This window comes from Paenibacillus sp. FSL L8-0436 (genome assembly GCF_038593025.1).
Taxonomy (GTDB): Bacteria; Bacillota; Bacilli; order Paenibacillales; family Paenibacillaceae; genus Paenibacillus_AQ.
Window position 1 is genome coordinate 4203848 of the sequence record NZ_CP151955.1, and the last position, 57671, is coordinate 4261518.

The following is a 57671-nucleotide window of genomic DNA, read 5'->3' on the forward strand; positions in this document are numbered from 1 at the left end:
GGTTGTTCTCGCTGTTTGCCACAATCTTGATGAAGCCATCCGGAGCATTCAAGGAAACTGCACGGCCATTACCTGCGAACGGGAATTTGCCGGCTTTTACTTTGTAGCCCTTGTCCTTCGCTTCTTTCTCGGTCAGACCCACACTGGAGCATTCTGGATCGGTGAACACAACAGCCGGGATGACTTTGTAGTCAACAACGGATTTGTGTCCGGAGATCGCTTCAGCAGCGATTTTGCCTTCGTAAGAAGCTTTGTGTGCCAGAGCAAGGCCTGGAACAATATCGCCGATTGCATAGATGTTAGGAATGTTGGTACGGCCCTGGTGGTCAACTTTGATCAAGCCGCGTTCGTCAAGTTCCATACCGATCAGATCCAATCCCAGCTCGCCATCCGTATTTGGACGACGTCCTACAGTTACAAGCAGGTAATCCGCAGTAATTTCCTTGGACTCGCCGCCCACGGAGTATTTCACGGTTACTTCCTTGTCGTTCTGTACAGCACTTTCCGCTTTGGCATTAGTAACAATCTCAATCCCAGTCTTCGCCATGTTCTTGGCAACCAGACGGGTCATATCCTTGTCAAAGCCAGGCAGAACTGTATCCAGACCTTCAATGATGGTTACTTTAGTGCCAAATTTGGAGTACATTTGGCCAAGCTCGGCTCCGATGTAGCCGCCGCCGATAACGATCATGCTCTTCGGAATTTCCGGAAGATCAAGCGCTTCGGTCGAAGACAGAATACGTCCGCCAAATGGGAAAGGCTTCAGTTCGATCGGACGGGAACCTGTAGCAATGATACAGTTGTTGAATTTGTAGCGGGGAGATTCATGTTCATTGAACAAACGGGCTTCGTTTGTATTGATGAACATAGCTTCACCGCTGAATACTTCAATTTTGTTGCCCTTCATCAAACCGGTTACGCCAGTTGTCATTCTTTTGACAACGCCGTTTTTGAATTCCTGTGTTTTTGCCCAGTCCACTTTGACGTTCTCGGCAGTGACACCGAAAACTTCACCGTGCTGTGCAGCTTCGAATTGATGGGCTGCAGAGATCAGAGCCTTGGAAGGAATACATCCGCGGTTCAAACATACACCGCCGAGTTCCGATTTATCCACAATCAGAACTTTCTGGCCGAGCTGGGCGGCACGAATTGCCGCCACATACCCGCCGGGACCTGCACCAATTACCAATGTGTCGATTTCGATTGAAGCGTCTCCGACTACCATTAATTACACCTCCATAACTAACATATCAGGATTTGCGAGCAGGGTCTTAATATAATTCATGAAGTTTTGTGCTGTTGCACCGTCAATGATGCGGTGGTCAAAGCTCAGGGACAGCGCCATAACAGGAGCGGCTACGATTTCGCCGTTCTTCACAACTGGTTTCTCAGTGATACGTCCAGTACCGAGGATCGCCACTTCAGGGAAGTTGATGATCGGTGTAAAGAACATACCGCCAGCGGAACCGATGTTGCTGATGGAGATTGTGCTGCCTCTCATTTCGTTAGCTGCCAACTTACCGTCGCGTCCGCGCACAGCCAGATCGGTAATGCTGCTGGCAATCATCCAGATGCTCTTACGGTCAGCATCCTTGATAACCGGAACGATCAAACCGTTGTCTGTATCTGTAGCGATACCGATGTTGTAGTATTTCTTGTAGACAATTTCATTGGACTCTTCATCAATCATGGCGTTAAGCGCCGGGAATTGACGGGAAGCGGCCACGAGTGCTTTGACGATAAACGGAAGATAAGTCACCTTCACGCCTTTCTTCTCAGCAACTGGTTTCATGCGGGCACGGAAAGCTACCAGCTCGGTAACATCCACTTCGTCCATGATGGTAACGTGAGGCGCAGTGTATGCGGATTTAACCATCGCATTGGAGATCGCTTTACGGATACCCTTGAATGGTACACGTTCTTCTTCAAGGCTTACATTGCCGGATGCTGCTGGTGCAGCTTCTTTGGCCTTGGCTTTTGGTGCTTCCGATGCTGCTGGTGCAGCAGCCGGTGCAACTGCTGCCGGTGCAGCGGAGCCGCCTTTCAGGAAGGCTTCAACATCTTCATGAGTGATCTTGCCGTTCTTGCCGGAGCCGTTCACCTTAGAGATGTCAACACTCTGCTCACGGGCAAACTTGCGCACACTTGGCGTAGCAAGTACATCGCGGTTTGGAGCAGGAACCGCTGCTGGTGCAGCTGCTGCCGTTGCAGTTTCTTGAGCAGCCGGAGCTTCAGCGTGGCCGCCTTCCTGCTGTGGAACTTCGCCTTCAGCAGCAATGATCGCTACAACTTCGCCCACACGGCATACCTGTCCGTCCTTCACACGTACTTCAAGCACTGTGCCGTTAACCGGGCAAGGCACTTCTACTACAGCTTTGTCATTCTGTACTTCCATTACGATATCGTCATCGGTTACTTTATCGCCGACTTTGATATGCATTTTGATAATTTCGCCTTCATGCAGACCTTCGCCCAGTTCAGGGAACCGGTATTCAAAGTTTACAGCGCCGCCAGTTGCAGGGCTGCTGGTTGCCGGAGAAGACTTAGTGTCAGCTCCGCCTTTGGCTGCATCTGCTTCTTGAGTAGCCTGTGCTTCCGCATGGCCGCCCTCCTGCTCAGGAACATCGCCTTCTGCATCAATAATTGCCACTACTTCACCTACGCGGCAGACTTGACCGTCTTTGGTGAAGACTTCAAGCACTGTACCGTTGACCGGACAAGGAACTTCTACAACCGCCTTGTCATTCTGTACTTCCATTACGATATCGTCATCGGTTACTTTATCGCCGGCTTTGATATGCATTTTGATAATTTCGCCTTCATGCAGACCTTCGCCCAGCTCAGGGAACCGGTACTCAAATTTTGCCACCTTGATAACCTCCTAATAGTTATATAGCCGATGCTTCTTCAACCAACTTCTCAGAAACTCGCTTCGAAAACATCCGCTTAGTTTGTGAATACCTCAAAAGCAAATCAGAAACGGGTGCCGCCCTTTTACAAGGACGGCAAGGACGTTTCTTCTTAGAATTCCATAACTTTCTTAACAGCTGCAACTACGCGTGCTGGTGTAGGAATCCAACTATCCTCGATTTGCGCGAACGGATAAATGGTGTCCGGACCGGCAACACGAAGAACTGGCGCTTCCAGATGAAGAATAGCTTTTTCATTGATTTGTGCGATTACCTCTGCAGCCACACCGGAGCTCTTTTGCGCTTCTTGCACAACGATCGCACGGTTTGTCTTCTTCACAGAAGCAACGATGGTATCAATATCAATCGGGCTAACCGTACGCAGATCGATAATTTCAGCCTTGATGCCTTCCTTTTCCAGCTGATCGGCCGCTTTGGTAGCAGTATGTACCATTAGACCGTAAGAGATAATTGTAACATCCGAACCTTCGCGGACAACATTTGCTTTGCCCAGCTCGACGGTATATTCACCTTCAGGCACTTCTGCACGGAATGCATGGTACAGGTTCAAGTGCTCCATGAAGAATACCGGGTCATTGTCACGGATCGAGGCAATCAGAAGTCCCTTTGCATCGTACGGATTGGAAGGAATAACCACTTTGATCCCCGGGCTTTGAGCGATCAGGCCTTCGAGTGAATCGGTATGCAGTTCAGCCGCTTTTACGCCGCCGCCAAATGGAGTACGGAATACTACAGGAGCATTGAATCTGCCCCCGGAACGCCAGCGCAGGCGTGCAGCCTGAACGACGATTTGATCGAGTGCTTCAAAGATGAAACCAACAAACTGGATTTCAGCGATCGGACGGAATCCTTGCACACCCAGACCAAAAGCCAGACCGCCGATGGCAGATTCAGCAAGCGGAGTATCAAAAATACGATCTTCGCCAAATTCTTTTTGCAGCCCTTCCGTTACACGGAAGACGCCCCCTACATTCCCTACATCCTCACCGAAGATAAGAACGTTAGGGTCACGGTTCAGTTCAACGCGCATTGCGTCACGAATTGCTTCTTTCATATTCATTTGTGCCATTGCCTGATATCCCCCTTATTCAAAATCGGCTTTTTGTTCTTCCAGATGTTTCGGAGTTACCTCGAACATGCTGTCGATCAAGCCAGGAACGGTCATTTTTTCGGTTTGCTCTGCTTTTTTAATCTGCTCGTTAACAGTCGCTTTCGCTTCTTCTCTTACGCGCAGCGTATCTTCTTCGGTCCAGAGGCCTTTCTTCTCCAAATACTTGGCAAGACGGGCAATCGGATCCTTCTCGTTCCATTGTCCTTCTTCTTCTTTGGAACGGTATTTGCTGGCGTCATCGGAAAGGGAATGCGGACGGAAACGGTAAGTCACAGCTTCAATCAGCGTAGCTCCTTCGCCTTTGCGTGCGCGTTCTGCAGCTTCCTGCACCGCGGAGATTACTGCAAAGACGTCCATGCCGTCGATCTTAATACCGGGAATACCAGCTGCTACTGCTTTATGTGCAATGGATTTGGCAGCCGTTTGCTTCGCGAACGGAGTCGTAATCGCATAGCCGTTATTTTGAACAAAGAAGATTACCGGCAATTTGAAGCGTCCGGCAAAGTTAAGACCTTCATAGAAGTCGCCTTCGGAAGAACCGCCGTCACCCGTGTAAGTAATAGCAACGTTTTGTTGCTTCTTCAATTTGAAGCCCATTGCAATTCCGGTAGCGTGCAGAATTTGTGCACCGATGATAATCTGAGGCATAAGAACATTTACACCTTCAGGAATCTCACCGCCATGTTGATGGCCGCGGGAATATAGGAAAGCCTGGTATAATGGAAGTCCATGCCATACCAACTGCGGAATGTCACGGTAGCCAGGGCATACGAAATCTTCTTTCTGCAGGGCGTATTCACTGCCCACCATGGTTGCTTCTTGTCCGGATACCGGCGCGTAGAATCCCAGGCGGCCTTGACGACCCAAGTTGACCGCACGGTCATCCCAAGTACGGGTAAATACCATACGATACATGATTTCTTTCAGTTGATCATCGGTAAGTGTAGGCATCTTATCCTTGTTGATAACTTCTCCATCCGGGGAAAGTACCGAAAGGGCCTCTACGTCCTCTGTATACACTTCATAAGGAACTCTAGTCATCATTTTCACCTCAATAAAAAAATTTGAATACCATTTGAATATCTGTGGCCTCTGTTATAGAATTATTATACACCTGTTTTATCTGTTTCGTCAAAGAAATACGCATAAAATTTATGTTTCCATAAATTTTGTATGTATAACAGGTTGATGAATATCCTATAACAGATCAGAGTTTTTTAAGCAAGTAAATGATTAATGCCACATTTACCGCTTGGGTAATTTTAACGCACTGCTACGTTTAATGCAAAATTCGACAAGAAAGGTGACGATTCAGCTATGAGCGAACCTGTTTTTCTGAAACGTACAATTGTTAAGCAAACATTATGGAGTGAATTTCTCCAGGAAGAACGCAGGCTGCGCATTTATCTCCCCCCCGGTTATAACGAAGTCCTCAGTTATCCGGTAGTGTACTGCCAGGATGGCGAGGAGTTCTTCAACTTCGGCCGCATCGCTACTCTTGCCGGGCAGCTGATTGTGGAAGAAGATGTGGAACCTTTCATTATTGTTGGCGTGGAAGTAAATGTCCCCGTGCGGACACAGGAGTATGCCCCCTTTGGCAGCAGGTTCAAGCAATACCTGTCTTGCTTTGCCGAAGAGATTATTCCCTTCATTGAACATAATTATCCGGTTCGCCGCATCCCTGATGAGCGGATCATCGCCGGAGACTCCTTGGGCGGCAGTGTTTCTCTGCATTTGGCACTGGCATATCCCGGGCTTTTCACCCGTGTCCTTAGTCTTTCCGGTGCATATTATCCGGAGTCACGTGAAATCATTGCGCAGGAAGAGGACCTCTCCTGGCTTACTATTAATATGGTAGTAGGACTGCAAGAAACTGAATACCAGACGGATACCGGAGTTTACGATTTCGTGCAGATGAACAGGGATACCAAGGCTTTGCTGGAATCGCGGGGCGCTACAGTATCCTACCGCGAAAAAGACGGGCGTCATCTCTGGGGATTCTGGCAAAAAGAGCTCCCAGAATCATTACTCTATTTCTTCAACTCATGAAACAGGTGAAATGGGCAAAACAGTGAACATACTACGAACGTATGTATGTTCCCTAACTGTTTACGCTTTCAAATCAGGACGGGCATTACGGTGCCCGTCCTTTTTTTGCAAGGACGGCAACCGATATTCTGGAATGTGGCGCCCTGTCTAGAGCTTCTCCGCAATAATCCGCTCCAGCAGTACATCGCAGCCGGCACTGATCAGATCATAGACCTGCTCGAAGTTACCGGTGAAATAAGGGTCTGGTACCTCGCGCAGCTCTTCATCCGGCAGCAAATCCATGAAGAACAGCAGCTCCGCGTCCTTCCCCCCGGGAAGCTTGCGGACATTCTCCCCATTTGATTTGTCCATGCACACTATATATTGAAACTTTTCAAAATCACCGCTGCTAACCAGGCGGGCTGTCATATTCTCATAGCTGATTCCCCACTGATCGAGAATACGGCGGGTTCCTTCATGTGGTGCTTTGCCGATATGCCAGTCACCAGTACCGGCAGAATCCACCGAGATTCTATCGGATAGCTTGCGTTCACCAATTTTATGGCGGAGCACCGCTTCTGCCATAGGCGAGCGGCAAATATTGCCCAGACAAACAAATAATACACTTACGATTTCTCTCACCTCCTGCAATTGTTTCCTCAGTTATTTAATCTGCACATTTCATAAACGAAACGTACTCTATTCATTTTAGCGTTGTCCGCATCAATTGTACAACTTTTCAATCTGCATTATACTTGGTCAGGATGACAAACTATGTAGCAGATTTAAAGGAGGGGATTGTATTGCCATCCAAACGTGTTGTTATTTTTGCCGGCGGCGAGCTGTCAGAGGAGTTTTTACTACTATTAGATGAAGAAGATTTTATTATCGGTGCTGACCGTGGCGCCTTGTTTCTAATATCCCATGGGTATACACCCGACATTGCCGTTGGCGATTTCGACTCTGTCTCCCCAGAAGCACTGCAGCAGATTGAGGCAGGAAGCAAAAAAACCATCACCTGCGACCCTGTGGACAAGGACTTGACCGACAGCGAGATGGCGCTTGAACTTGCACTCAACACCCAGCCCGAGTCGATTCTGCTGATCGGTGTGACCGGCACGCGGATGGACCATACTCTGGCCGGGATCCAGATGATGACAAGAGCACTGCAGCGGCAGGTAAGCTGCTCTGTGATGGATACTCATAATTATATCACCCTGACCGGTTCGCAGGCGCTGGTGCATGAGCGCGGGTATACTTATGTCTCTTTACTCCCTCTGACTCCTGAAGTTACAGGGATTACACTTCAAGGTTTCCAATACCCGCTTACCGATGCCACGCTTAAGCTTGGCCAGTCTCTTGCCGTAAGCAACCGTCTGATAGAGGAGTGCGGAACAGTTACTATTGAGAGCGGTCTGCTACTGATTATTCAGAGTAAAGATTGATTTACATATGAATTCGGAGACACCGTTGTAACCTTTGTTTCAAAATGAAAAAGCTGGGATTACCCTTGTCACAAAGGGGTTTCCGGCTTTTTTTGTATCGAAATAACTGTCAAATATTAATATTTTGTAACTTTTAATGCGATTTTAATAAAACGCTTACAACCCATATCCAGCTTGGTTTTGAAGCCTCTGTTCCATATTTTAGGGCATGTATAACCTGCTATACTACAAAACAGAGAAAGACGAATGAAAGATAGATACAAACCTGGGAGGTATTACAACATGAAAAAGCAACAATGGTTTAAGCAAGCAATCGTCGTAGGAATGTGCACCACAATTGGCCTGAGTACACTGATGGTTACAGGAGCCGGCACAGCACCCGTTGCTGCTGCATCCGTGACGTCGTCCTCTACTGGACAAAAGGTTGTTAATTTCGGCAAAAACTATCTGGGTACCCGTTATCAGTTCGGCGCATCCACTTCTACTACCAGATATTTTGACTGCTCTTCCTTTACCAAATACATTTTCGCCAAATATGGCGTCAATCTGCCGCGCACATCTGTAGCGCAATCGAAAGTCGGAACCTCTGTTTCTAAAGCTAACCTTCGTCCAGGTGATCTGGTATTTTTCTCCAGTGGCAGCAGAGCTAACGGCAGAAACGTAACTCACGTAGCCGTATATGCAGGAAATGGCAAGATTCTTCACACTTATGGCTCACCGGGTGTAACGATTTCGGATTTGAACTCCGGAAACTGGAAAAGAACCTACCTTAAAGCCCGTCGTGTACTGTAGTTTTCTATAAATAGTTTTCAGCGCTTACCCTGCACCGGAAGTCAGTCCGTCTCTACCCCTTCCGGTGCGCGCATTACATATCCGGTTCCACGTACGGTATGAATCAGCTTATTGCGATGGCCCTTGTCCACTTTCAACCGGATATGCCGGATGTAGACATCTACTACATTCGTATCCGCTTGAAAATGGTATCCCCAGACATGCTTTAGAATCTCGCCGCGGGGACAAATTTCCCCCAAATGCACGGCAAGGTAATACAGCAGATCAAATTCTTTGGGGGTCAGTGTAAGGGAATTTCCGTCCCGGCTAACCAGCCTGCGGCTGGGGTCCAGCACCAGTCCATCGACCTTAAGCCGTGTCTCATGGCCCCTCCGGTGTCCGGTGAGCCATAACAGATTCATTACCCTGCATTTGAACTCGCCTGCATGAAACGGCTTCTTCAAGTATTCATTGCCGCCCGCCTCAAAAGCCGCAACTACCTCTCCTTCCGAATTGCCGCCGGATATGACTACTACTGGCAGAAACACGCCCCGTTCTCTAAGATCCGCAACAATTTCCCATCCCTCCCATCCTCGGGCATCGTACAGCTCCGTTAAGAGCAGTACGGGCTCCACTCTGGACAGCATTAAGCGAAGATCCTCAAGATCTTCGCTTAATGCTGTTTGCAGTCCAAGCTCATGCAGAGTGAGCTCAATGAATTGATGCTCCTCTTCTCTCCTGGTTCTGTCTTCCGCAGATTCTTTACTGCCAAGGACTGCCCCGGGCGCAAACCATACGACTACCTCATTCATGGACATCCCCGCCTCACTCATCGTTCGATAGCGGCCGTACGGCCGCAGATATTCATTAGATTTCCCGCAAAGCAAAGAGACCATTCCTCAGAAATGGTCTCTTTGCTGACTTCTATTAACAATTATTTCACGAAATCAATCTCCTGAAAGCCCGCCACCTCAGTGTCCCAGCGTTCACGCACAAAAGCCTGATGACTGGGATGATTATTATAGGCCTCGTAAGCCTCCTGATTATCGAACTCCATCGAGAAGCCAAAGTCATATTCACATTTGGCACTCACCTGGCGCAGCACCTCAAAATTGCGCACCACCGGAATAGCGCTGAGAATATCCTCTCCGGCTCTCAGAAATGCCGCCGTTTCTTCAGAATTCACCGGATGTTTTAACGTAAAGATTGCCATGTGACGGATCGTTCCATTGTTCATGCTATCCTCTCTCCTTCATTATCCGAAATACCGGTGATAAAAGCTGCGGGCTGCTGCAATATCACTGGTTCCATGAATCAAAGCTCGTCCATCAGTAAAAATGACCATGCGGTAAGGCCCATCCGTATAGGAGACAAGATAAGGATTGCTCTCTACCTTGCCGGCCCCCAGTCTGGACAGCCGGTCTGCCGTTTCCTGCAGATTCAGCTTCTGCCGCCGCGCCGGACGGATCTGCACGGTGTCCCGGCCACAAAGCACATCGCTCCGTTCCGTATTCGCCGCTGTCAGATAAGGATAAACCGGCTGGCTGCCGCAGGACGGACAATCACTCTTCTTGGCAGCTTTGACACCGATCTCCTGATGTTCATTGCGCCACACATCAAAGGTCAGCAGCTTGTTGCGAAGCTGTTCCTTCCGTCCTCCGAGCAGCTTCAGCGCCTCTGCTGTAGCGTTAGCAGTAACGAGCTGCACTGCCTGCGGCAGAATCCCCGCTGTATCACAGGTATCCCCACCCAGAGGTATAGTCCCCAGCAGGCAGTTCAGACATGGTGTTTCTCCAGGCAGAATCGTATAGGTAATACCATAGCTGCCTACGCAGCCCCCATAGATCCAGGGAATGCCGTACTTCATCGCCATATCATTTATAATTAGCCGGGTATCAAAGTTATCAGTGCCATCCATGATGAGGTCCACGCCGTGAAGCAGGCTTTCCAGTTCTTCGGCACGTACATCCAGCACATGCGCTTCAACCTTTATTTCAGAATTGATGTTCTCCAGTCTGGATTTGGCCGCTTCCGCTTTGGGCATACGCCCGATAGCGTCCTCCTCAGTGTACAGTTGCTGGCGCTGCAGATTGCTCCACTCCACATAATCACGGTCGGCAAGAATCAGGCGTCCCACTCCGCAGCGCGCCAGTGTCTCGGCAATCCCCGTGCCAAGCGCTCCAGCTCCAACAATAAGTACGCTGGAACGTGCCAGGCCCTGCTGCCCCTCTATCCCGAAAGGTGTAAAGCGTACCTGGCGTGAATATCGTCCATCCCGGCCTGAAGAATGGACAGCAGACTCTTTTTCATGTTCATTATGGCTCATCCCGGAAACAGCCCCCCATATTTAAAAGCCGGGGAACAGCACCAATAACATTGCTCTTCCCCGGACTTTGAAATTCAACTATACAGATTGCGCCGACCACTGCTCAACATCCCAAGTCTTTGTCACCCAATCTTCGTAGAAATCAGGTTCATGAGATACGAGCAGAATGGTACCTTTGTATTCCTGCAGGGCACGCTTCAGCTCTGCTTTGGCGACGATATCAAGGTGATTTGTAGGCTCGTCGAATAAAATCCAATTGCTTTCGCGCATCATCAGCTTACATATACGCACCTTCGCCTGTTCCCCACCGCTCAACATGCTCAGCGGACGGGTAATATGCTCATTTTTCAATCCGCAACGGGCCAGATGGGCGCGCACTTCATGCTGATTGAGACTGGAAAATTCATTCCAGACATCATCAATCGGTGTAATGTTAGCAGCCTTAACCTCCTGCTGGAAGTAGGCGGAACTGAGGAAATCGCCCAAGTACGTTTTTCCGCTGTAAGCGGGAAGCACGCCGAGAATCGTCTTCAGCAGCGTGGATTTACCTACACCGTTGCAGCCGACAATTGCAATCTTATCCCCGCGTTCAATCGTCATATTCAGCTTTGGCAGCAGCGGACGGTCGTAGCCAATCTCGAAGTCGATGCCTTCGAATACAGTCTTGCCGCTGGCCCGGCTTTCCTTGAACGAAAACGTCGGCTTGGCCGCTTCTTCTGGACGTTCAATCCGTTCCAGACGGTCGAGCTGCTTCTCACGGCTCTTCGCCCGACCCGAGGTGGAAGCGCGCGCCTTGTTTCGCTGAATGAAATCCTCTTGCTTCTTAATGAACTCCTGCTGCTTCTCATAAGCATCAATATGCTGGTTTTTGTTCATGTCAGCCATATCAAGGAATTGCTCATAGTTGGCCGTATAGCGGGTCAGCTTGGCAAATTCAAGATGGTACACAACATTAACAACCTTGTTCATAAATTCTGTATCATGGGAAATCAGCAAAAAGGCATACGGATACTGCTTCAGGTAGTTGGTAAGCCAGTCAATATGCTCCACGTCCAGATAGTTGGTAGGCTCATCGAGCAGCAGCACATTCGGTTTCTCCAGCAGCAGCTTGGCCAGCAGCACCTTAGTCCGCTGTCCTCCGCTGAGCGAAGCGACATCACGATCCAGGCCAATCGCCGTCAATCCCAGCCCGTTGCCCATTTCCTCAACCTTCACATCAATCAAATAGAAATCTCCGATATCCAGCTGTTCCTGGATTTCCCCCATCTGTTCCAGCAGCAGTTCCAGCTCTTCCGGAGAGGCATCGCCCATTTTCTCGGTAATCGCCATCATATCATTTTCCAGCTCAAGCAGCGGCAGGAAAGCATCCTTCAGCACATCGCGCACGGTTTTACCCGGCGTAAGATTAGTATGTTGATCCAGATAGCCATAACGCACCTTGGGAGTCCATTCCACTCTCCCGCTATCCTTCAGCAAAGTTCCGGTCAAAATATTCATCAGCGTCGATTTGCCGACGCCATTCGCCCCCACCAGTCCAACACGCTCTCCGTCGAGCAGCCGGAAATTCACATTCTTGAAGAGCTGCCGGTCTCCGAAGTTGTGGGAAACGTCTTCTACTGTAAGTAAACTCATAAATTCTCCGTAAGCTCCTATCTATATTTAAAAATAAGCAGTATTCTGTCAATACATACAACGACCATTTTAGCACAAGTAAGCGCCAGCCTGAAATAGGAATTTAACTGAAGGAAAGATCTATTGCAATATAATTCCAATCATTCATTTTCTTTTCTGAAAGAAACCATAGCGTTTTTCAGAATTCTTCTTCTTCACGCTTTCACTTAGCAGTTCATCCAGAACCTCCAGCAGCTTCCCTTTCCGTTGAAAAGGATCCTGCTGGAGCGGCAAACCGTATACCCTCCCAATACCGAGCGCAGATTCCAGCAACAGCGCTGCAGATTTCCCAGCAAACGGCAGACAAATCCGCCACTTCGGCTGTGGTGCAAGCCCGCTGCGGCGCAGCCAGTGAAGAGTATCTTCCAGTCTCCATTCGGCTCCCGATGTAATCAGCATCGGAACATCGCTGGCCGTGAACGCCTCAAACGCTGCCTCATAACCGCCTGTTCCAAGGTCGAGTACTACAAACTGATATCCCATCTCCAGTATTTCTGTCATATTCCCATGTTCTGGACGCTGCCAGAAATGCAGCTCTTTCCATTCCAGAGGAAGGACTTTACTAGTGGGGAATCCCCCGGCCACCGGAAAATCAAACAGGCTGCGGATACGATCATAAACGGATGAATCCGGGCTGAAATCCACCCAGGCCGTCATCCCCCTCCTGGAAAGGCTGCTGGCCACTGCCAGAGAAGTATGTGTCGTGCCGAGGCCCGAAGCTGTCCCGAGCAGCGTCACAATGATCGCTTTCCATTTCGTCTCCGGGCCGGAAATCCGCATCTCCCGGAATGTGTAATTCTCCGCCGCCGCTTCAATCGGCTCCAGCGCAAGCAGCACCTCCTCGGCGCTTTGATATCTTTCTTCGGGATGATGGCGCAGCAAACGTCTGATGACAGGAATCAGTTTATCCGGAATTACCCGGCGCAGCTTGGCCTCCATGCCCGGTTGCCAGCGGCTGTATTGACCGGCAGAAGCCATATACAACATTAGCGCTCCCAAACCATAGAGGTCTGAGAAAGGCCCGCTCTGTCCGCTGCCGTATTGTTCCGGGGCGGCGAAGCCGACGGTCCCCAGCTTCTCGGTATCTTCACCTGCACCGCTTCTGTAGCTGCGTGCAATACCAAAATCAATCAGCATCAGCGAATTCGTTCCGGTCAGCATAATATTGGAGGGCTTCAAATCACGGTAAATAATCGGCGGCTGATGCCCGTGTAAATAACACAATATCTCCAGCAGCTGTTTGACATAGCTGATCAGACGTTCAGTCTGTATCGGTACAGGATGCCCGGCCATATACTGGCTAAGGGTCACACCTTCGATATAATCCATAACCAGATAACAATATCCTTCTTCATCCGGAGGGTAGAAGTCGGCCACTCTCGGGAATAGCTTGTGGTTCAGCGAGATAAGCATATCTGCTTCCGCCAGAACGGATCCGTAATTCCCTTCGCCTTCAAAGCACATGCTTTCCTTCACGGCCCAGCGTTTGCCCGCCAGCCGTATATCCTCCGCCAGATATACATAACTCATTCCCCCCGTACCGATTAAAGCAGTGATTTGGTATCTGTCTCCAAGAACCTGCCCCACAGCAAGCTTCGATTCGTAATTCATCCTCATTTCCTCCTTGTCCCTAGCCTGATACAAACAAAAAAAGAGGGAGAGCCACCGTTATACAAGCTTAACCCGGCGATTCGCCGGAAGCGTAGATAACGGGATGCTTTCCCTCTAAAAACTAAATTATTTATAGAATGAACTAATGCTGTTACCTAAACAAAGATTCACTTAATACTTGATCATATACAGTGTAATCTCGTCACGGTTATGAAACAGCTGCTTCGCCCGCTGAATCTGCATCCGTTCACCCTCAAACATACTGATGATTTCCTTAATCATCGCCAGTGGCTTCTTATGCATTAGCTTCACTGTAACAACCGCCGTTCCACCCGGCGTGAGACTGTGCAGCAGCCCCGTAACCAGCTTCGCCATCAGCTTGGGGCTCCAGCTCATATCGCAGACCAGCAGATCAAACTCATTCTCGCGGAATTTCACTTCACCCGCATTTTTGCGCAGAATCTTCAGTCCTGGCTGATTGCGCAGCGATTCATGCATCAGTGCCGGGTCAACAGCCGTCACCTTGAGGCCGCGCTCCAGCAGGAATGATGTCCAGCCGCCCGGAGAAGCGCCAATATCGACCGCATTGCGAAAGCTGGAGAACGGAATGGCAAATTCCTTCTCCGCTTCCATCAGCTTAAACTTCGCACGCGAAATTTGCCCATCTTCTTTGCGGAAACGGATCATTCCTCCGTTCCAGCTGGACAGGTTGTCCTCAGGCCGGGACACTCCGGCATACAGCGCCTCTCCGTCTGCATAAACAGATATAACCCACGCCGGTTCCTGTACGGTGAATTCCGCACCCAGACTCACGAGCTGCTCCTGCAGCCATTCCCGAAGCTCGCCGGGGCTGTCCTGCCAGAAGGAGCTTCCGCCTTTGCGCACATGCAGCGAAACCTTCTCGCCTTCCAATTCTTTGCGCCGGCTCAGATAGGCTACGAGCCGTTCCAGGGCAGACGGGTTGCCCTGATCCTGGAACTGCACGGGTTGAATATGCCGCAGAAAGATCGGCAGATTCTGCGCCAGCTGGCTGGATACCTCTTCCGGCTCCGCTTCCAGTGTCGCCAAGAAGATCTCACCCGGCAGCAGCAGCGTACTCTTCACCGCGCCGAACAGGCGGCGGAGTTCTTCCTGGGCATATGGTGCAAAGCCGTGATTGGCGGTGCAGATATAACGTGAAAGGGTCTTTTCTTCCGGAGCAGCTGTCTGCTCACCGTTCTCTTGTATACTATCGTTCAAATCATTTGCCTCCAGGTCTGATTTTAATCCAGGGACGACCGCTATCCCATTCAACTTCTACGGGAATATCAAAAGTAGCCAAGATCATTTCTTTGGTTAATACTTCTTCTTTGGGGCCGGAGCCTGCCAGCTTCCCGTCACGGATCAGCGCCACATGGGTAAAGAGCGGCACAATCTCTTCCACATGATGTGTAACGTAAACTACAGATACATCACGCTGCTTCAGCTTGTCGATCTCGGCGAGCATTTTTTCCCGCTCGTATAGATCAAGGCCAGCACAGGGCTCATCCATAATCAGCAGCTTCGGTTCGGCCATCAGGCAGCGGGCCAGCATCGCCTTTTTGCGTTCTCCTTGAGACAAGGTGCCAAACGGATGATAGGCCATTTCTCCAAGATTCATCTCTTCAAGCAGCCTTTTCGCCTGATCCTGAACAGATTGTGGAATCGCCTGATAAAATCGCAGATAAGCATAAGCACCGGTAGCTACCACTTCCCACACGGGGTCGGTAAGCGACAGCTTTTCCATCAGCGACGGGCCGATATAGCCGATTTCCTTGCGCACTTCACGCAGATCGCACTGGCCGTATTTATAGCCCAGAACCTCAACGGATCCGCTGCTTGGAAACAAATAACCAGTCATCATCTCCAGAATCGTTGTTTTGCCGGAACCGTTCCTTCCAAGAATAACCCAGTTTTCGCCTTGCTTCATTTCCAGCGACACATCATCAAGAATCTGGCTTTGCTCCCGTCTAAGGGTAAGATGTTGTAAAGATATCATTTATGAGGTCACTCTCCTTATGTATTCCAGCACTTGTTCTACAGAACCCATTGCATAATGAATCTCCGGTTCGGAGCAGCGGTCCGCCGGGACCACCAGCAGTGCAGGGACACTTGAAATACGGTAGAGGTTCACAAGCTCCGGAAGCATGTTCACATTCCCGCCAGCCATTAGCAAATCCCGGGGCAGCAGATGAGCCGCTACCTCCAGCATCCGCCGGGCAGCCTTACAGGTCCCGCATAGCGGGGTATACAGAAAAACAGCAAGCGGTTCGCGCCTCTGCTCCAGCAAGCCCAGCAGCTCGGATTGATTCATTTCAGTAATTTCAGTCATATGCATCCCGCTCCTGCAGCAATTTCCATTAGCTTTTCAGCTGTGACCGGGCCATAATGCAGTACGCTTCCCTCAGGTCTTGCAGCATACAACAACTCATACATCTCTTTGCGGCCAGCAGCACTTGAGGTATGCAGATAGATCTCCCGGGGATGCAAGCCTTCCAGCACGATTCGTCTGGCCACTTCAGCCCCGTTGTAATCTTCCGGCCCCATATCATAATCCAGTGACAGGATACCGACCTCGCATTCACGCAAGAGCAGCAGACATTCTTCCGTTGTCCGGGCCAGCGTGAAGCCGGTAGGCAGCTTTCTTAGATCATCCATATAAATATTTATCACGGTCTGTCCTCCGCTTCATACCAGTCCAGCACGGCAGCAATCTCCTGGCGGTGGGTGCCGTCCGGCCCCTTTTCGGTTTCCAAGGCAACTGCCTGATGACGAAACGGCTCTGAGGTCAGCAGCTTCCGCAGATTCTCTGCACCAATATGGCCTTGTCCGATCGGCGCGTGCCTGTCCCGGCGCAGCCCATAGGGATAAAGGGAATCATTCAGATGTACGGCAACGAGATGCGGCCAGTAATTCAGCGCAGCCCCCCGTTCCAGCAGTTCCTCCGTATGCTGCGGATTCCAGATCCCCGATGCAAAAGCATGACAGGTATCAAAACAAAATCCGATCTTCTCCGGAAAGCGGCTAAGCTCACGTACCTTAACCAGCTCTTCCAGCGTCATGCCTTCATTGCCATGATTCCCGGCCTGATTCTCAATCAGCAGTTTGGTCCGGCCATTCCAGGCGACCAGCGTGTCATTCATACATTGTATAATATTTTGATAGCCTTGTAACGGCTCTATTCCGGCAAAATGTCCGAAATGCACGACTATCCCCAGCGAACCGCAGGCCTCCGCGATTTCCAGATCATTCAGCAGCGATGCCACCATGATCTCCCGGGAAGCCGCACCATTGGTTCCGGCCGCCATATTCGTCGGGTAAGGAGTATGCGCGATAGACACGATTCCCTTCTCCCTGCAGAAGGCAGCGCAGTCCTCGGCATCCCTCCTGTCCACCGGCTTCAGCTTCAGACTGCGCGGATTCTTCGGAAAATATTGAAAACACGCCGCACCGCTCTCCCAGGCGAACCGGGCCGCACGCCCGTATCCGCCGCGAATGCTGACATGAGCCCCAATTTTGGGGCTATTCTTCATGCTGGCAATCCGGGCAATAGAACACTTTACGCCCGGATTGCTCCGTCTTAATTATCGTTCCCCCGCCGCGCAGGCATGGTTCGCCCTCCCGGTCATATACCTTGCACTGGTCATTGTAAGAGCCGGTAACTGTATCGCCGGCCATAAACGGCATCTCCATATAACCGCCGATTTCCGTTGCCTCCGTCAGTACCTTGCGGATACTGTCATACAAGCGTGTAATCGCCTCGGGCGATAGATTCTGAACCAATACCAAGGGCAGCAGCCTTGCCTCAAAAGCAATTTCATCGGCGTAGCAGTTGCCGATGCCGGCCATAACCTGCTGGTTCACGAGCAGGCTCTTAAGTGCGCCGCGGCGTCCCTTCAGCAGCCCTGCGAAACGCTCCGCGGTCATTCTGCGGTCCAGAAGCTCAGGGCCCAGCTTGCCCATTGCCGCTTCGCTTTCCTTAACCGACAACAGATGAAGGTATCCGAGCCGCAAACCCATAAAGTACAGAATGTGCTCACCGAAGGCCAATTCCACCTGTGTACTGCGATCCGGACGTTCTTCCTCGGTTCCATAGTAAAGCAATCCGCCGAGCATTAAATGCAGCAGCAGCCTGCGGCCATCGTGAAGGTGGAACAGAATATGCTTGGCACGGCGTTCTACAAACACAATGCGCGCACCTACCAGTGCGTTGACAAAGGCTTCAGTGTCCATATTTATTGTTTTTTCCCTATTCACAGTTACACCCGTAATTGGAACATTTATAAGATGCTGGCTTAGCAGCTTTCGGTAATTCTCCATTTCCGGCAGTTCCGGCATATTCACATCGTCCCTTCTAGGTTGGTAAAGCAATCACAACATTGACATTATACACCGAGCCTTACCATAAGTTCAGCTAAATCAGCATAAATTTCATTTGGTGTTACGTCTGTTATCTGTTGATAATGTTCGAAATTGTCCGCTGTAGTCAGGCCGGTAAGCACCAATATCGTCCGGCAGCCGGCTTTTACCCCGGCTGAAATGTCAGTCCGCATATTATCCCCGACGACTACAGCCGTCTCCGGTTTAATTCCCAGCAGTGCAGTTGCATAGGTCACCAGGTGCGATTCCGGTTTGCCGATGACAACAGGGGAGACACCGCTTGCGGCTTCAATCGCCGCCCCCAGTGATCCCGCCCCCGGCATGACCCCATCATCGGAAGGCAGCATCAAATCCGGGTTCGTCAGCACAAATTTCGCACCTTCCTGAATCCAGCGGGAAGCCTGCGCCAGTGAATCATATGTAAAAGAACGGTAAATCCCTTGCACCACATACTCCGGTTTCTCCGTCACAATTAACAATCCTGCAGCTGTACAGGCTTCAATCAATCCCTCTTCCCCAAGTATCGCCACCCTTGCCTTCGGTGATTCCTCGGCAACATAACGGGCTGCAGCCATTGAGGAAGTGCAGACCTCTTCCGCCTTGGCTTCAATGCCCATCCCGTTCAGATGTGCGGCGACAGCCGCCGCTGTCCGTGACGAATTGTTTGTTACAAACAGAAAGGGGATTCCCGCTGAGCGCAGTCCTGCTATCAGTCTGTCGGCGCCGGGAATCATCACGCCTCCGTGAAATAATGTCCCGTCAAGATCAATCAGCAAACCTCCGATATCTTTCATACCGCTCCCTCCATCCCCTGAATATTAATTAATGTAATTAATAGATCACTCAATTAATTAACATTAAATGAACCGCAGCAACAGCATACAAACCCGCAACTGTTCGGCATTTTCTCTACTGCTTCGTGCTGTTTTAACGAGTCTAATCTTTAAAATTTAACATACATCGTCGAACGATAGCGAACCGCTGTCCTGTTGGTCTTTTTATGGCAGTACAGTGTCATTTCCTGCGCTTTCCCGGAAAATAATTTAATTCCCCGGGCCATTTCCCGCTGGCTTCAGGGAGTTTCGCCGATACACCGGAAAGGTGCAGAACTCTTCTGCAAGCAATGTATTCGGGAAGATCGCCTGCGCCTCTTCCAGCAGTGGAGCAAGCTCTTCCTGCGAGATATAACGTGAGCTGAAGTGTGTCAGTAACAGTTCCCGTCCTTCCGCTTCATGGGCAAGCATAGCCGCCTGCCGGGCAGTGCTATGATGATATTGATAGGCCATATCCGCCAGGTCATGGGCGAAGGTTGCCTCATGGACGATAAGATCAGCACCCTGTGCCAGCGGCAGACTTCCCTTACAAGGCCGTGTGTCGCCCAAAATAGTCACGATGCGTCCTTTTTTAGGCTCGTTGACCACATCTGCAGCGCGAATGAGCGTCCCTTCATCGGTAACGACATCCTCACCTTTCTTCAGCTTGCCATAAAGCGGCCCCGGCTTCAGCCCATAGCTTCGAAGCAGTTCTGTATTGAGACTTCCCGGACTGTCTTTCTCTGTTACCCTGTAACCATAGCTGTCAATCCGGTGCTCCAGCAGGCCAGCCTCCACCTTAAAGCTGTCGTCTTCAAACACGAGACCTCCGGTATGCTCTACAATATCAAGCTTATATGGAATACGGGACTGGCTGACGGATAATGAAATGTCCAGAAAAGCCTTCAGGCCCGGTGGACCATATACAGTTAGCGGAGCGGTTCCACCCTGATATCCGCGGCTCGACAGCAGACCCGGCAAGCCAAACAGGTGATCACCGTGCAGATGGGTAATAAACAGCTTCTCCAGCTTACCCAGCCGCAGTGGAGAACGCAAGACCTGGTGCTGAGTGGCTTCTCCACAGTCAAACATCCAGAAACTGCGCCGTTCCTCAAGCAGCCTTAGGGCAATTGAGGTAACATTGCGCTGTAGGGTCGGCACACCTGCATTAGTGCCCAGAAAATAAACCTCCATAATAATCCTCCTCTCTTTTTTCTGTAAAGACAAAAACATCTTCCTTACACCTATGAAATGCATTCTACCTCTTTTACGAAATGAAATCATCTTTCTCGGCATTTCTTCCGCTCCAGCTTCGTTCCCAGCAAAAAACCTCCCGATTACGGGAGGTTCCGCTTAGAAGGATTTCCACCTTCAGACCAGTCCATGGGGATTGGGAAGCTTACAGCTTCTCTACGTTGAAATACTGCGCTTCCGGATGGGCGAAGACCATCGCTGATACCGACGCCTCCGGCTCCATCATGAAGCCTTCAGTAAGATGGACACCGATATCCTCCGGCATAAGCAGCTTGAACAGCGGCCCTTGATCCTCCAGATCCGGGCAGGCCGGATATCCGAAGGAAACGCGGATCCCTTGATACCGCGCACCATGTCTTTGCTTCATCGTCATATCTGCAGGGTCCGGGAAGCCCCAGGTATCCCGCATCATGTGATGAACACGCTCAGCAAGCCCTTCAGCAACCTCAAGCGCCACTGCCTGCAAAGCATGGGAACGGAGGTAATCCCCCTTGTCTTTCAGTTCGGTCGATAATTCACGGACACCGTGACCGGCGGTAACGACCAGGAACCCGACATAATCCATAATTCCGCTCTCCACTGGCTTCAGGAAGTCGGCAAGACAGAGAAACGGCTCGACATTCTGCCGCGGGAAAGTAAAGGTATGCAGAACCTCTGCAGTGTTCTGCGGGTTATAGATCAGTATATCGTTACCCTGGGACTGTGCCGGGAAAAATTGATACATGGCATGAGGCTTAATGGTGCCCTCCAGCATCGCGTGATGCAGGATGTCATCCACTGTCTCCTTCAATTCCACGGTGCGGGCATCCCCGGCGGCAAGCTGTGCTTCCACCGAACCGCGTAATCCCAGGTGATGGCCCAGCAGCATCTGCATATTCACATATGGAATGATATGACCAAGCGGATAGCCCCGCAGCACATGGCGCTCTACGTCCGGTGGAGTAAATACAGGTGCATCTGCTGAAATCTTGGACCGGACGGCCCGGGTCAGGACCGGAAGCTCCTGCTGCGGTGCCACCGCAACTGCCGCCTCCGCTTCAAGGCGGACCTCTTCTTCGATCTTGGCCCGCTCCAGCGGATTCATCAGCCGGTTAGCGATATCCAGACCATCCATCGCATCTTTAGCGTACAGTACCAGGCCGTCATATTCAGGCCGGATACGATTTTTAGTGAATTTACGGGTCAACGCGGCACCGCCTACCATGATCGGCACATCAATACCTGCTGAGCGCAAATCCTGGGCAGTCAGGACCATCTGCTGCGCCGACTTGACGAGCAGGCCGGACAGGCCGATCGCATCGGCCTTCTCACGGCGGAAAGCTTCAATGATATTTTCAGGTGGTACTTTTATACCCAGATTAACGATCTGGTAACCATTGTTGGAGAGAATGATCTCCACAAGGTTCTTACCGATATCATGGACATCTCCTTTGACGGTGGCCAGCATAATCTTGCCTTTCACCGATGTCTCGTCCTTCTGCATAAACTGCTCCAGATGGCCGACAGAAGCCTTCATTACTTCAGCGCTTTGCAGCACTTCAGCAACAATCAGCTCATTGTTGTTAAATAACCGGCCCACCTCGGACATTCCAGCCATAAGCGGCCCGTTGATGATTTCCAATGGACCACTTTTGGTCAGCGCTTCGTTAAGGTCAGGTATCAGCCCTTCCTTCGTTCCTTCAACCACATAGGAAGCGAGCCGTTCTTCCAGCGAAAGATTGGAGATCTTCTCTTTCTTCTCAACCTTTTTCTCACGGAACGCAGCAACGAAGGCAGACAGAGTCTCATCATTCGTATTGTAAATCAGCTGCTCAGCCAGATGGCGCTCTTCTTCCGGGATGGAAGCATAACGCTCTACCTTCTCCGTATTCACGATGGCATAGTCCAGTCCGGCCTTCGTGCATTCATACAGGAAGACTGAGTTCAGCACCTCGCGGCCCGCTTCCGGCAATCCAAAAGAAACATTACTGATCCCCAGTATCGTATGCACGGAAGGCAGGGCTTCCTTGATCATGCGGATACCGTCGATGGTCTCCTTAGCAGAGCCGATATACTGCTCATCCCCTGTACCAACAGGGAACACGAGTGTATCAAATATCAGGTCCTCAGCCGCCAGCCCATATTTGTTCACCAGCAGATCATAGGAGCGTTTGGCAACCTCCAGCTTGTCTTCCGCTTTAATGGCCTGCCCGGATTCATCAATCGTGCCTACGACAATCGCAGCCCCGTATTTATGAATCAGTGGTGTAACCAGTTCGAATTTTTCTTCACCATCTTCAAGGTTAATGGAGTTAATAATCGCTTTACCCTGGCAATATTGCAGCGCCAGATCAATAACCTTGGGATCGGTTGTATCGATCATCAATGGAACCTTCACCTTTTTGACTACCAGTTCCAGAAACAGCTTGATGTCCTCGATCTCATCGCGGTCCGGATCCTGTACGCAGACGTCAATGACCTGAGCTCCACTCTTGACCTGTGCCCGGGCAATCTCCGAGGCTTCCTCGTATTTCCCTTCCACGATCAGCCGCTTGAATTTCCGTGAGCCGAGTACATTCGTACGCTCACCTACCATATAAGGACGGTTGTCACTCTCAACATAAACAGGTTCAATGCCTGACAATGCCGGCGGATGACTTCCCTCCAGCTGGCGCGGCGGATAAGCTGCCAGTGTCTCAGCCATCGCCCGGATATGATCCGGTGTCGTTCCGCAGCACCCGCCGGCAATATTCAGCCAGCCCTTCTCGGCAAAACCTGCCAGCTTGCGGGCAAGCGAATCCGGTGACTCATGATAGTTCCCGTTCTCATCCGGTAACCCGGCATTGGGATAGCAGCTAACTGCTGCCGAAGAGATGGCCGAGAGCGACCGGATATGATCGCGCATAAACTCGGGTCCGGTTGCACAGTTCAGCCCGATGGAGATCGGCTTCAGATGCTCCAGCGAGATATAGAACGCCTCAATATTCTGTCCAGCGAGCGTCGTGCCCATCGGTTCGATAGTACCCGAGATCATGACGGGCAAAGTGATACCTGCCTTCTCAAAGGCGTTGCGGATGCCGATGCTTCCGGCTTTCACATTCAAAGTATCCTGGGAAGTTTCCAGCAGCAGGGCATCCACTTTGCCGTCAATCAGCGCTGTAGCCTGCTCCTCGTAGCTATCCACCAGCTCCTGGAATGTTACGCCTCCGGTGACCGAAAGCGTTTTTGTTGTCGGACCCATCGCCCCGATTACGTAACGCGGGTGATCGGGCGTCTCAATCTTTTCAACAGCATTTCTGGCCAGCCTCGCAGCTTCCAGGTTAATCTCCCGGGCCCGCTGAGGGATATCGTATTCGGCAAGCACAACCGAAGTTGCGCCGAAGGTATTCGTCTCGATCAGATCTGCGCCTGCTTCAAGATATTGTTCATGAATAGTCTGTATAACCTCCGGACGGGTGAGCACAAGCATCTCATTACAGCCATCCAGCTCATCCCCGCCAAAATCCTCACCGGTAAGTGGCACCTGTTGAATCATCGTGCCCATTGCTCCGTCTAAAATCAGTATCCGCTGCTGCAAGCTTTCAGCAAGTGTGTATTTAGCCACTTCATATCCCCCCAGTAAAACATTAGAGTAAGTTTAGCAGAATAAAGCGGAATCGAAAAGCCTTCCTTTCCACTCTGCATAATAGTTTTTCTTTATAGCCAGCCTCTATCTTTATTTCATTATGGCTGCACTGTAAGTTCTTTAGTCGGCATAGAGTGCTGTGTTCTAGCTGTTACATGCGAAGTCACATCATATTTGCCTTCCTTTACCAGGATCCCCTCAGCTTTATATGTACCGTTGCCGGAGAGCTTGCCTTCAAGCTCCTGCTTGTCTTCTTCATTATTCTTATTCACAATCTCAAAAAGCACCGCCTTCGCATCATCCACAGCTTCACTGCCCTGGGTAACCACAGCTTCGAAAACTACCTTTTGATTTACCGCCACGTCCACCGGATTCCAGCTCAGCTCGACGTGAATCGGTTCCATAGAGTGCTCTGATCCGTCATGCATATGGCTTGATTCTCCATTATTACCTGAACAGCTTACAATCATTGACATCGCCACAATCGTAAAAAGAGCAATCAGCTTCTTGGGTTTCATCATCCGGAGTCCTCCCGACCAAGGTAGAATTTATAATGATATTTCCAGCTTGTGTTTGCATTCTTTTTCTATTATACACAACATATTCGCAATTTTAGAAGATTGCTTAAACTTTCACGCCTTTTTCGTGAAGTTAGTCATATACAGATGGATTCTCTCCCTATAATAATTGACCAACCTCTTGCTTTGAGCGCAAAAAAGCCAGCATCCCATTAGGGGATACCGGCTTTACAAAGGTTACACTATAGCGATTGTACCAGGGGGAGGAGCTCAGAGAGATGGCCGATTCTATAATCCGGCTGAATCTCAGGATTTGGTAATTTGCCAGTACGGTTGATCCAGACAGTAGTCAGGCCAGCGGCCAAGCCGCCCTTAATATCCGTCGTGAGTTTGTCGCCGACCATGATCCCTTGTTCAGGGGTTACATCCAGCAGCGAAAGAGCATGCAGGAAGATATCCTTGTCCGGCTTTCCTTTGCCAAAACTGCCTGAGATGACTAAATGATCAAAATAGGGGATAAGCTCAGGCACTCCGTCGAGCTTCTCCTGCTGCAGTGACGGGCAACCATTTGTGAGCAGCAGCAGCTTCACCTTACCGCGGAGCGCATCAAGCACCTGTAACGTCTCTTCATACATGTAAGGCAGGCTACGGCGCTCGGCAGCAAACCTGTCTGCCAGCGTTTCGGCAAGCACCTCATCTTCGACACCGAGGGAGGCCAGACCACGCCGCCACGATTCTTTACGGTATACAGGAGCCAACTGTTGGAGCTTACGGAACTCCGGTTGTTCTCCAGCTGAGAAATTGGACCAAAGTGCTTCATAAGGATTAATCCCGATCATTTTTGTGAAAGGGAACGTCTCATAAGTCTCATAAAGATTCCTGGCTTCCCTGCGAACGGCAACTTCAAGCTCTTTAGGATCAATGGAGTCACCTGCAGCTTCACATGCATTGCGGAAGGCTTCTTCAACACTCCGTTCATCCCAGAGCAATGTATCGTCAAGATCAAATAGTACGGCGGTAATTGGCATTAGATTTCTCCCTCTCCCTATGCTGTTATATCTTCCTACTCGTGTACTACTTCGATGTTATTGGCTTTGCCGAACTCCTCCAGGCGTACACCCATGGCCTCAGTGTTATACCGGTTAATCAGCTTGGAGAAAATCCACTGTTTGCGCTTGCCCTTATATTTAAGCACAACCACTCCACGGGACAAAGTGATCTTCTCAATATCTCCCGCCTGCAGCCAGCGTTCACGGTTATACTTAATCGTAGACACTCTGTTGCGCTCAACCTTCAGATACGGACGCCGGAAGAATAGAAGTGCCGCCAGCGCAAAGTAAAGAACGACGCCCAGCCAATTGGCAAGGATGCCGCTGCCTCTGGCCTCGTCGATCGAGCCTACCACCCAGAACATAATTCCAAGCAGCATTAGAACAACTGGAAACGCAATGTTGCGGCCCTTAAAGATATCACTGTTTTTCGCAGCTGATTTTGACGAAGAAGCATAAATGGAATCCTTGCCCTGCTTCTTTCTTTGCTTGTTGACCTGCTGTGTGTTGCGTTGAACCATTCTTTCCCAAGAACGGGCCATGTCAGTTCCCCCTAGTCATCCTGTAATATCTATGAAAAAGACACACTGGACTAATGTTTGAGTCCCTTGTTGCCTTGTTCATGCTCATCATTATCCACGATTTCAATGGTGTCGAGCTGAGCCCGGAAGTTGCTGCGGATGTTGCCCAGATAAATCTCGCGGAGCTTGGCCCGTTCAGCCAATTCCTCTTCACTCAGGCCGCCATTCTTCTGTTTGCGTGCCAGTTCATTGATGCGTGCGACCAATTCGTCAATATTCAATGCTTTCCCCTCCCCTATAAATTCATTCTAACTTTGCCATGAGAAAAAGAGCTTGTCAAGGTCTACCCCCTGAAAGCTCTTTACGTCAGTCTATACTGCTTATGATGAAGTTAATACACAGGCAATGTCAGTATATCTCCGGCCTGAATGTTCCCGTTCTTCAAACCGCTTGTTTTTTTAATTCCTTCTATATATACGACCGTCTTCATACCCGCTGGTTTGTTCTTAAGGGCGATACTCCAGAGCGTGTCTCCGCGTTCAACTACTACCCGTTTCTCCTGCTTCACTAATGATGCTGAACTCGCAAAAACATTACCAACAACTGTAAATCCGGATACAACAAGCATAAAGACCAGCACAAGCTTCACCAGATATTCTTTACGGTATAATCCTAAGATCGCTGCAAATAAAGCGGCGGCGGATTGTTTCATTTCATTCATATGATTAGAAGCAGATTGTCCTCTAGTAGATTCAACTTCACCGGCCTCTTCGTAGATGCTGCGGTATGTACTGTATTTTAACATTGTCATCGTCCTCCAAACACTTGTTCTTACTTTCGAAAATAATATAACACGAACATGTGTTTTGATCAATAGATTTTTTAGAACAATTGTTCGCTTTTTTTTCGTATCCTTAAATGTGCCAGTTTCCAGCACCGGCTTTGCCTTTTCCCGCCATTTTCAAGCCGTTATTAGATACTAATATGGTAAAAAGCTACTATTTCCACTATTAATCTCAGATTGTTAGAACTTATGTTTGTACGAACGGAAGTTCTATGTTATAATTTTCCCAAACATACTATATGGGGTTGATTCCGATGTCAAAGATTTCGAGTCGTCAACTGGCGATCCTGGAATTTATACGTAACGAAGTCCGTAGCAAGGGTTATCCTCCGTCCGTCCGGGAAATCGGTGAAGCTGTAGGCTTGGCCTCAAGCTCCACAGTGCACGGCCATCTGGACCGGCTTGAGAAGAAAGGCCTTATCCGCCGCGACCCTACGAAACCGCGTGCAATTGAGCTGCTCGGCCAGGAAGATTCCGAGAATGTACATCAATTCGTACAGACGGTTACCCGTATTCCTGTCGTAGGTAAGGTCACCGCCGGGGTGCCGATTACCGCAACGGAGAATATCGAAGATTACTTCCCACTACCTTCCCACTATGTGGGGGACAACAAGGTATTTATGCTCTCCGTTCTCGGTGACAGCATGGTGGAAGCAGGTATTATGAATGGTGACTACGTAATCGTCCGCCAGCAGCAGACTGCTGACAATGGCGATATCGTCGTTGCCATGACTGAAGAAGACGAAGCTACAGTCAAGACATTCTACAAAGAACGTGACCACATTCGTCTACAGCCGGAGAATCCGGCTTATGAACCCCTCCGTCTTAACCGCGTTACGATTTTGGGACGAGTTATCGGTCTCTTCCGCGATATCCATTAATATTATTGTTCATATTTAAGGGCTGCTTCGCTTTTTCAAGTGAAGCAGCCCTTTCCCCTTTTCAAACATTTCCTTCGAACAGCAACAGCACTCCGCACATATTCTGATATCAAAGGAGTGCTGAACCTATGCCTAATTATCGGATTATTGTTGATCTGTCGCAGCGCATGCTTTATTTGCTTGACAATAACATCGTTACCCGAGGGTTCCCTGTCGGTATTGGCACCATGCTTACCGTTTCACCGGTGGGAGAATACACTATCATTAACAAACAGCCTAAGCCTGGCGGACCCTTTGGTGCATTCTGGATGGGTCTATCCAAACCACATTACGGCATTCATGGAACGAATGACCCTTCCTCCATCGGTCATATGGTCTCCCATGGCTGTATCCGCATGTACAATGAGGATGTGCTGGCCCTTGCAGCAATCGTGCCTATTGGAACACGGGTTACAATAAGGGAGTAACAGTATGGTGGTCAGACAAAAAGCAAAAACACCCTAAGGATCACCAAGAAATGATCAAGGGTGTTTTTCATTGTGCTTAATATGGGTCTTTCCTGTCTACTGATTCATATCGGTCGCGTATTTCACGATTTTTAGCATATATGTACAAATCCAAAGCTATTATTCCTCTCCGGGCAAGTTTAACCAATAGTACGAATGCGTAAATACAAGCTACAACCGATATGAGCCACATCAATACGCTAAACACGCCAATTCCATTAAAGAATAAATTTCCCCGATGCACAGACAACTTTCACTCACTCCCCTGTATTTTTGAATATGAAAATACCCCACCGTTCTGGCAGGGTACTGTTATTTCGTCATTATAATGTTGTTTGGAACAAATTGTATATGATCTTTATTTCAACAGCTTCGGCTTAGGCTCTATCGGAAAGGCTGGTTTGTTGTGTTTCGGCAGCTTCATCAGAAGAACCATGTCCGGGACCCAGCAAATTCAGCACAATCACACCAATGACGATTAAGGTTATTCCTATTACACTGCCTGTATTTATTTTTTCTTTCCAGATCAGTACCGAGATCAGAACTGTAGCTACCGCTCCGATTCCAGACCAAATTGCATAGGCCGTATTTAATGGAATAGTCTTCAGGGACAACGACAAAAAGAAGAACGAACAAATGAAACTAATCAGCATTACGATTACCGGGATTATTTTGGTGAATCCTTGCGATGCTTTGAGCATCGAAGTTCCTACAAGTTCGCTGGCAATGGATATCGCCAAAAACAGATACGGCACTTACTTCTCCTCCTTTACTCCGTCCATCAATTCTTTGTAAATGCGTTCTTTTAACTCCAGATCTGGCGGTGCCAGTCCAAACTTTTCCGCAAACCAGAGTCCGTCGGTCGCCAGTCGGGCAATGGTTGCCCGCAGTGGATCCACACCGTCATTTTCAAAATTATGTTGCCATTCAGCATATTTCTCCTGCATGTTTGTCAATAAGCTCGGATTCGTAAATAAAGCTGCTGCCAGCACCGAGTTCATGTCACTGCCTTCTCCAAAACCATAAAAAGTAGATTCATGTATGCCCTGCTCTATTTACCAGCTTGTTGCTTGTCCTGCTCTACATGGCTCTGAACATCTTTCGTAAAGTTTCGGGTCAGCTCATCCACCATGCCGGAAACCAGTTGTTCCTTGTTAGGAAAGTGATACAGTAAACCGCCTTTGCTCACGCCTGGCGCTTTGGCCACAGCTTCCAGAGTTAAGTGTTCCACCCCTTGATCACGAACAATGGAGGAGGCCGCTTGCAAAATCATTTTTTTCTTGGAGCTGTTGTTATGTATAGTCACCTTATCACCCCAATTTCAACTGTACCGTCGGGACGGTTTTTTTGTCAAACCAATATAAGTATAAATAACCTGGCTTTTCCGCAAGCAGAAAATAAAATAAAGAACATACACCATACGCTTGCAATGCCCACAAAATGGGTAATAAATACCATATAGTTTGAAGATCAGCTATTCGTTCCGCTATTGGCCGTTCTCTTTAAGTTTGGTTACGCGCATGTGTCTAATCCATACTTATGTAAGGTGAATGAATGGGCTATCCTAGAGTTATACAGGAATTCACCCTTACAGGCGGGAGGAAAAAGATGAAAAAGAACAAACCATTCTATAAAATCTGGTGGTTCTGGGTGGTCTTAATAGCCGCCGGCATCATAGGGTTGGTTACCACCGGGAACGAAGACAAGTCAGATGATCCTACTGCTTCGATTACGGCGCTAGCAACACCGATGGTTACTGCCAAGCCAACCACTGAATCAAGTCTATCTCCAGCAACAGAACCAACGTCTAAGGCTACAGCAGAACCTACAACTGCCCCACCCCCTTCACCCTCAGCCGAACGAACTGTCAACCCCACTCAAGCAACGTCTGCTGATCAAGTACCTTTATCTGCTGATGAGGTGCTGGCTTATACCGCCAACCTTACAGGTAAAACTTTTATAAAAGATGTAAACGTCGGGACAGACAATATAACGGTTACTTTTTTTGAGACCTACCAGGCATATAAAGAAGCGAACCCAACCTCCGGCATTACTAAAGAAGATTACATCGATTACTTTTCTGCAGGCGACCAAATAAACAAACTGCTTATGGAAGAAACAAGCCGATTATTCGCGCAATTCCCCGGAGCTGCTTCGATTGACATGGTGATTCCATACGATGGGAAAATCTATTCCGTAGCTCTCACGCAAGGAGAAATCGAGCGATTTTATAACGTGGACTTCAGTACACTGGCTTCTAATGAGATATGGGGAGAGAAAGTTAGCAAGCCACACTTCAACAAAAGAGACCGTCAACAATTCGTTGAGCAGTTCGTCCAAGTAAATTAACAAGGAGTTTGTGATGTACACCGATTAATTGTATAATCTACTAAATATTAACTAGGAGTGATCGCAATGAGTAAACTCACGCGTTCAGATAAAGCTATCGTTTCCTTTTTACTTGGATTCGCCTCCCTGCTCATTATTGCATTCTTCGTAATTCGATATATTGTGCAAAATGTTTCATTTGCTCCATAAAATCAATATTTACTTTCAGCACCTGTATGGGAAAAACTTAAACCATAGACATCAATACCCCGTCATTATAATCACTGACGGGGTATTGTTCGTCAAAGGATGGTGAACTATTTTCTCCATGATCAATTGATTGTTTTGCATACCCAGTGCTGCTGTTTCTACAAACAATTCTTCAAGTGTTATATTATTATCACAACATTAGTTACCAGACACCAATTAAGGCCCTCAATCCTACCCTATCTTTCTGCCATTTCATCAACTCCTACCAGATCTGCTTTATACTTTTCTTGGGAGATGTTAATGCGTAGATTAATAACATCCGGCTAAACGTTTTTTTAGTTATCGCGCGAAGTAAACTGACAGGATCGGAGTAAAAATAATGATTAACATATTAATAGTCGAGGATGATATCGCCTTGAGCGATGGTATTGTCATTGCACTCAAAGGGCCACATATAACCATCCTACAAAAGCATGACATTACCTCTGCAAAAGAACAATTAAAAACTACTGCCTTTGATTTAGTAATTCTAGATGTTAATTTGCCGGATGGAAGCGGGCTGGATCTTTTAACTTACATATGCCAAACAACAACGATGCCAGTCATCGTTCTAACTGTTCATGATCTGGAAACGGATATTGTCACTGGCTTTGAACTGGGTGCCGATGATTATATCACTAAGCCTTTTAGTCTTATGGTATTAAGGGCCAGAGTAGGAGTTCAACTAAAAAAAACCAGACACCCGCACCCCGACACCATTCAAGTTGACGATTTCTACTTTTCATTTGATAAGATGAAATTTTTGAACAATGGTAATCCGGTCGAGCTTAGCAAAACCGAGCAAAAGCTACTACGTATCTTGATTGACAATCGGGGGATTACCGTTTCCCGCGATCGTCTGGTGGATAGCATCTGGACAGATGGAGCTGAATATGTAGGTGAAAATGCCCTGTCTGTGACGATAAAAAGGCTGCGTGATAAACTCGAGGAGAACCCCTCCGCTCCTTGTTATATCAAAACCGTCTATGGGATCGGTTATACATGGGCTATAAAATGACAATCTTGAACTATATATGTATTGGAATTGCTGTTACTGCACTTATAGCAGCTGCTGCTGTAATTATGCTATACCGCAAAAACATCGACAAAACTATAAAGACATTTGAGAACATGATTGATACTGCGATTGACGGCAACTTTTCAGAGAAGGTTTTTGACGAATCCGTTATATCTGCGTTAGAAGCAAAGCTCGCCCATTTTCTAGCTCTTTGTTCAGTATCTTCTAAAAATTTACTTGCTGAAAAGAATAAAATAAGTGAACTCATATCCGATATTGCGCATCAAACGAAAACACCTATCTCGAACATCTTGCTATATTCTCAAATTCTCAGTGAATACGAATTACCTCAAGATGGTTCAACTTGTGTAAAGGCCCTGTCCACACAAGCCGAGAAGCTTCATTTCCTGATTCACGCCTTGATGAATACATCGCGGCTGGAAACGGGGATTATCAAGCTAATTCCAAGACAAGGCTCCGTCCAAGTGCTGGTGGATACTGCGTTGGAGCAAATTATGCCAAAGGCAAACGGTAAAGAAATCACGGTTGTTAGAAAATGTACAGCAGCGCTGGCTTGGTTTGATCTAAAATGGACGGTTGAAGCTGTCTACAATATCTTGGATAATGCTGTGAAGTATACAAAAACCAACGGAAGCATTGCCATTAGTGTAAATGTTTTTGAATTATTTTGCCGAATTAATATTACCGATAATGGTATAGGCATTGCGGAAGAGGAGCAGGGTAAAATATTCATGCGTTTTTATCGCTCTCCTGCTGTTAACACGCAAGAAGGTGTGGGCATTGGCCTCTTTTTGGCAAGGGAAATCATCGCGGCTGAAGGAGGTTATATCAAGGTATCTTCGCATCCGGAAAAAGGATCTACTTTCTCCATTTTTCTTCCTATGGATCAATAATTCTTTCAACACTGTTAGATTTCAGAAAGAATGTAGAAAGATTAGTAAGCTATTGTATGTACTGAGATAACTAAGTACATACATTTTTGGGTGTAGGAGGAGAACAACTTGCAAGTATTAGAAACCAAGGATCTAAAAAAAATTTATGGCAGCGGAGATACTGCGGTTCATGCTTTAGACGGGGTGAACCTAAAGGTGGAAAACGGGGAGTTTGTCGCGATTATAGGTACATCCGGAAGCGGCAAGTCTACCCTGCTGCATATGCTTGGAGGACTGGACCGGCCAACCAGCGGAGAAGTCACGGTCGATGGCAAAAATATTACCTTGTTGAAAGATGAGGAGTTGACCATTTTCCGCAGACGGAAGATGGGCTTTGTATTCCAGAATTATAATTTGGTGCCGGTCCTGAACGTATCCGAGAATATTGTGTTGCCTATTGAACTGGACGGAAAACAGCCTGACCAAGCCTATTTGTCTAAAATTGTGAATATATTGGGGCTTGAAAACAAATTATACAATCTGCCAAGTAATCTCTCCGGGGGACAGCAGCAACGGGTAGCCATTGCCAGAGCGCTGGCGTCGAAACCGGCTATTATTTTGGCCGACGAACCAACCGGCAACCTGGACAGCAAAACTAGTCTTGATGTTATGGGACTTATAAAGGTTTCCAGTAAGCAGTTCGGCCAAACGATCGTAATGATCACCCACAACGAGGAAATTGCCCAAATGGCCGACCGTATTATCCGCATTGAAGACGGTAAAATGGTTAGTGGTGGCGACAGATGATCAAAGTCAATAGTAATAAAACAATCCGTAATCTATCGACTAATATTTTGAAGGCGAATAAAACCCGCAATATCATAGCGATTATCGCTATTGCCTTAACTTCGTTGTTATTCACCACCCTGGTCACTATGGGACTCGGCACGGCGGAAAGTCTGCAGCGGGCAACGATGCGGCAGGCCGGTGGAGAAGGTCATGCCGCACTCAAGTATCTAAACGAGGAGGAATTTAATCATATCAAGGACCACCCTCTTATTAAGGAGCTGGCTTATGAACGCTTACTAAGTGAAAAAGTAACAAATGAGGAATTGTTAAAGCGTCATACGGAGTTTTGGTATCATGACGATATTGGTCTGAAATACGGATTTATTGAACTTGAAGGCGGGCATAAACCGGTAGCAGAAAATGAAGTCATCATGGACTCCAAGACTGCGGAGTTACTAGGCATTCCCCTGAATGTGGGAACACCATTAACCCTAAAGCTTGAGATACATGGCAAAGAGGTTCAGCAAGACTTTGTGCTGTCAGGCTGGTGGTTAAGCGACCCCGCATTTAACGCGGGGCAGATCTTTGCTTCCAGAGCTTATGTAGATGCCAATGCCGAAGAATTGCGCAGCACATATAAACAGAACTTAGATCAAACCGGAGTCATCTCTGCTCTTGTCAAATTCGATAACAGCTTTGACCTCCGGGGAAAACTGGATAAAGTGATAACGGAAAGCGGTTATTCCCTAGACAAAAATGCGCCTAACTATCTAAACGGTAATGTTAACTGGTCATATCTCTCCACTAATTTCGGTATGGACACGGGAACCATACTCGGACTAACTGCCGCTCTCCTATTAATAATGTTGACCGGCTACTTAATTATCTATAACATATTCCAGATATCAGTCATGCGCGATATCCGCTTCTACGGACTTCTAAAGACTATCGGAACAAGCAGTAGGCAAATCCGCCGGATCATTCGCAGACAGGCATTATTCCTCTCCGTGCTCGGGGTCCCTATCGGCTTACTCATAGGTTTTGTTGTCGGGAAATCACTTGTACCTTTACTTACGGAAAGATCAATGCACGCAAATGCTGAGATATCTGTATCCCCGAGCCCATGGATTTTTATCGGTTCCGCTCTGTTCGCAGTTATTACCGTCATCATCAGTACGTTAAAGCCAGGCAGAATTGCCGCGAATGTTTCTCCTGTCGAGGCTGTAAGATACACAGATGGAAGCGCTAAGAGAACGGCCAGCACCCACCTGAGGAAGTCAACCAATGGCGCTAAAATGCCTCTCATGGCTCGTGCCAACCTAGGGCGCAATAAGAAGCGGACAGCTCTGGTAGTGATCAGCCTTTCTTTAAGTCTAATCCTCCTGAATACTGCATTTACGTTATCTCAGAGTATGGACATGGACAAATACTTGTCAAAATTTAATGATACTGACTTTCTTATTGGTCATGCTGACTATTTTCAAGAACACTTCACCGGTTCTGATAACGCGACGACAGAAAGTTACATTCAAGCCGTACAGGCACAACCAGGTTTTGAAGAAGGCGGCCGCTTGTATAGTGGCAGTGATGTACTTACTATCGAGCATAAGGACAATAGTGAGGGGTATGAAGCAGATGCTCGCGGCAACTTACCTATAGTGGCTTTTGGATTGGAAGAATTACCTCTTCACCGGCTGCAGTTGGTTGATGGCGAGCTGGATTTTAACAAGCTCGCTTCAGGAAAGTACATTCTGGAAGGGGTGCCGGCGGATGATAATAACAGGCCTCAGATGGAATACTCTAAATATCAAGTGGGTGATAAGGTAACCCTTCATAACTATATGGGTTCAATCAATAATCCCCAGGCTCAAGAATATACCAGTCATGAATTCACCGTTCTTGGTCATGTAAGTGTTAGTAGCACGAATTCCGGTACAAGTGGCGCATTCTTCGCTGGCTTCTACCTGCCAGCAGATATCTATAAATCACTTGTGCATCAGCCTGCTGTGATGAGTTACGCCTTTAATGTATCCAGCGGTCACGAGGACACGATGGAAAGCTTTTTGAAGAAGTACACTGAAACTACTGAACTGACGATGCATTACAGATCCAAATCTATTGTAATGAATGAATTCACAGGTATGCAAAATACAGTAGTCGTGATTGGCGGAACACTTAGCTTAATTATTGGTTTAATTGGTGTGCTGAATTTTGCTAATGCGATATTAACTAGTATTTTGACCCGACGCCAGGAATTCGCCATACTGCAAAGCGTTGGTATGACCAATAAACAATTGAAAACAATGCTTATCTATGAAGGGCTATACTATGTGCTTGGTACTAGTGTATGCTCCATCTTATTAGGAAGTCTATTCTCACTCTTAATTGCAAAACCCTTCAGTCATTTAATGTGGTTTATGAGTTATAAATTCATTATCTGGCCCTTGCTCGCTGTACTGCCTATTCTATTATTACTTGGAATCTGTATTCCACTCACCAGCTATTCTCTGAGCGGCAGGAAAAGTATTGTGGAACGGCTTCGGACAACTGAATAAATAGCTAATTTCTCTTATTATTTTTTTATCTTAATACATTCACTCTCATAAACTGTATTAGCCAAATGAGAGGATAGGTGAAATATATGAGTATTCAATTTTCAGATATGCGAATTGCCCAAGATAGCACATCTGATACACCAGCGTTAGGGCTAAGTTCATCTTCTTTTTCCTACACTTTTGGAGATATCGGATTACAGACAACAAGTGTTTCCCCTGAAAATGTTAGCTTGGTCCGGGTGACACTAAATGCGTATGCCCGGCTAACGTTATCCGCTTCTTCAAGTTCAACTGTCGTCCCTAATGCTACCTTTACCATACTGCGAACGGTACTCCGATCTTTTCTAACGTCTACCAAAAGCCAGCTTCGCAATTTGGACCTCCGTCAAGATAGTGGACACTAAAAAATGAAATTAGGCTGCTTTTCGTTTGAATCTAGCTGCAAACTGAACCCGCGATACGTAGCCCAGAGCACCATGGATTCGCTTGCGGTTATAAAAAATTCAATGTACTGGTAGATGCCATCATAGGCTTGTTTCTTCGTTTTGAATCGGGTATAGTACACAAACTCTTTTTTCAATAGGCTGTGAAAAGATTCAATACAAGCATTGTCGTAGCAGTTGCCTTTGCGGCTCATGCTGGCCTTCATGCGGTATTTCACCAAACGCTTACGGTAGTCGGCTGAGGCATACTGTGAGACTCGATCCGAATGGTGAATGAGACCTTTCTTTGGGCGTTTGGCCTTGTAGGCGTCTTCTAGAGCGCTCATTACCAGATCTGTGGTCATCCGGTCGTCCAATGGATGTACTTTACCGTCTGTTTTTTAAATTCATCATTGTAGCTTTTTCGTGTCCACTCATGTGGACACCTCCTCGTTAATCTCATTATTCCTGTTCACATAACGAGTGTCCACTTTTAACTCTAACAGCAGTTTAGCATTCTTCTTCACCTCCTTGTGTGGGTATGCCTTTCTTGATTTTGATTGTCATGATCTGGGCTGTATAGATATCTCCCGGTTTAGTCCCCATTAGTTATGACCTCCATTTTCAATATTTCAGTTGATAGCAGTGCCGCAATCATTTAATATCGTGATGTGAGGGTGGTTTGCCCTTTCCTTTCTTTCTCGGCCTCTCCCCTACACTAAAAATTGGGAGAGGTATTTTATTTAAGAGGTGAATTTTATGAACGGAAATAAAGTTATCCTTATTCTTCTTTCCATCTCAATACTGGGTGTAATCCTTTTCTTCGGAATAACTTATATATTATTATGGTATATCTTTAGTAATTAATAGCTAACACTAACCGCCCCCCCTGCGCTGGGCCATCCGGTTATAGGCTTAAGGAGTGGTATCATCGGTTATTACCTCCTTTTTTCTTGGTGGGCCACATATATATAAATTGGCAAACTAGTACTCCCAGAGCAAAACTTTGTATCGCCAATATAATAGCGTCTGATTTACTCATCTTTGATTACCTCCCCAGTGTCTGGCTGTACTAGTGTGGGGTTAAAGGTGCCGGAATTGATTGCGTTACGTAAATGTTCCATCGAGTCTTGCGGAGTCAGCGCTAACTTATTCCAAAACCCTTCAGCATCTCTGCTTTGCAGCATCCATTCAACTACTTTTTCGCTGTCTATCAGTTTAGGCATTGTCTGTTTCCTCCCTAATTAAATGTTGTGGGTTGTTCCTTTCTTTATGGGGAACCAGATAAACCTATCCGGCCACCGGCTCCGCCTGTGCTTATTCGGTCTGACTCGATGGCCTACGGACGCTAATAAACCGTTTATTCCTTTCACCTTCATTCCGATAATGTACAGAGTTACTTCCATCACACATTTTGCAGCATGATCAAATCCATCATCTTCTGACCAGTTTCGGTATTGCTCTCTTAGTTTTTCCTCTACCGTTTGTTCCACTTCATACCCGATATAAAATGCCCGGATTAACATATCAAGTTCCATACCATTCAGAACATCACAGGGTGCTACCCATCGGTTCGGGTTAGCTGCGTGCTGCGCAATAAACTCCTGTGGTGTCCAGTGTTGGGCAGCCCATACGCTATCAATCGCTTCAGCCTGTGTTAATGTCAGTTTCGCTTTGTCATGTCCATTACGCTTGAGAATGGCAATTACTTCGTCTGCATATGGCTCGTCTGTGTTGATGACCAAATACGTATTTCGCGGATTCTTTCCCACAGCCCGGCGGTTATCTTCGATTGATTCTGCAATGTGACCAAGAGCAACCTTTTCTCCATGTGTTAACTGTTCAACGTCATCGTTTTTGAATACAGAAAACTTAAATCCCATTCCTTCAAGGTTTGCCATCGTGTATCCTCTCCCTTTGGGGTCTGCCCCCTAAATTACTTGCCTTGTTTACGCAATAGATTTAAGTATGCCGTGATAAGTGAACTGATCTGATGAACAGGAAGTGTTACGAATCTCTCGCCGTCTTCTTTTTTCTGCTGGCAAAACTCCAAGTAGTCCTCCAATGTTGCTGGTTCGATAAATACTGATGGTTGTCTTTTATCCATGTGTCTCTGCCCCCTTATAAGTTAAGTACAGCCAAATTCACATTACATTACCGCACAGTGGACACCCTAAAGCGTCATGGGAAGCACACGTTTCTAGCATACGCGGATAGTACCGGCAGTATGCTCCGTCATGAACGTCTTCCACTGTGATTTCAAAGTCGATATCTTCAAACTTCCAATCGAATTCACCTTTGCATTTTTCCAAGAATTCAGTAGCATCCTTAAATGCGCTTTTCTTGCCGACAATTTCCATACGACAAAAAAAGTTCATTTTAAAAGCCCACTCCTACTTTTAGGTAACTGCATATGATGGGTTAGAGCCTAAAATTTAAGGAGTGAATGTTTTGAATCAAATAAATAACGAAATGGCATGGAAACATCATTTGAAACTAGCCTCAACTTACAAGATGCTTGCTGATAAATATGAGTATATCGATCATTCATTGCATCTCTACTATGGAGGTGAATACCGAAAACACCTGAATGAAGTTGAAAAGTATTTTCTTGCGATGCACCATATGCAACATCCTTGAGCGACCTCTATTGGTCGTTCTTTCTTTTACACTCTCCCATGTCCTTACATGTTCCTCCGTAGTCATTTTGTTACTTCGCAATATGCGTCCACTTCGTCTTAACCTGTGGGAGAGGAGGGCTGTAACCTCCTCTATCCCCTTATGTCATGTATCTTCGAACTGTGCATCATCTAATAGAACCATTTTCAGAAGCCGTTTTCACTACGTCTTTCGTATTTGTGTTTATTGCGTTATGTCTTCCGAAAGTCACATAGCACTTTTAATAATGAAACCTGTCTTTGGTACAATTCGTATTAATTGTTAAATATTTTAGAGGATGGTTATTATGAATCAAGAAAACTTAACTTGTAAAACTTGTGGAAGTACTACCTTTGCTAAAGGTGAAGTGAATGCTGTGGATGCTAGAGTAATGCCAATCGGTAAATCTTTTTCTTTTGGCTCCCCGGTTATATATACATTTTGTAAAAAGTGCGGAGAAGTAGCCTCAATTAGAATTGAAAAGCCTGAGAAATTTTAAACCCTTAAAACGTGCGCGTGTTATTTCCATTAATATTATCCTCTTCTCAGTATAGACTATGGGTCTACTGAAATTTGTCTTGGTACGTCGAAACATAATAATAATTTATTTAAAGTCCGCCATTCCCATAATTTTTTAGCAGTGATAACGTATCAATAACTAATTGAGCATTTTGCATAATTCATGCTTCGTTTCAGAGTCATGTTCAGATCACAGCGCAATTCCAGTTTTGTGAGAGCTGAGCTATAAATAGGCAGACGGGCAGAATTTCGGTGAAGCTGAAGTTTTAAGCGGTGTTGTGAATTCGTTGCTTCGCGATAGCGAGTGCAGAGGCAAGTAACACAATCGCATTCAAATATTGGTGGGTTGTCACTTTTGAATCCCCCAGACATGGAGCTGGTTTGCGGTCAAATAGGTCTTCATTCGAGAGTTGCAACGTTCCACACTGGTTCGTTTATTGTAAAGCTCCTTCCAGCTTCGGCTTTCCCGATGCGGTAACGCATAGCGCCGGAGATCCGTCTGACTGTTGGTTTTGACCACCATTCCATAATTGGAGGACGAACAAGCGGCCATGCCTAAAGGACAATCCACTTGACCTGTCGCATGCGGACAACGGAATTTCAAATGTACCTTTTCGTGTCCCCAATACGTCATGGGAAAACCCATCGAACAACAGGGCCTGCCTTTTCGTGTGATCCCTGCTGGCGGCTCCTTTTCATTTCGGGGATTCAGCGGAATAATGGCTTGTGCCTTGACGCTCCGGGCTGCCTCGTAGTTTTTCATTTGGTCATAGCCCGCATCCAGCATGAAGAATTTTGTTTTGGATTTCGCAGCGATAAGCGCCATAAGCGCAGGCCCTTCGTCTCCGTCGTTCACATGGGCAGGGGTCACCTTGAGCGCCATGGGAAGTTCACTCTTGGCATCGACGGCCAGATGCAATTTATAGCCAAACCACTTGACCTTGTTGCCAAAGGTGTCAACTTTGCCCCCCAGTTGGCATTGCCGGTGAGTTCGCTTTTTCGCTGGGTTCTTTTTTCTCGTAGGCGTGAATGGCTGCGCTGTCGATGGCGACATGAGTGCCACCGATGATTCCAGCCTCTTGACACTGAGCCACAAGATCCTCAAACAACCGCTGGGCAAGGCCTTTGTGAGTCAATCCGGCGAAGACTCGGCTTACCGTAGAAATGGAAGGGGCAGGACGATCCAACCGAAGCCCACATTGGTAACGGAAACGAAGGTCAAACTCCAGTCTGCGCTCTAGGCCGCTAAACGTATCGATGTTCTCTAAGGGAGCCGCGAGTAACGCGCGAAGAATGCCTTGACGACAGTGCCCATCCGCTCCTCGGGGTGAGCGATTTCTCAATTCCCTCGCGTAAGGTCGCAGGTCGAGTGCGCTGAAAAAGATAGGCAGTCGTTCTTTGGATTCGATTTTTTGAAGCTCCTCAAAGGAAAACAGACATTCTTGGAGAATATACAAAGGGGGCTTCCTCCTCTTGAGTGTTTTGTTTTGGTTTGGTCACCAAAAAACTTCTCCAAGTTGGGGTGAAGTCCTTTTTTATGCTCAAAATCTCTTTGTGCAACAAGGGCTTAGATTAATGCAAAATGCTCAATTAATAAAAAGGAGATAGTCATATTGCATAAAAAGAAGTATTTCACCCTTTTTCCACCGTTCCTTATTCTAGGGATCATCTTGGCTTACACTCTTCCAAACGATACAAAGTCTTATGCATTATTAGCCATGCTTGCGATTGCATTTTGGATTACTTACTATGTTTGGATTTATATTGAGAAATTGAAACAGAAGAAAAACGAATAGCATTTGTTTGCGTCTTATGAGTCTGCTGCGACACTGATCTACTCTTTAACACTACTAAGCGTGATAAATGCCGCCTCTACCCTCTCTCTATGGCTGGCGGTGAGCAAATCCGACACCGGACATATCCGTCTGAATTTACCTCTATAACTTTTGGGGCGGCAGGGGTTATTACAATAGTCCGGTGCTTCATACCAAACCTCTTCTTCCGTGTCCCTTTCTTCCCTGTCATACACTCCATCAGGCTACACAAGCATGTAATAAGTGTTACCCGGTACAACCGACGGTATAGTTAACTGTTTGACTTTCTCCTGAATCTTCTTCTTGGTGGAAACTTTCACTTTGCTCATACAACTTATCATCGTGCTTATGTAAGAAATGAATGGGTAAGAACTGTGCTGTCAATAACATCCGCTGTACTGGTATTTTTTGTTAGCCGTAAAATTAATAAGGATAAGGAAAAGAATTCAATAGCATTTTTCTTTGCGCGCCTCGTAACAGCTGTGCATGATTACCTGATCGCCCGGCTTCAGTCCGGACTTCTTCATCTTTGGTTGTTTTGGCATGTCGTGTTCTCTCCTTAAAGGGGCTATGCCCTTTCGAAACTAAAATAGATAAGCCGCGTATAATTGGTAAATAATTGAATTTGGAGTGTGACATATGAATAAAAATAAAAAGTCTTACGGCTTGGGAGTAGGAATCTGTTTTGCTGTTGCTTTTGGATTTGCTTTCCATAACATCGCATTAGGTATCGGATTAGGAATTGTTTTTGGTGTTGCCTTGTCTCAATCGGGAAGACCTAAGACTCCTAAAGATAAGTGAGTTCACCCCTTCCCTTGCGCTATGACAGCCCCTATTAATCTATAAAATGTTTGTCATCATGCGGACGAATTCGTTTGAGTAACTGCATAGCATATCTCAAAAAACAATTGGAGGTATGTTATATGGTTCGTACACTTGACGCACGATCTTCGCAAAATGGAAATGGTAATATTTATTACGAAGCACTCCGACTGATCCAACTATTTTGGGACAAGTAGGTCTAAACATAGTGAATCCGGTTGGGATAATACGGTTTGATTCACAGCTTCAAAATATCCTCGAAAATAAATATTTGTGGTAATTTTGTGGTAACCCATCCTCTCCAAGAGAAATCGCCCTTCTTCCCACAAAAAAAAGCCCCCAACGCTTACGCGCCAAGGGCTGCTGTATTCTAGTAAAGAGTCATGTACTGATCTCTTTCCCACTCGTGAACCTGGGTACGGTAGATATCCCACTCGATTTCTTTCAGCTCATAGAAGTGAGCCAGCGCATGTTCGCCGAGGGCTTCGGTGATGACATGGCTGCGGATCATTTCGTTCAGCGCTTCCTTCAGATCGGATGGCAAGCTAGGGATGCCTTCTTCAATCCGCTCTTCTTCGGACATCACATAGATGTTACGGTCGATAGGAGCCGGAAGATCCAGTTGGCGTTTGATGCCGTCAAGACCTGCCTTCAACATTACAGCAAGTGCAAGGTAAGGGTTAGCTGCCGGATCCGGATTGCGGACCTCGATGCGAGTGCTCAGCCCTCTGGAAGCAGGGATACGGATCATCGGGCTGCGGTTGCTGGCGGACCATGCTACGTAGCAAGGGGCTTCATAACCGGGAACCAGACGTTTGTAAGAGTTCACTGTCGGGTTCGTGATTGCAGCAAACGCACGGGCATGCTTCAGAATACCTGCCATGTAGTAACGGGCTGTCTTGCTCAGGCCAAGTGTGTCGCTCTCATCGTAGAACACATTCTCTTTGCCTTTGAACAGGGATTGGTGAGCGTGCATACCGGATCCGTTCATACCAAAAAGTGGTTTAGGCATAAAAGTAGCATGCAGGCCGTGCTGGCGGGCTACCGTCTTCACGACAAGCTTAAAGGTTTGAATTTGGTCAGCAGCTTTGATGGCATCAGCATATTTGAAGTCAATTTCATGCTGGCCGGAAGCAACTTCATGGTGGGAAGCTTCAATTTCAAAGCCCATCTCTTCAAGAGTCAAAACGATTTCGCGGCGGCAGTTCTCTCCAAGATCCATCGGTGCCAAATCGAAATATCCGCCTTGGTCATTCAATTCCGTAGTCGGGTTCCCTCTCTCATCAGTTTTGAAGAGGAAAAACTCAGGTTCAGGACCAACGTTCATCGCGGTATAACCCATTTCTTCAGCTTCTTCCAGACAACGCTTCAGAATACCACGCGGGTCTCCGGCAAACGGTGTTCCGTCAGGCATGTACACATCACAAATCAGACGGGCAACCCGGCTGTCCGTCACCCAAGGGAAGATTACCCATGTGCTGAGGTCAGGATAGAGATACATGTCGGATTCTTCAATCCGTACATAACCTTCAATGGAGGAACCATCGAACATCATTTTATTGTCGAGCGCCTTTTCGAGCTGGCTAACAGGAATCTCTACATTTTTGATCGTTCCGAGCAAGTCGGTAAATTGCAGGCGAATAAAACGGACGTTTTCTTCCTTGGCGATGCGCGTAATATCCTCTTTAGAAAAGCTCACTATACCCTCTCCCTTTCATGTCTCTTTATGTTATTTATTAAAAAACCGGGAAAGTTCGCCTTGAATAAGAGAGACTTGTCCCGGTCTTTTACCGGAAACCAGTTCCTGCTTCAGCAAACGATGAAGCTGTGAATCGGACAACTCTCTACGTCTAACCTCTGTATCAGGGGTAATAACCGTAGCTTCTTCGGATTCCTTCGTGACTGGGTTCATCACCTGCTTGATGCCGGCAATGTTAACACCCTTCTCGATTAATGCTTTGATTTCCAACAGGCGTTCCACATCATTGAATGAGAACAAACGCTGATTGCCGGAGGTACGAGCGGGCACAATCAGACTGTGCTGCTCATAATAACGAATTTGTCTGGCAGATAAATCGGTTAGCTTCATTACAATACCTATAGGAAATAGTGCCATATTTCTGCGGATTTCATCACCCATGACTCATCCAACCTTCCAATGATCTTTTTCTCATCTCATTGTACATTTCCTGGTTTCGCGTGTCAATGGTGTGTGAGTTTTTCTTACAGAAGATTTCTATCCCGCATACTTTGCAGTGCCATCAACACACCGTACTTCACATGAGAATAGGTTAATCCGCCTTGCATATAGCCAATATAGGGCGCCCGGATCGGCGCATCCGCAGATAACTCCAAGCTGCCACCCTGAATGAACGTTCCTGCCGCCATAATGACAGGATGTTCATAACCGGGCATATCCCAAGGCTCAGGCACGACATGGCTGTCAACGGCTGCAGCACGTTGAATCCCCTGCACAAAGGCAATCAGATGCTCCGGCCCGTCAAAAGCAACCGCCTGGATCAGGTCCGTACGCGGTTCATCCCAGGCTGGTTTGGTCGTAAACCCGCAGCGCTGAAAGACAGCAGCTGCAAAGATACTCCCTTTGAGCGCTTGCCCCACTGTGTGTGGAGCCATAAAGAGCCCTTGGTAGAGTCCGCGTGTTGTTCCCAGCATCGCGCCTACTTCTCCGCCTATCCCCGGTGCTGTGAGCCTGTAGGCCGCCAGCTCAACAAGATCGCTGCGTCCGCAAATATATCCGCCTGTCTCAGCGATACCCCCACCCGGATTCTTGATAAGTGAACCTGCGACGAGGTCGGCTCCCACCTGGGGAGGCTCAAGCTCTTCCGTAAATTCTCCATAACAGTTGTCTACGAATACGATGACATCCGGTTTCAACGTTTTCACTTTTGTTACCATATCGCCGATTTCAGCGACCGTAAAGGAAGAACGCCAATCATAGCCCCGGGATCTTTGGATTCCGATAACTTTTGTTTGGTCATTTATAGCGAGCGCTACTTCGTCCCAATCCACTTTCCCTTCGGCAGTTAAAGCGGTCTCACGGTAGCCTATACCAAAATCGGCCAAAGAGCCTGTCCCGTCACCGGGCTTGCCAACTACTTTATGCAACGTATCGTATGGGCGTCCTGTGATGTACAGCAATTCGTCTCCTGGACGCAGTACGCCAAAAAGCGCCGTAGAGATGGTATGCGTACCAGAAGCAAAATGAGGCCGAACCAGCGCCGCCTCCGCACCGAATACCTCAGCATACACAAGATCCAGCACTTCACGGCCCCGGTCATTATAGGCATAGCCGGTAGAACCGGCAAAGTGAAAATCGCTCACCTGCTGCCGCTGGAACGCCTCAATAACCTTCCACTGATTGTGATCCACTATCCGGTCCAGCTTTTTTACCGCACTTTCAATTTCAAGTTCTGCAGCCTCCGCCGCATGTAAAATATCCTCTGCAAAAACAGCCATTTCCCCTCGTTCTCCCCTTACATTACATTTACTTAACATCAAGAATTAACCCCACACAGTAGGAGTCGGCTTCGAAGACCGAAGGAGATATCCATGCTTTGTGGGGACACTCAATGCATTCCTTAATTTATTTTGAGACTTGCTCAAAATGATGGTTTATTCCTGCACTACGAACTCCGCTAACTTGTAGCCCCATTTCTCATAATCCTCTTTGTTTAAGCGGACATTGTAGAGCACATCATTCTCGTCGTACTGCTGCTCCAACACCTCGCCTACACGGTAGAGCAATGAAGACAGGTCGCCACGGTCACCTGGAATCCGGAAGGTTAGAGTATCCCCTGCCAGCGAATCTTCAATGATCTCCCGGATCAGGGTTAGATCTTCAGGGTTAAAAGCACTGATCTTTAAATATCCCGGACCTGCAGGAAGCATCTCCAGCTGTTCCGGCTGACAGATATCGCTTTTGTTGAACAATGTAATTTGCGGCTTCCCGGCAGCACCCAGATCCGTGAGAATGGCTTGGACAACCTCCATTTGTTCCTCACGCATTGGAGAAGAAGCGTCGACTACATGCAGCACCAGATTCGCTTCATTCACTTCCTCCAGAGTGGCACGGAAGGACGCCACCAGATCATGCGGCAGATTCTGAATGAATCCAACCGTATCTGTTAACACAACCTCTTTGCCTGACGGAAGCTGCAGTACACGTGAAGTCGGGTCAAGTGTGGCAAACAGCTGATTCTCAATATATACATCTGCATCCGTGAGCTGCTTCAACAGCGTCGATTTGCCTGCATTTGTATATCCGACAAGGGCCACCTGTACGGCACCGCTCTTGCGGCGGCGTTCTCGATGCAGCTCACGGGTCTTCACCACTTCGTCGAGCTGGCGCTTCAGCTCATCAATCCGGTTGCGGATATGCCGGCGGTCCGTCTCCAGCTTGCTTTCCCCTGGTCCTCTTGTGCCGATACCGCCGCCGAGTCTGGATAGGTTCTTGCCCTGCCCGGAGAGGCGCGGCAGCAGATAGGAGAGCTGTGCCAGCTCTACCTGAATAATACCTTCCCGCGTCTTCGCCCGTCCGGCAAAGATATCCAGGATCAGCTGGGTGCGGTCGATAATTTTCAGATCCAGAGCTTCCTCCAGATTGCGCACCTGCGCTCCGGACAGCTCCTGGTCAAAGATTGCCGTATTTGCACCGAAACCATCTGCAGCCATCCGCAGCTCTTCTACCTTCCCCTTGCCGATGAACCATTTGGAATCAGGAGTTTCCTTGTTCTGGCGCAGCACGTCCAGCACTTCGACACCGGCTGTCTCCGCTAGCTGCACCAATTCTTGCAGGGAAAGCTCCGGGTCAATGCCGGTGCGCTTAATTTTGTCCGTCACCAAACTGACTAATATTGCCCGGTCCTGGATATCTGTTTGTGTATCATGTGTTGTCGTCATGCATTCAATGCTCCTTATCTCCATACCCCACTGAGGTATATCATCCGTTAATCATATTTTGTTTTACAGCTTAAAATCTTCAGTCCGCAGTGTCATCAGCTCCTGCTTGCCGGGGCTGTTGCTCTCGTACTGGTTCAGCAAGCGTACTGCTTGTGCACGCACGGCTTTCTCAATCGAATTGCGCACAAAGCGCGCATTACTAAAGGCATGAAGGCTCTCCGTCTTCTCCACCAGCAAATGCTGCTTTAACTTGAGTATCGCCTGCGGCATCAAAATATAATCGCGCTCTTTGGCCATAAGTTCGGCAATCTGCAGCAGCTGATCAATCGTGTAGTCGGGAAACTCAACCTGAATAGGAAACCTTGAAGGCAGCCCCGGATTACTCATCAGAAAATAATCGATTTCACCGGAGTATCCGGCCAGGATCAGCACAAACTGGCTGCGGTGATCCTCCATGGATTTTACCAGCGTATCGATGGCTTCCTTTCCAAAATCCTTATCGCCTCCGCGTGCAAGACTGTAGGCTTCATCAATAAATAGGATGCCCCCGAGCGCCTTTTTCACCAGGTCACGTGTCTTCTGGGCGGTATGCCCAATATATTCGCCGACGAGATCCGCTCGCTCTACCTCGATCAGATGCCCTTTGCTTAATACACCCATCCGCTGGAACAGCTTGGCGACAATCCTCGCTACCGTCGTTTTACCGGTTCCGGGATTGCCCTTGAAGACCATATGGTAAGCCTGGCCGCCACTGGCAAGCCCAGCCTCGCTACGCATCTGGGCGATCTGCAGAAGCGCATATATCTCAAATACAAGCTCCTTGATATTATCCAAGCCAACAAGACCATCAAGTTCCCGGCTTAACTCCTGGAACAGTCCGCTATGGCCGTGATTTTTGGGGAGCGCGGCTCCACTGCTGCTGTCGCTCACCGCACTGCTCATCGGAGGGGGATCTTGATTCCGCAGCACAATATTGATTTGCCTTGACGGTCTGCCTTCCTCCCGCCCGCTTGCTGCCGCTACGCGTCCGTTCACCTTATTCACCTCATTATCCAGGGCTGACTGCTCTAAGTAAGTCTATTCCGGTACATGAGGTCTTATTAGCAGTTTCAGGATTTTTATACTTGGCAAATGATTTACAGAAATAACTGCTGCAGCTTCCATTTGGTGTAGGCCAGGATTTCACGGGATTTATACTTGGCCATCGACATTACCTTTGACTCGGTAAGCCCCAGCTCAGGTGCAGCATAGCCCAATTCTCTGGCAATTTCCTGCGCCCGCCGTCCATGGAAAGTATGCGTAATAATAACGGAAGACGTCATCCCCTCACGCTTCATAATTTCCTGGCTGAACAGCAGATTCTCGTACGTGCTGGTAGATTTGTTCTCCATAAGGATATCTTCTTCCGGCACCCCTTGCTCCACCAGATAATTCCGCATCCCTTGACCTTCGGTAAATTTGTAGTCCGGATCGTCCAGCCCCCCCGAAACAATAAAGGTGCTGAACATTCCCTCCCGGTAGAGCTTTAGCCCGTAATCCAGCCGTTCCTTCAGGCCGGGGCTTGGCTTATCCCCCCACATGGACATGCCGAGAATAATCCCTGCATCCGCTTTCGCCATAGGTGATGTTGTAGCCGCACTGTTAATGTTATTAAACACAACCGCACACCATAGGAGGCCTGCTGCCACAATCGTTATACCTGCAATAAACAAGTTGCGCTTACGCCGGGAGCGGCGTTTTCTGGACACTTTGCGTATTGGGGATGAACCTCTTTGGTAAACGTACCATTCCATTTTTTATTTCCTCCTGAATTCTCCGTGATGGAACAATTCGGCACGATGCTTCAGTGAGAGAGAGAAATAAGGAAAGGCGTGCGCGTCAATACTGCGTAGAATGCTCTTGGCTGTTGCCCAGGCCAGATTATAGTCGCTGTCCGTAATGTCTTCCCTTTCCAGCGCTTCCTCAAGTTCATCCTCATCCAGCAAAAACACCTCTCCGTTCCAAAGCACCACAACGTCCAGGTACAAATCATCAAACCATGGAACGCCTTGATCCGTGACGCCTTGAACTTTGCAGGTGTCAATGTACCATTGTACGATATTCTGTCGTTCGTCGAACATAGCCGTCACAATATAGTGGCTATCCTTGGGAAAATATTGCAGCCAAGAATATCCTTTGTCCGCTATGCGGTATGTATGCCTTCCATAGCTCTTCCACAGTGGTTCCTTCAGCCCGTAAATCGTATAAAGAGTGATATAACCGCTGAATTCCCGGGTTTCCACATAGCGGCAGGCGAAATGTCGGCGCGTAATCCGGCGCCAGTTGGCCCGGTCTCCGAATTTACGTTTCATATGAATTACCCTCTCAAGAAATGGTGTCTTCAGCTTAACACATTTAAGAGACACACTCAAAACATCCCGTAAAAAAACAGAACTGCCGGCAACGTAATCAAAGGTTACAGCTTCTGGATTAAAGCAAATATTTAAAGGTCCATTCAAAAAAAAGGACTATCCTTTCCCATCTTGGATGGGTAAAGGATAGTCCTTTGGATCAAAGACAATCTCCATTGTTATTGAGGAGATTGGCCCTCATTTGAAAATCCGTTCTCCGGAACTGTTCCCGCCTCAGTACTGTTATCCGTACCAGCATTTCCTGAACCGGAGGTTTCAACAGGTGTAATAGTTGGCAGCGGGGTTGGTGGAAGCGGAGTAGCCGTTGCTTCCGGCGGGGTTACAACTCCACCCCCATTGCCGTTGCCTCCTCCATTGCCATTGCCATTGCCGTTCCAATTACCATTTCCATTTCCATTCCCGTTGCCGTTGCCGTTCCCATTGTTTCCACCGGGATTGCCGTTGCCTTCGCCGTTTCCGTTACCCTGTCCGTTGCCTTGATCATCTGTCGGAAGATTCGGATCAGGCGTTGCTTCCGGTTCTGGTGTCTGCAGTTCATCCTGAACCATTACGGTAACGGTGCCCGATGGCTCGCTCTCCACATCCAGTTCGGGATAATAAGCTGTTACATAATATTCGTAAGTCAGCCCAGGCATGGCGCTAATATCACCCATTGTGAGAGACTTTGTGCTGAGAAGTGAAGTGAACTCCGTCTCCGAGGTTTCCCGGCGGTAAATCCGGTATTCCACTCCTGCAACCTGAGCCGCTTCCCAGCCAAGGTTCACAGTCAATGTTGAAGGATCATATTCAGCGGATAGACCCGTGACAGGCTGTACCGTTTCCGGAGTAGCCGTTGGTTCAGGCGCACTCGCACCTTCCGGTTTAGGGAAAGATTTTTCCGGAATCCCCTCCAGAGCCTTCTCCATAACTTTACCCCAGAACGCCGCTGCAAGCGGACTGCTGTTCTTGAGCAGATGTGTCTTGCTCGGCTTGTCATATCCCATCCACACTGCTGCGGTCCATTCCGGTGTATAACCGACAAACCACACGTCACGGTTGGATTTGATCCCGTCGTACCCGCTCTGGGTAGTACCGGTCTTGCCGGCAACCGGACGGTTGATTTTCGCTTTTTTACCTGTACCGTCCTGTACAACTTCCTGCATCATTTGGGTCATTTGGTAAGCTGTATCCTCACTCATCACCCGCTCAGGCTTTGTGTTGGCCTTATAGACCGTATCCCCGTCGCTATTGGCAATCGATTTAATCGAATACGCCTCACGCAGTTCACCGCCGCTGGCAAAAGCACTGTAAGCCTGAGCCATTTCCAGCGTATTGGTTCCTTTGCTCATCCCGCCGAGGGCGAGTGACAGGTTCTTGTCTTCATCGCTGAGGTTGATCCCCAGCTTCTTCGCAAACTGGAAGCCGGTATCCACACCAATCTCATTCAACAGCCAGACCGCCGGGATGTTCTCCGACTTTGTTATCGCCTGACTCATGCTGATCGTTGATGAGTAGCCATGTAGATTTCTCGGACAGTATTTGCCGAAGCACTGCTTTTCATTGCTGAGCATTGAGGAGCTTGAGAATTTCCCCGACTCCAGAGCAGGAGCGTAAGAAACCAATGGTTTGAAGGAGGAGCCCGGAGAACGCCGGCTGCCGTTAACACGGCTGTAGCCCTTCTTCTCATAATTCCGTCCGCCCATCAGCGCAACGATGCTGCCATTCTCCTGGTTGATGATGGTCATCGAACCCTGCACCAGTTCCTCATCCACACTTTTTTCGAAATTGTCGCTATCGGCAAAAGCTTCTTCTACCGTCTGCTGGGCGTTTTTATCCATCGTTGTATAAATTTTGTATCCGCCGATGTTGAGATCATCTTCGGTTAATCCAAACTTGTCTTCCGCCTCGTCTATAGCATAATCAATAAAGGCCTGATAACGCTGTTTGCTTTCGGGCGGCTTATAGTTGTAGTTGACCGCAGCGGCTTCATCCCGCTCCTGTTCAGTAATTTTCCCCTGTTCATACATCAGCTGGAGCACTACGCCGCGGCGTTCCTTGGATAGCTCTGGATTACGCAGCGGATTGTAACGTGACGGCCCTTTCGGCATGGCAGCCAAAGTGGCGATTTGCCACAGCTTGAGTTCGTCAAGATTACTTTTGCCAAAATATCGTATAGATGCTGCCTTGATACCGTAGACTGTTCCCCCAAAGTTAATCCGGTTTAGGTACAACGTAATAATCTCATTTTTGGTTCTCTCATTCTCAAGTGCTACAGCAATGGAAACCTCAGTCGCTTTGCGGAAAAACGTCTTATCGCGTGTCAGGAAGATATTCTTCGCAAGCTGCTGGGTGATCGTACTGCCGCCTTCAACCATGCTGCGTGCTGCGATATCTTTGACGGCCGCGCGGCCGATCGACCATAAATCCACACCTTTGTGTTCAAAAAAACGTTTATCTTCTGTAGCAACAAAAGCCTCGATCAACTGTTTAGGAATATCTTCATACTCTACCGGATCACTCTTTTCGAGTGACAGTTCGCCGATCAAATTCGCATTGCGGTCAAAAATCTGTGTCGGCGGGTTCACTGTTAATTTGTCCTGGTTCTCATTCAGCAGTTTCTGGCCGTTCAGCATAATAAACAGGTAGCCGCCAAGCGCACAAAAAATCGCCAGCGCCGTTGCAAAAAATAAACTCCACAGTACGCGTTTCTTGGTTAGAAACTTCTTCTTTTTCTTAGGCTTCCCTTTGGGACTCGCAGGGGTGGTGCCCCTGTCTCTATTGCGGTTCGTCCTGGAAAAATCGTCTCTAGACATGCTGCCTCCTGACTCCCTTTCGGAAACATCTTGAAATTGTATACACGAATGAAAAGAACAACCTTCACAGGTTGCTCTCTCGCACTCTCTATTCAAACGCTTTATAAACAAAAAGGTTTCACTACAAGGTTGTAAAAAATGTTATTCTTCGCTTCCACTGTCCTGCATCAGCGATACGCTGCGCTGTGGCGTAAAGGTGGAAATGGCATGCTTGTACACCATTTGCTGGCGTCCGTCACTGTCGATGACAATTGTGAAATTGTCAAATGCTTTGATGATTCCCCGGATTTGAAAGCCGTTGGTCAAATATACTGTGGCAGGGATATTCTCTTTACGCAGCTGGTTCAAGAACGTATCTTGGATGTTAATGGACTTGTTCATATGACGTACCCCCAATGGTTCAATTAGATTGTTCAGAAGTATATTCAAGACCTGAGAGAAACTTTCCTGCTATTATAGCACGTATTTTTGCAAAATTCTCTGAAAAGTTTTGCTCGTTGAAATCGTCGATCCACTGGATTTCCTTCATGTGGCGAAACCATGACAATTGTCGTTTGGCGAATCGGCGGGTATCGCGTTTCAGCAGTGTCACAGCCTCGTCCAGCGTCGTTTCTCCCGCGAGATAAGCGGCAATTTCCTTGTAGCCCAATCCCTGCATGGACACAAGAGTTCTGCTGTAGCCGTGATCCAGCAGTCCTTTCACCTCGGCGACGAGACCTTCCGCCAGCATCTGATCGATTCGGTCTTCAATACGTTTATATAGTATTTTCCGGTCCATTGTCAAACCTATGAGGCATAACTCATATGGAGACTCCTTCTTCTGAGCCTCATGGGACGACGAAAGCGTAACCTTTGTCTGGTGATGAATTTCCAGCGCACGGATGATTCTGCGGCGGTCATTCGGATGCAATCTGGAAGCGCTGGCAGGGTCTACAGCCGCCAGTCTGGCGTGCAGGGCTTCTGCTCCATGCTCCTCGGCAAAGGCGTCCTGCTCGCTGCGGAACGCCTCATCCGCCACGGCCTCAGAGAAACGGAAACCGTAACACAGGGATTCAATATACAGTCCCGTTCCTCCCACAATAAATGGAAGCTTCCCCCTGGTGCTGATCTCCTCGATCAGCCGGACGCCCTGCACCTGAAATTCAGCGGCAGAATAGGCATCTTGCGGATCATGGATATCAATTAAATGATGCGGAATCCCCTTCATCTCCGCTGGTGTGATCTTGGCTGTGCCGATATCCATTCCGCGGTAGACCTGCATGGAATCACCGGAGATGATCTCTGCACCGTACGTCTCCGCGAGCTCCAGGCTAAGCCTTGTTTTGCCGACTGCGGTCGGCCCCAGCAGTACCAGAACCTTATGTTTAGTCTCAGTTGTCAATGTGTATCACCCCGTACGATGTTTTGGAGCTGCTGCGCAGCTGTTCGGTAAAGCCCAGCCGTGAGAATTCGCCGCTTAAGGCCTTCTCTTTGAGCAGGACAGCCTTGCGTGCTACTCTGACTGCCTCAGCGACACTCTCCCCGGTCAAGGCTGCTGTGTTAGCGAAACGGCGCAAGGGGGATATTGCCGCAGAATCCGTCAAGGGAACCCGGAACATCGGGTCGAAGTAAACGATATCGACACTATTGTCCGGCTGTTCCCGCAGGTACCCCAGATGTTCGCTGTGCACAACCTGGATGCGGCGCAACGCTTCGTTTACTTTCTGCTGGCCGGAAATGTACTGGCTCATGCCTTCAAGCAGCAGCGCATACAGCGGCAAGGAGCTTTCCAGCGCAGTCACCACAGAATCTTCTCCGCCATGGACGGCAAACAGCAGAGAATCGCTGCCAAGACCCGCCGTGCAATCCAGCACGCTGTCTCCCGGCAGCATTCCGGCAGCTTCCAGCATGGGATCAGATTCGCCCTTCAGAATGCGTTTCGCCCGGACAAAGCCCATACTGGGATGAAACTCCATCGGTGGCAGACCCGGCGAGATCAGCCGTACCGCCTCCTGCAGAACTACCAGAATCTCCTCGTCCCCGTAACGTTCCGCCAGCTTTGGCATGGAGAACCTAGTCCTAAGCACATAAGGTGCACCTGTGCGCTCGGCAAGCTGCTGAGCCCGCAGCACAATTTCCGGTATCGGGTCAAAACCCGTTGTTATAATCATGATGCCTCCGATCTGGTACGCATTAGAGCGCTAAAAATAGAAATGAACAGATTGCAGATCAAGAGCTGTAAGTGAGCTGGCTTACCTCATATGCAGTGCAGCTGCACTTACATGACACGTTTGAACAGCTTCTCCAGGTCATAGGAAGAAAAAGAAACCACGATCGGCCGTCCATGCGGACATGTATATGGCTGGCGGCAAGCTGCCAGCCTGGACAGCAGAGCCTCTACCTCCTGCTCTGTAAGCTTCTGGTTGGCCTTGATGGACGCCTTGCAGGAGCAGAGAATGGAGGATTTCTCACGCAGTTTGGCCAGGTCGATGTAACGTTCGCTCAGCACCCATTCCGCCATTTCCTCAATGACCGCCTTCTCATCTCCCTCAGGGAACCAGTACGGCAAGGAACGGACCAGAAAAGTCTGCCCTCCGAAATGCTCAAGAAATACACCTGCCTGTTCGAACCAATGCAGCCTTTCACTAAGCTGGCGGCTCTCCGAAGGGGTGAATTCCAAGGTGATCGGCAGGAGAAGCTCCTGCGAAGCATCCTCGGGACGACCGAATTTCTCATAATAATATTCATAATTAATCCGTTCATGTGCCGCATGCTGGTCAATCAGATAAAGCCCGCTGTCATTCTGGGCAATAAGATATGTCCCGTGATGCTGGCCGATATAGTTCAGCTCAGGGAACTGAGGGAGCGCAGGATCTTCACTGCCGGTTGGAGCGTACAGCTCCTCTGCTGAAGGCATCCCTCCCCGGGGCGGCATTGCCCCGGCAGGCTGGCGGTAGCTGCCGCCAGCCCCTTCACGCGGCAATGAAGAAGTACTGCCGCTGTATGCCGCAGCAGACTCCCGGGCCACCGGCATTGCGCTCTGAGGCTCTCCCGTCCGCTGCTGTGCGTTGCCGGAGTAGCGTTCTCCTGCTGCAGCCCCGTTGCCGAAGGGAGAAGCACTGCTGACTCCGCTGTTCCAAGCACCCGGTCTCTCTGCGGGACGATTAGCATCCAATGAACCCGCTTGCTGCAGATCACTCTGCGGAGCAACACCGGAGGGCATATCACTTTGCGGACCAGCGGTCCGCGGGTCTGGACCGTCTTGATCATTGCGGGCCATGCCTGGCAAACCATCGGCTGGCTGAGGTATGGCACCTTTCGGAAAGGCAAACTGCTCCTGGATAAAGGAACTGCTGCCCTTGGCGCCTATTATCTCTTTGCCCGGCCGCGGAATCAGACTCTGGCCCAGCAGAACCTTGCGGATCTCCTGCTCAACAAATGCGTACAGTTCGATCTCCTTACTGAAACGCACCTCCAATTTCGCCGGGTGTACATTGACGTCGACGAGTGATGGATGCATGTCCAGCTGCAATACGAGCAGCGGATAGCGGTTAATCGGCAGCAGCGTGTGATAAGCCCGCATAATAGCCGCATTCAGCCCGTTGCTGCGGATGTATCTTCCGCCTACAATCGTGGTGACTGCATTGCGGTTGGAGCGGGTCCACTCCGGCCTGCTGACAAAGCCGGTAATCCGGTAATCCGGATCTTCTGCTGAGATCGGCAGCATCGCCTTGGCCGCTGATGTACCGTAAACGGCAGCAATCACCTGCAACAGATCGCCGTTGCCAAGTGTATGCAGTAGCTGATTGCCATTGTGATGCAACGTAAAGGAGATGGACGGATGAGCCAAAGCCATCCGGTACATCGCATCCGAAATATGCCCCAGCTCGGTTTGGATGCTCTTCATATATTTCAGCCTTGCCGGTGTGTTGAAAAATAATTCCCTTACTGCAAGATCGCTTCCCTTACCGGAAGGTGTATCCTCATTGCGGATTAGCTTCCCGCCTTCGATATCAATCAGTCTGCCTTTACCATCATCACTGCTGGCAGTCAGAAGGGATACCTTCGAGACAGCGGCGATACTGGGCAGAGCCTCGCCGCGGAAGCCAAGGCTCGTGATCAGGAACAGATCACGTCCATTTGCAATCTTGCTGGTCGCATGCCGGTAGAAGGCGGTCTCGCAGTCCTCAGGCTCAATACCTGAGCCGTTGTCTTTGACGCGGATGCTCTGCAGTCCGCCCTCTTCAACAGAAACCTCAATTCGGGTGCTGCCGGCATCAATCGCGTTCTCCACCAGCTCCTTTACAACGGAAGCCGGCCGCTCCACAACCTCACCCGCTGCAATCTGGTTGGCAATATGCTCGTCCAGTACATGAATTTTAGCCATTTTGTATTCACCTCGCCAATAGTGATGTTTGTTCTTCGCTAGAATTACGCTTTCTTGGAAATACCCTAAATTACAGCTCCTTGGCTTTTTGCTTAAGCTCATTCAGCAGGCCCATTGCCTGCAGAGGGGTCATATTCATCAGATCTGCACCCTGAACAGCGGCAACCAGCTCTTTCAGTAGCGGATTTTCTTTAACAGGTGCAGGTGCGGAAGCCGCTCCACCTTTACGGTTCCTGCGCGGCTCTTCTTCCCCAAAGATCGACAGTTGTACGACTTCAGCGTCTGCTGCATCCGGCAGGGAGGCCAGCGAGACGGCAGCTTCGGTGTAAGCTGATCCGCCTGATGTGCTCACGGCGGCTGCATTGCCCGCATGCATGTAGGCAGCATCATCTCCTGATGGCAATACATCCGTGTCTTGCGTTCGGCTTGCAGATAGTCCGCTTGCCTGTTCCTTCACACCGTGACGGCTCTCATAAGCAGTCCCGTATTGCAGCGCAGGCGAGCCCGGAGGCGCAGACTGCTCAATGCTCTGGAGCAGACCGTATGCCCGGTCAATAATACCTTCCGGCAATCCGGCCAGCCGGGCGCAATAGATGCCATAGCTGCTGTCGGCAGCTCCCGGCACAAGCTTGCGCAGGAAGTTCACTTTGTCTCCACTCTCTTGCACGGCCATAGAATAATTCTTCAGCCCTTGCAGGCTCTGCTCCAAATGGGCCAGCTCATGAAAATGCGTCGAGACCAGTGCTTTGCAGGCAATGGTATCATGCACGTATTCAATTACCGCCTGGGCAATCGCCATGCCCTCGCTTGTCGAGGTGCCCCGGCCCAGCTCGTC

58 protein-coding genes and 1 pseudogene (2 of these 59 running past the window's edge) are annotated in these 57671 nt (G+C 48.5%); 14 read left to right on the top strand and 45 right to left on the bottom strand.

Annotation, left to right across the window (positions count from 1 at the left end; translation table 11 throughout):
- The 4 genes from lpdA to pdhA form a co-directional block, all read right to left on the bottom strand.
- Positions 1-1225: the 5' portion of a dihydrolipoyl dehydrogenase gene (gene lpdA / locus NSS79_RS19055; RefSeq protein WP_038592917.1), read on the bottom strand. It extends 188 nt beyond the left edge of the window; only the first 1225 of its 1413 coding nucleotides appear in the window; its start codon is at positions 1223-1225; the stop codon falls past the left edge of the window.
- Positions 1226-1228: 3 nt separating this feature from the next.
- Positions 1229-2869, bottom strand: a complete 1641-nt coding sequence (locus tag NSS79_RS19060) for a 2-oxo acid dehydrogenase subunit E2 (protein ID WP_342435724.1) — start codon at positions 2867-2869, stop codon at positions 1229-1231.
- 152 nt (positions 2870-3021) lie between these two features.
- Positions 3022-3999 (bottom strand): alpha-ketoacid dehydrogenase subunit beta, encoded by a 978-nt coding sequence (locus NSS79_RS19065; RefSeq protein WP_340897948.1) that lies wholly within the window; start codon positions 3997-3999, stop codon positions 3022-3024.
- Positions 4000-4014: 15 nt separating this feature from the next.
- Positions 4015-5082 (bottom strand): pyruvate dehydrogenase (acetyl-transferring) E1 component subunit alpha, encoded by a 1068-nt coding sequence (pdhA, locus tag NSS79_RS19070; RefSeq protein WP_038592926.1) that lies wholly within the window; start codon positions 5080-5082, stop codon positions 4015-4017.
- Positions 5083-5358: 276 nt separating this feature from the next.
- On the opposite strand from pdhA, the gene NSS79_RS19075 reads away from it, so the two are divergent.
- Positions 5359-6090: an alpha/beta hydrolase-fold protein gene (locus NSS79_RS19075; protein WP_342435725.1), complete on the top strand. Its 732-nt coding sequence runs from the start codon at positions 5359-5361 to the stop codon at positions 6088-6090.
- A gap of 147 nt (positions 6091-6237) precedes the next feature.
- On the opposite strand, the gene NSS79_RS19080 is transcribed toward NSS79_RS19075, so the two are convergent.
- Positions 6238-6702: a low molecular weight protein-tyrosine-phosphatase gene (locus NSS79_RS19080; RefSeq protein WP_038599989.1), complete on the bottom strand. Its 465-nt coding sequence runs from the start codon at positions 6700-6702 to the stop codon at positions 6238-6240.
- A 170-nt stretch (positions 6703-6872) separates the two neighbouring features.
- Here NSS79_RS19080 and NSS79_RS19085 point away from each other — a divergent pair, with 170 nt between their 5' ends.
- Positions 6873-7514: a thiamine diphosphokinase gene (locus tag NSS79_RS19085; RefSeq protein WP_038592932.1), complete on the top strand. Its 642-nt coding sequence runs from the start codon at positions 6873-6875 to the stop codon at positions 7512-7514.
- A gap of 282 nt (positions 7515-7796) precedes the next feature.
- Complete coding sequence (locus tag NSS79_RS19090) at positions 7797-8306, top strand: C40 family peptidase (RefSeq protein WP_342435726.1); 510 nt, start codon at positions 7797-7799, stop codon at positions 8304-8306.
- 41 nt (positions 8307-8347) lie between these two features.
- Here NSS79_RS19090 and NSS79_RS19095 read toward each other — a convergent pair whose 3' ends face one another.
- The 19 genes from NSS79_RS19095 to NSS79_RS19185 all read right to left on the bottom strand — a co-directional run bounded on the left by NSS79_RS19095 (position 8348) and on the right by NSS79_RS19185 (position 26854).
- Positions 8348-9097 carry a response regulator transcription factor gene (locus NSS79_RS19095; protein ID WP_342435727.1) on the bottom strand — a complete coding sequence of 250 codons (750 nt, stop codon included), beginning with the start codon at positions 9095-9097 and terminating at the stop codon, positions 8348-8350.
- A gap of 122 nt (positions 9098-9219) precedes the next feature.
- Positions 9220-9522, bottom strand: coding sequence for a Dabb family protein (locus NSS79_RS19100; protein ID WP_038592937.1), 303 nt, complete (start codon positions 9520-9522; stop codon positions 9220-9222).
- Positions 9523-9540: 18 nt separating this feature from the next.
- On the bottom strand, positions 9541-10611 hold the full coding sequence (locus NSS79_RS19105; RefSeq protein WP_342435728.1) for a ThiF family adenylyltransferase: 1071 nt from the start codon (positions 10609-10611) through the stop codon (positions 9541-9543).
- Between the two features lie 78 nt (positions 10612-10689).
- A complete protein-coding gene (locus NSS79_RS19110) occupies positions 10690-12243 on the bottom strand; it encodes an ABC-F family ATP-binding cassette domain-containing protein (RefSeq protein ID WP_342435729.1) in 1554 nt (517 codons plus the stop codon).
- 144 nt (positions 12244-12387) lie between these two features.
- Positions 12388-13893, bottom strand: coding sequence for a serine/threonine-protein kinase (locus tag NSS79_RS19115; RefSeq protein WP_342435730.1), 1506 nt, complete (start codon positions 13891-13893; stop codon positions 12388-12390).
- 171 nt (positions 13894-14064) lie between these two features.
- Entirely contained in the window at positions 14065-15132 is a 1068-nt protein-coding gene (locus tag NSS79_RS19120) for an SAM-dependent methyltransferase (RefSeq protein ID WP_342435732.1), read from the bottom strand.
- Between the two features lies 1 nt (position 15133).
- Positions 15134-15910 (bottom strand): ATP-binding cassette domain-containing protein, encoded by a 777-nt coding sequence (locus tag NSS79_RS19125; RefSeq protein WP_342435733.1) that lies wholly within the window; start codon positions 15908-15910, stop codon positions 15134-15136.
- A complete protein-coding gene (locus NSS79_RS19130; RefSeq protein ID WP_342435734.1) occupies positions 15911-16243 on the bottom strand; it encodes a thioredoxin family protein in 333 nt (110 codons plus the stop codon).
- Complete coding sequence (locus NSS79_RS19135; RefSeq protein ID WP_342435735.1) at positions 16240-16584, bottom strand: cyclic-phosphate processing receiver domain-containing protein; 345 nt, start codon at positions 16582-16584, stop codon at positions 16240-16242. Before NSS79_RS19135 ends, NSS79_RS19130 begins: the two co-directional genes overlap by 4 nt.
- Positions 16581-17444: a deoxyribonuclease IV gene (locus NSS79_RS19140; RefSeq protein WP_342435736.1), complete on the bottom strand. Its 864-nt coding sequence runs from the start codon at positions 17442-17444 to the stop codon at positions 16581-16583. Before NSS79_RS19140 ends, NSS79_RS19135 begins: the two co-directional genes overlap by 4 nt.
- Positions 17434-18249: a DNA-formamidopyrimidine glycosylase family protein gene (locus tag NSS79_RS19145; protein WP_342440401.1), complete on the bottom strand. Its 816-nt coding sequence runs from the start codon at positions 18247-18249 to the stop codon at positions 17434-17436. The genes NSS79_RS19140 and NSS79_RS19145 overlap by 11 nt, the downstream gene beginning before the upstream one ends.
- Positions 18250-18296: 47 nt before the next feature.
- On the bottom strand, positions 18297-19085 hold the full coding sequence (locus NSS79_RS19150; protein WP_342435737.1) for an HAD-IIA family hydrolase: 789 nt from the start codon (positions 19083-19085) through the stop codon (positions 18297-18299).
- A 249-nt stretch (positions 19086-19334) separates the two neighbouring features.
- The gene (gene rnz / locus NSS79_RS19155) at positions 19335-20297 is read right to left on the bottom strand and encodes a ribonuclease Z (RefSeq protein WP_342435738.1); all 963 of its coding nucleotides are present in this window, start codon (positions 20295-20297) and stop codon (positions 19335-19337) included.
- A 205-nt stretch (positions 20298-20502) separates the two neighbouring features.
- Positions 20503-23940 carry a methionine synthase gene (metH, locus tag NSS79_RS19160; RefSeq protein ID WP_342435739.1) on the bottom strand — a complete coding sequence of 1146 codons (3438 nt, stop codon included), beginning with the start codon at positions 23938-23940 and terminating at the stop codon, positions 20503-20505.
- Positions 23941-24059: 119 nt separating this feature from the next.
- Complete coding sequence (locus NSS79_RS19165) at positions 24060-24482, bottom strand: FixH family protein (RefSeq protein WP_342435740.1); 423 nt, start codon at positions 24480-24482, stop codon at positions 24060-24062.
- Positions 24483-24721: 239 nt separating this feature from the next.
- Positions 24722-25507 (bottom strand): HAD family hydrolase, encoded by a 786-nt coding sequence (locus NSS79_RS19170; protein ID WP_342435741.1) that lies wholly within the window; start codon positions 25505-25507, stop codon positions 24722-24724.
- Positions 25508-25542: 35 nt separating this feature from the next.
- A complete protein-coding gene (locus NSS79_RS19175; protein WP_076109525.1) occupies positions 25543-26070 on the bottom strand; it encodes a hypothetical protein in 528 nt (175 codons plus the stop codon).
- A gap of 50 nt (positions 26071-26120) precedes the next feature.
- Positions 26121-26330, bottom strand: a complete 210-nt coding sequence (locus NSS79_RS19180) for a DUF896 domain-containing protein (RefSeq protein ID WP_038592973.1) — start codon at positions 26328-26330, stop codon at positions 26121-26123.
- A gap of 110 nt (positions 26331-26440) precedes the next feature.
- Entirely contained in the window at positions 26441-26854 is a 414-nt protein-coding gene (locus NSS79_RS19185) for a LysM peptidoglycan-binding domain-containing protein (RefSeq protein ID WP_342435742.1), read from the bottom strand.
- A gap of 293 nt (positions 26855-27147) precedes the next feature.
- Between NSS79_RS19185 and lexA the strand changes: the two genes are divergently transcribed.
- Together lexA and NSS79_RS19195 are read left to right on the top strand one after the other, a co-directional pair.
- Positions 27148-27774: a transcriptional repressor LexA gene (gene lexA, locus NSS79_RS19190; RefSeq protein ID WP_038592979.1), complete on the top strand. Its 627-nt coding sequence runs from the start codon at positions 27148-27150 to the stop codon at positions 27772-27774.
- A 128-nt stretch (positions 27775-27902) separates the two neighbouring features.
- Positions 27903-28241, top strand: a complete 339-nt coding sequence (locus NSS79_RS19195; RefSeq protein WP_342435743.1) for a L,D-transpeptidase — start codon at positions 27903-27905, stop codon at positions 28239-28241.
- 416 nt (positions 28242-28657) lie between these two features.
- Here NSS79_RS19195 and NSS79_RS19200 read toward each other — a convergent pair whose 3' ends face one another.
- The 3 genes from NSS79_RS19200 to NSS79_RS19210 are packed head-to-tail and all read right to left on the bottom strand — an operon-like array spanning position 28658 to position 29586.
- Complete coding sequence (locus NSS79_RS19200; protein WP_341093779.1) at positions 28658-29035, bottom strand: multidrug efflux SMR transporter; 378 nt, start codon at positions 29033-29035, stop codon at positions 28658-28660.
- A complete protein-coding gene (locus tag NSS79_RS19205) occupies positions 29036-29281 on the bottom strand; it encodes a hypothetical protein (protein WP_342435744.1) in 246 nt (81 codons plus the stop codon).
- 50 nt (positions 29282-29331) lie between these two features.
- Positions 29332-29586, bottom strand: a complete 255-nt coding sequence (locus NSS79_RS19210) for a TetR/AcrR family transcriptional regulator (protein ID WP_342435745.1) — start codon at positions 29584-29586, stop codon at positions 29332-29334.
- A 302-nt stretch (positions 29587-29888) separates the two neighbouring features.
- Between NSS79_RS19210 and NSS79_RS19215 the strand changes: the two genes are divergently transcribed.
- The 5 genes from NSS79_RS19215 to NSS79_RS19235 all read left to right on the top strand — a co-directional run bounded on the left by NSS79_RS19215 (position 29889) and on the right by NSS79_RS19235 (position 36112).
- The gene (locus NSS79_RS19215; protein ID WP_342435746.1) at positions 29889-30629 is read left to right on the top strand and encodes a hypothetical protein; all 741 of its coding nucleotides are present in this window, start codon (positions 29889-29891) and stop codon (positions 30627-30629) included.
- Between the two features lie 568 nt (positions 30630-31197).
- Positions 31198-31875, top strand: coding sequence for a response regulator transcription factor (locus tag NSS79_RS19220; RefSeq protein ID WP_342435747.1), 678 nt, complete (start codon positions 31198-31200; stop codon positions 31873-31875).
- On the top strand, positions 31872-32789 hold the full coding sequence (locus tag NSS79_RS19225; RefSeq protein WP_342440402.1) for a HAMP domain-containing sensor histidine kinase: 918 nt from the start codon (positions 31872-31874) through the stop codon (positions 32787-32789). Before NSS79_RS19220 ends, NSS79_RS19225 begins: the two co-directional genes overlap by 4 nt.
- A 108-nt stretch (positions 32790-32897) precedes the next feature.
- Entirely contained in the window at positions 32898-33575 is a 678-nt protein-coding gene (locus tag NSS79_RS19230) for an ABC transporter ATP-binding protein (RefSeq protein ID WP_342435748.1), read from the top strand.
- Positions 33572-36112: an ABC transporter permease gene (locus NSS79_RS19235; RefSeq protein ID WP_342435749.1), complete on the top strand. Its 2541-nt coding sequence runs from the start codon at positions 33572-33574 to the stop codon at positions 36110-36112. Before NSS79_RS19230 ends, NSS79_RS19235 begins: the two co-directional genes overlap by 4 nt.
- 400 nt (positions 36113-36512) lie before the next feature.
- Here the strand turns inward: NSS79_RS19235 and NSS79_RS19240 are convergent, their stop codons facing one another.
- From NSS79_RS19240 to NSS79_RS19255, 4 genes are all read right to left on the bottom strand, one after another.
- Positions 36513-36911 carry a DDE-type integrase/transposase/recombinase gene (locus NSS79_RS19240; protein ID WP_342435750.1) on the bottom strand — a complete coding sequence of 133 codons (399 nt, stop codon included), beginning with the start codon at positions 36909-36911 and terminating at the stop codon, positions 36513-36515.
- Positions 36912-37568: 657 nt separating this feature from the next.
- Positions 37569-37760 (bottom strand): hypothetical protein, encoded by a 192-nt coding sequence (locus NSS79_RS19245; RefSeq protein WP_342435751.1) that lies wholly within the window; start codon positions 37758-37760, stop codon positions 37569-37571.
- An 18-nt stretch (positions 37761-37778) separates the two neighbouring features.
- Positions 37779-38435, bottom strand: coding sequence for a hypothetical protein (locus tag NSS79_RS19250; protein WP_342435752.1), 657 nt, complete (start codon positions 38433-38435; stop codon positions 37779-37781).
- A gap of 35 nt (positions 38436-38470) precedes the next feature.
- A complete protein-coding gene (locus NSS79_RS19255) occupies positions 38471-38641 on the bottom strand; it encodes a hypothetical protein (protein WP_342435753.1) in 171 nt (56 codons plus the stop codon).
- A gap of 344 nt (positions 38642-38985) precedes the next feature.
- On the opposite strand from NSS79_RS19255, the gene NSS79_RS19260 reads away from it, so the two are divergent.
- Both NSS79_RS19260 and NSS79_RS19265 read left to right on the top strand, forming a co-directional pair.
- Positions 38986-39174 carry a hypothetical protein gene (locus tag NSS79_RS19260; protein ID WP_342435754.1) on the top strand — a complete coding sequence of 63 codons (189 nt, stop codon included), beginning with the start codon at positions 38986-38988 and terminating at the stop codon, positions 39172-39174.
- 325 nt (positions 39175-39499) lie between these two features.
- Complete coding sequence (locus NSS79_RS19265) at positions 39500-39691, top strand: hypothetical protein (protein ID WP_342435755.1); 192 nt, start codon at positions 39500-39502, stop codon at positions 39689-39691.
- A 286-nt stretch (positions 39692-39977) separates the two neighbouring features.
- Here NSS79_RS19265 and NSS79_RS19270 read toward each other — a convergent pair.
- A pseudogene (locus NSS79_RS19270) lies at positions 39978-41168 on the bottom strand (transposase).
- A 156-nt stretch (positions 41169-41324) separates the two neighbouring features.
- Here NSS79_RS19270 and NSS79_RS19275 point away from each other — a divergent pair.
- Both NSS79_RS19275 and NSS79_RS19280 read left to right on the top strand, forming a co-directional pair.
- Positions 41325-41507: a hypothetical protein gene (locus tag NSS79_RS19275; RefSeq protein ID WP_342435756.1), complete on the top strand. Its 183-nt coding sequence runs from the start codon at positions 41325-41327 to the stop codon at positions 41505-41507.
- Between the two features lie 657 nt (positions 41508-42164).
- Positions 42165-42326 (top strand): hypothetical protein, encoded by a 162-nt coding sequence (locus NSS79_RS19280; protein ID WP_342435757.1) that lies wholly within the window; start codon positions 42165-42167, stop codon positions 42324-42326.
- A 391-nt stretch (positions 42327-42717) separates the two neighbouring features.
- On the opposite strand, the gene glnA is transcribed toward NSS79_RS19280, so the two are convergent.
- The 13 genes from glnA to mutS all read right to left on the bottom strand — a co-directional run.
- On the bottom strand, positions 42718-44046 hold the full coding sequence (gene glnA / locus NSS79_RS19285; RefSeq protein WP_342435758.1) for a type I glutamate--ammonia ligase: 1329 nt from the start codon (positions 44044-44046) through the stop codon (positions 42718-42720).
- A gap of 30 nt (positions 44047-44076) precedes the next feature.
- Entirely contained in the window at positions 44077-44487 is a 411-nt protein-coding gene (locus NSS79_RS19290; RefSeq protein ID WP_036656080.1) for a MerR family transcriptional regulator, read from the bottom strand.
- Between the two features lie 83 nt (positions 44488-44570).
- Positions 44571-45824: a methionine gamma-lyase family protein gene (locus NSS79_RS19295; RefSeq protein WP_038593008.1), complete on the bottom strand. Its 1254-nt coding sequence runs from the start codon at positions 45822-45824 to the stop codon at positions 44571-44573.
- 156 nt (positions 45825-45980) lie between these two features.
- A complete protein-coding gene (gene hflX, locus NSS79_RS19300) occupies positions 45981-47267 on the bottom strand; it encodes a GTPase HflX (RefSeq protein WP_038593011.1) in 1287 nt (428 codons plus the stop codon).
- Positions 47268-47330: 63 nt separating this feature from the next.
- Positions 47331-48302 carry an AAA family ATPase gene (locus tag NSS79_RS19305; RefSeq protein ID WP_038593013.1) on the bottom strand — a complete coding sequence of 324 codons (972 nt, stop codon included), beginning with the start codon at positions 48300-48302 and terminating at the stop codon, positions 47331-47333.
- A gap of 101 nt (positions 48303-48403) precedes the next feature.
- Positions 48404-49060, bottom strand: coding sequence for a YdcF family protein (locus tag NSS79_RS19310; protein WP_038593016.1), 657 nt, complete (start codon positions 49058-49060; stop codon positions 48404-48406).
- Between the two features lie 3 nt (positions 49061-49063).
- Positions 49064-49618, bottom strand: a complete 555-nt coding sequence (locus NSS79_RS19315; protein ID WP_038593019.1) for a DUF402 domain-containing protein — start codon at positions 49616-49618, stop codon at positions 49064-49066.
- A 218-nt stretch (positions 49619-49836) separates the two neighbouring features.
- Positions 49837-52470, bottom strand: coding sequence for a PBP1A family penicillin-binding protein (locus NSS79_RS19320; RefSeq protein WP_342435759.1), 2634 nt, complete (start codon positions 52468-52470; stop codon positions 49837-49839).
- A 141-nt stretch (positions 52471-52611) separates the two neighbouring features.
- Positions 52612-52851 carry an RNA chaperone Hfq gene (hfq, locus tag NSS79_RS19325; RefSeq protein WP_019910673.1) on the bottom strand — a complete coding sequence of 80 codons (240 nt, stop codon included), beginning with the start codon at positions 52849-52851 and terminating at the stop codon, positions 52612-52614.
- Positions 52852-52870: 19 nt separating this feature from the next.
- Entirely contained in the window at positions 52871-53851 is a 981-nt protein-coding gene (miaA, locus tag NSS79_RS19330; RefSeq protein WP_342435760.1) for a tRNA (adenosine(37)-N6)-dimethylallyltransferase MiaA, read from the bottom strand.
- A complete protein-coding gene (locus tag NSS79_RS19335) occupies positions 53841-54620 on the bottom strand; it encodes a class I SAM-dependent methyltransferase (RefSeq protein ID WP_342435761.1) in 780 nt (259 codons plus the stop codon). Before NSS79_RS19335 ends, miaA begins: the two co-directional genes overlap by 11 nt.
- A 107-nt stretch (positions 54621-54727) precedes the next feature.
- Positions 54728-56836 (bottom strand): DNA mismatch repair endonuclease MutL, encoded by a 2109-nt coding sequence (mutL, locus tag NSS79_RS19340; protein ID WP_342435762.1) that lies wholly within the window; start codon positions 56834-56836, stop codon positions 54728-54730.
- Positions 56837-56906: 70 nt separating this feature from the next.
- Positions 56907-57671 carry the 3' end of a DNA mismatch repair protein MutS gene (mutS, locus tag NSS79_RS19345; protein ID WP_342440403.1) on the bottom strand. The gene runs 2067 nt beyond the window's last position, so the window shows 765 of its 2832 coding nt (coding positions 2068-2832); the start codon falls outside the window, past its right edge; its stop codon occupies positions 56907-56909.

Coding starts and splice junctions, on each gene's coding strand:
- NSS79_RS19065 (WP_340897948.1), bottom strand. CDS start 3,999: ATGGCACAAATGAATATGAAAGAAGCAATTCGTGACGCAATGCGCGTT.
- pdhA (WP_038592926.1), bottom strand. CDS start 5,082: ATGACTAGAGTTCCTTATGAAGTGTATACAGAGGACGTAGAGGCCCTT.
- NSS79_RS19075 (WP_342435725.1), top strand. CDS start 5,359: ATGAGCGAACCTGTTTTTCTGAAACGTACAATTGTTAAGCAAACATTA.
- NSS79_RS19090 (WP_342435726.1), top strand. CDS start 7,797: ATGAAAAAGCAACAATGGTTTAAGCAAGCAATCGTCGTAGGAATGTGC.
- NSS79_RS19095 (WP_342435727.1), bottom strand. CDS start 9,097: ATGAATGAGGTAGTCGTATGGTTTGCGCCCGGGGCAGTCCTTGGCAGT.
- NSS79_RS19100 (WP_038592937.1), bottom strand. CDS start 9,522: ATGAACAATGGAACGATCCGTCACATGGCAATCTTTACGTTAAAACAT.
- NSS79_RS19105 (WP_342435728.1), bottom strand. CDS start 10,611: ATGAGCCATAATGAACATGAAAAAGAGTCTGCTGTCCATTCTTCAGGC.
- NSS79_RS19110 (WP_342435729.1), bottom strand. CDS start 12,243: ATGAGTTTACTTACAGTAGAAGACGTTTCCCACAACTTCGGAGACCGG.
- NSS79_RS19115 (WP_342435730.1), bottom strand. CDS start 13,893: ATGAATTACGAATCGAAGCTTGCTGTGGGGCAGGTTCTTGGAGACAGA.
- NSS79_RS19125 (WP_342435733.1), bottom strand. CDS start 15,910: ATGATATCTTTACAACATCTTACCCTTAGACGGGAGCAAAGCCAGATT.
- NSS79_RS19130 (WP_342435734.1), bottom strand. CDS start 16,243: ATGACTGAAATTACTGAAATGAATCAATCCGAGCTGCTGGGCTTGCTG.
- NSS79_RS19140 (WP_342435736.1), bottom strand. CDS start 17,444: ATGAAGAATAGCCCCAAAATTGGGGCTCATGTCAGCATTCGCGGCGGA.
- NSS79_RS19145 (WP_342440401.1), bottom strand. CDS start 18,249: ATGCCGGAACTGCCGGAAATGGAGAATTACCGAAAGCTGCTAAGCCAG.
- NSS79_RS19150 (WP_342435737.1), bottom strand. CDS start 19,085: ATGAAAGATATCGGAGGTTTGCTGATTGATCTTGACGGGACATTATTT.
- rnz (WP_342435738.1), bottom strand. CDS start 20,297: ATGGAGGTTTATTTTCTGGGCACTAATGCAGGTGTGCCGACCCTACAG.
- NSS79_RS19165 (WP_342435740.1), bottom strand. CDS start 24,482: ATGATGAAACCCAAGAAGCTGATTGCTCTTTTTACGATTGTGGCGATG.
- NSS79_RS19170 (WP_342435741.1), bottom strand. CDS start 25,507: ATGCCAATTACCGCCGTACTATTTGATCTTGACGATACATTGCTCTGG.
- NSS79_RS19175 (WP_076109525.1), bottom strand. CDS start 26,070: ATGGCCCGTTCTTGGGAAAGAATGGTTCAACGCAACACACAGCAGGTC.
- NSS79_RS19185 (WP_342435742.1), bottom strand. CDS start 26,854: ATGTTAAAATACAGTACATACCGCAGCATCTACGAAGAGGCCGGTGAA.
- lexA (WP_038592979.1), top strand. CDS start 27,148: ATGTCAAAGATTTCGAGTCGTCAACTGGCGATCCTGGAATTTATACGT.
- NSS79_RS19195 (WP_342435743.1), top strand. CDS start 27,903: ATGCCTAATTATCGGATTATTGTTGATCTGTCGCAGCGCATGCTTTAT.
- NSS79_RS19205 (WP_342435744.1), bottom strand. CDS start 29,281: ATGAACTCGGTGCTGGCAGCAGCTTTATTTACGAATCCGAGCTTATTG.
- NSS79_RS19215 (WP_342435746.1), top strand. CDS start 29,889: ATGAAAAAGAACAAACCATTCTATAAAATCTGGTGGTTCTGGGTGGTC.
- NSS79_RS19220 (WP_342435747.1), top strand. CDS start 31,198: ATGATTAACATATTAATAGTCGAGGATGATATCGCCTTGAGCGATGGT.
- NSS79_RS19225 (WP_342440402.1), top strand. CDS start 31,872: ATGACAATCTTGAACTATATATGTATTGGAATTGCTGTTACTGCACTT.
- NSS79_RS19235 (WP_342435749.1), top strand. CDS start 33,572: ATGATCAAAGTCAATAGTAATAAAACAATCCGTAATCTATCGACTAAT.
- NSS79_RS19245 (WP_342435751.1), bottom strand. CDS start 37,760: ATGCCTAAACTGATAGACAGCGAAAAAGTAGTTGAATGGATGCTGCAA.
- NSS79_RS19250 (WP_342435752.1), bottom strand. CDS start 38,435: ATGGCAAACCTTGAAGGAATGGGATTTAAGTTTTCTGTATTCAAAAAC.
- NSS79_RS19255 (WP_342435753.1), bottom strand. CDS start 38,641: ATGGATAAAAGACAACCATCAGTATTTATCGAACCAGCAACATTGGAG.
- NSS79_RS19265 (WP_342435755.1), top strand. CDS start 39,500: ATGAATCAAGAAAACTTAACTTGTAAAACTTGTGGAAGTACTACCTTT.
- NSS79_RS19280 (WP_342435757.1), top strand. CDS start 42,165: ATGAATAAAAATAAAAAGTCTTACGGCTTGGGAGTAGGAATCTGTTTT.
- NSS79_RS19290 (WP_036656080.1), bottom strand. CDS start 44,487: ATGGGTGATGAAATCCGCAGAAATATGGCACTATTTCCTATAGGTATT.
- NSS79_RS19295 (WP_038593008.1), bottom strand. CDS start 45,824: ATGGCTGTTTTTGCAGAGGATATTTTACATGCGGCGGAGGCTGCAGAA.
- hflX (WP_038593011.1), bottom strand. CDS start 47,267: ATGACGACAACACATGATACACAAACAGATATCCAGGACCGGGCAATA.
- NSS79_RS19310 (WP_038593016.1), bottom strand. CDS start 49,060: ATGGAATGGTACGTTTACCAAAGAGGTTCATCCCCAATACGCAAAGTG.
- NSS79_RS19315 (WP_038593019.1), bottom strand. CDS start 49,618: ATGAAACGTAAATTCGGAGACCGGGCCAACTGGCGCCGGATTACGCGC.
- NSS79_RS19320 (WP_342435759.1), bottom strand. CDS start 52,470: ATGTCTAGAGACGATTTTTCCAGGACGAACCGCAATAGAGACAGGGGC.
- hfq (WP_019910673.1), bottom strand. CDS start 52,851: ATGAACAAGTCCATTAACATCCAAGATACGTTCTTGAACCAGCTGCGT.
- NSS79_RS19335 (WP_342435761.1), bottom strand. CDS start 54,620: ATGATTATAACAACGGGTTTTGACCCGATACCGGAAATTGTGCTGCGG.
- mutL (WP_342435762.1), bottom strand. CDS start 56,836: ATGGCTAAAATTCATGTACTGGACGAGCATATTGCCAACCAGATTGCA.